Annotated in this window: 61 protein-coding genes (1 of these 61 cut by a window edge); 24 read left to right on the top strand and 37 right to left on the bottom strand. The window is 36.3% G+C overall.

Annotation, left to right across the window (positions count from 1 at the left end; translation table 11 throughout):
* Positions 1-23: 23 nt before the first annotated feature.
* Both O5637_RS10765 and O5637_RS10760 read left to right on the top strand, forming a co-directional pair.
* A complete protein-coding gene (locus O5637_RS10765; RefSeq protein ID WP_269605004.1) occupies positions 24-755 on the top strand; it encodes a TIGR04282 family arsenosugar biosynthesis glycosyltransferase in 732 nt (243 codons plus the stop codon).
* Positions 704-1408, top strand: coding sequence for a TIGR04283 family arsenosugar biosynthesis glycosyltransferase (locus O5637_RS10760; RefSeq protein ID WP_269605002.1), 705 nt, complete (start codon positions 704-706; stop codon positions 1406-1408). The genes O5637_RS10765 and O5637_RS10760 overlap by 52 nt, the downstream gene beginning before the upstream one ends.
* 22 nt (positions 1409-1430) lie before the next feature.
* Here O5637_RS10760 and O5637_RS10755 read toward each other — a convergent pair whose 3' ends face one another.
* From O5637_RS10755 to hisG, 3 genes are read right to left on the bottom strand one after another with little or no spacing between them, the layout of a single operon-like run.
* Positions 1431-1973, bottom strand: a complete 543-nt coding sequence (locus tag O5637_RS10755; protein WP_269605000.1) for a GNAT family N-acetyltransferase — start codon at positions 1971-1973, stop codon at positions 1431-1433.
* Between the two features lie 13 nt (positions 1974-1986).
* Positions 1987-3783, bottom strand: a complete 1797-nt coding sequence (locus O5637_RS10750) for an ABC transporter ATP-binding protein (protein WP_269604998.1) — start codon at positions 3781-3783, stop codon at positions 1987-1989.
* Complete coding sequence (gene hisG, locus O5637_RS10745; RefSeq protein ID WP_332299749.1) at positions 3783-4427, bottom strand: ATP phosphoribosyltransferase; 645 nt, start codon at positions 4425-4427, stop codon at positions 3783-3785. The genes O5637_RS10750 and hisG overlap by 1 nt, the downstream gene beginning before the upstream one ends.
* Before the next feature lie 50 nt (positions 4428-4477).
* Between hisG and gloB the strand changes: the two genes are divergently transcribed.
* From gloB to O5637_RS10730, 3 genes are all read left to right on the top strand, one after another.
* Positions 4478-5233, top strand: coding sequence for a hydroxyacylglutathione hydrolase (gene gloB / locus O5637_RS10740; RefSeq protein WP_269604997.1), 756 nt, complete (start codon positions 4478-4480; stop codon positions 5231-5233).
* 45 nt (positions 5234-5278) lie between these two features.
* On the top strand, positions 5279-5686 hold the full coding sequence (locus O5637_RS10735) for a RidA family protein (RefSeq protein ID WP_269604995.1): 408 nt from the start codon (positions 5279-5281) through the stop codon (positions 5684-5686).
* Between the two features lie 86 nt (positions 5687-5772).
* Positions 5773-6003: a DUF3136 domain-containing protein gene (locus tag O5637_RS10730; protein WP_269604993.1), complete on the top strand. Its 231-nt coding sequence runs from the start codon at positions 5773-5775 to the stop codon at positions 6001-6003.
* Here O5637_RS10730 and O5637_RS10725 read toward each other — a convergent pair.
* The 9 genes from O5637_RS10725 to O5637_RS10685 all read right to left on the bottom strand — a co-directional run bounded on the left by O5637_RS10725 (position 6000) and on the right by O5637_RS10685 (position 13753).
* Positions 6000-6263, bottom strand: a complete 264-nt coding sequence (locus O5637_RS10725) for a 4a-hydroxytetrahydrobiopterin dehydratase (RefSeq protein WP_269604991.1) — start codon at positions 6261-6263, stop codon at positions 6000-6002. The two genes, O5637_RS10730 and O5637_RS10725, sit on opposite strands and share 4 nt — an antisense overlap.
* Before the next feature lie 75 nt (positions 6264-6338).
* Positions 6339-6887, bottom strand: a complete 549-nt coding sequence (locus tag O5637_RS10720) for a BMC domain-containing protein (protein ID WP_269604989.1) — start codon at positions 6885-6887, stop codon at positions 6339-6341.
* A gap of 45 nt (positions 6888-6932) precedes the next feature.
* Complete coding sequence (locus O5637_RS10715) at positions 6933-7184, bottom strand: carboxysome peptide B (RefSeq protein ID WP_269604987.1); 252 nt, start codon at positions 7182-7184, stop codon at positions 6933-6935.
* Complete coding sequence (locus O5637_RS10710; protein ID WP_011294514.1) at positions 7184-7459, bottom strand: carboxysome peptide A; 276 nt, start codon at positions 7457-7459, stop codon at positions 7184-7186. Before O5637_RS10710 ends, O5637_RS10715 begins: the two co-directional genes overlap by 1 nt.
* A complete protein-coding gene (locus O5637_RS10705; protein WP_269604983.1) occupies positions 7460-9019 on the bottom strand; it encodes a carboxysome shell carbonic anhydrase in 1560 nt (519 codons plus the stop codon). It abuts the gene before it with no gap.
* Positions 9020-9026: 7 nt separating this feature from the next.
* Positions 9027-11414 carry a CsoS2 family carboxysome shell protein gene (locus O5637_RS10700; protein WP_269604981.1) on the bottom strand — a complete coding sequence of 796 codons (2388 nt, stop codon included), beginning with the start codon at positions 11412-11414 and terminating at the stop codon, positions 9027-9029.
* 100 nt (positions 11415-11514) lie between these two features.
* The gene (locus O5637_RS10695) at positions 11515-11856 is read right to left on the bottom strand and encodes a ribulose bisphosphate carboxylase small subunit (protein ID WP_011294511.1); all 342 of its coding nucleotides are present in this window, start codon (positions 11854-11856) and stop codon (positions 11515-11517) included.
* A 100-nt stretch (positions 11857-11956) separates the two neighbouring features.
* A complete protein-coding gene (locus O5637_RS10690) occupies positions 11957-13369 on the bottom strand; it encodes a form I ribulose bisphosphate carboxylase large subunit (protein WP_011294510.1) in 1413 nt (470 codons plus the stop codon).
* Positions 13370-13441: 72 nt separating this feature from the next.
* On the bottom strand, positions 13442-13753 hold the full coding sequence (locus O5637_RS10685) for a BMC domain-containing protein (RefSeq protein ID WP_011130577.1): 312 nt from the start codon (positions 13751-13753) through the stop codon (positions 13442-13444).
* Positions 13754-14110: 357 nt separating this feature from the next.
* Here O5637_RS10685 and O5637_RS10680 point away from each other — a divergent pair, with 357 nt between their 5' ends.
* Positions 14111-14701 (top strand): non-canonical purine NTP pyrophosphatase, encoded by a 591-nt coding sequence (locus O5637_RS10680; RefSeq protein WP_269604970.1) that lies wholly within the window; start codon positions 14111-14113, stop codon positions 14699-14701.
* Here O5637_RS10680 and O5637_RS10675 read toward each other — a convergent pair.
* Complete coding sequence (locus O5637_RS10675; protein WP_269604968.1) at positions 14698-15474, bottom strand: BMC domain-containing protein; 777 nt, start codon at positions 15472-15474, stop codon at positions 14698-14700. The genes O5637_RS10680 and O5637_RS10675 overlap by 4 nt on opposite strands.
* A 101-nt stretch (positions 15475-15575) precedes the next feature.
* On the opposite strand from O5637_RS10675, the gene O5637_RS10670 reads away from it, so the two are divergent.
* Positions 15576-15941, top strand: a complete 366-nt coding sequence (locus O5637_RS10670; RefSeq protein ID WP_269604967.1) for a hypothetical protein — start codon at positions 15576-15578, stop codon at positions 15939-15941.
* Between the two features lie 10 nt (positions 15942-15951).
* Here the strand turns inward: O5637_RS10670 and O5637_RS10665 are convergent, their stop codons facing one another.
* The gene (locus tag O5637_RS10665; protein WP_269604965.1) at positions 15952-17529 is read right to left on the bottom strand and encodes a ferredoxin:protochlorophyllide reductase (ATP-dependent) subunit B; all 1578 of its coding nucleotides are present in this window, start codon (positions 17527-17529) and stop codon (positions 15952-15954) included.
* Positions 17530-17533: 4 nt separating this feature from the next.
* On the bottom strand, positions 17534-18790 hold the full coding sequence (locus O5637_RS10660) for a ferredoxin:protochlorophyllide reductase (ATP-dependent) subunit N (protein ID WP_269604963.1): 1257 nt from the start codon (positions 18788-18790) through the stop codon (positions 17534-17536).
* Between the two features lie 355 nt (positions 18791-19145).
* On the opposite strand from O5637_RS10660, the gene bchL reads away from it, so the two are divergent.
* Positions 19146-20036, top strand: a complete 891-nt coding sequence (gene bchL / locus O5637_RS10655; protein WP_269604961.1) for a ferredoxin:protochlorophyllide reductase (ATP-dependent) iron-sulfur ATP-binding protein — start codon at positions 19146-19148, stop codon at positions 20034-20036.
* 16 nt (positions 20037-20052) lie between these two features.
* On the opposite strand, the gene O5637_RS10650 is transcribed toward bchL, so the two are convergent.
* A complete protein-coding gene (locus O5637_RS10650; protein WP_269604960.1) occupies positions 20053-21066 on the bottom strand; it encodes a protochlorophyllide reductase in 1014 nt (337 codons plus the stop codon).
* Between the two features lie 69 nt (positions 21067-21135).
* The gene (locus O5637_RS10645; protein ID WP_269604958.1) at positions 21136-21540 is read right to left on the bottom strand and encodes a hypothetical protein; all 405 of its coding nucleotides are present in this window, start codon (positions 21538-21540) and stop codon (positions 21136-21138) included.
* A 154-nt stretch (positions 21541-21694) separates the two neighbouring features.
* Here O5637_RS10645 and O5637_RS10640 point away from each other — a divergent pair, with 154 nt between their 5' ends.
* The gene (locus O5637_RS10640) at positions 21695-22444 is read left to right on the top strand and encodes a lipoate--protein ligase family protein (protein ID WP_269604956.1); all 750 of its coding nucleotides are present in this window, start codon (positions 21695-21697) and stop codon (positions 22442-22444) included.
* On the opposite strand, the gene O5637_RS10635 is transcribed toward O5637_RS10640, so the two are convergent.
* Complete coding sequence (locus O5637_RS10635) at positions 22438-23676, bottom strand: site-2 protease family protein (RefSeq protein ID WP_269604955.1); 1239 nt, start codon at positions 23674-23676, stop codon at positions 22438-22440. The two genes, O5637_RS10640 and O5637_RS10635, sit on opposite strands and share 7 nt — an antisense overlap.
* 63 nt (positions 23677-23739) lie before the next feature.
* On the opposite strand from O5637_RS10635, the gene O5637_RS10630 reads away from it, so the two are divergent.
* Complete coding sequence (locus O5637_RS10630; RefSeq protein WP_269604953.1) at positions 23740-24414, top strand: phosphoribosylanthranilate isomerase; 675 nt, start codon at positions 23740-23742, stop codon at positions 24412-24414.
* A 30-nt stretch (positions 24415-24444) separates the two neighbouring features.
* Here the strand turns inward: O5637_RS10630 and O5637_RS10625 are convergent, their stop codons facing one another.
* From O5637_RS10625 to O5637_RS10605, 5 genes are all read right to left on the bottom strand, one after another.
* Positions 24445-25152, bottom strand: a complete 708-nt coding sequence (locus tag O5637_RS10625; protein WP_269604951.1) for an SDR family oxidoreductase — start codon at positions 25150-25152, stop codon at positions 24445-24447.
* A 26-nt stretch (positions 25153-25178) separates the two neighbouring features.
* Positions 25179-26168: an acetyl-CoA carboxylase carboxyltransferase subunit alpha gene (locus O5637_RS10620; RefSeq protein WP_269604949.1), complete on the bottom strand. Its 990-nt coding sequence runs from the start codon at positions 26166-26168 to the stop codon at positions 25179-25181.
* A 20-nt stretch (positions 26169-26188) separates the two neighbouring features.
* Positions 26189-27229, bottom strand: a complete 1041-nt coding sequence (locus O5637_RS10615) for a long-chain acyl-[acyl-carrier-protein] reductase (RefSeq protein WP_269604947.1) — start codon at positions 27227-27229, stop codon at positions 26189-26191.
* Positions 27230-27374: 145 nt separating this feature from the next.
* The gene (locus O5637_RS10610) at positions 27375-28100 is read right to left on the bottom strand and encodes an aldehyde oxygenase (deformylating) (protein WP_269604945.1); all 726 of its coding nucleotides are present in this window, start codon (positions 28098-28100) and stop codon (positions 27375-27377) included.
* Positions 28101-28195: 95 nt separating this feature from the next.
* Complete coding sequence (locus O5637_RS10605) at positions 28196-28972, bottom strand: creatininase family protein (protein WP_269604943.1); 777 nt, start codon at positions 28970-28972, stop codon at positions 28196-28198.
* Positions 28973-29154: 182 nt separating this feature from the next.
* Here O5637_RS10605 and O5637_RS10600 point away from each other — a divergent pair, with 182 nt between their 5' ends.
* Positions 29155-30369 carry a S1 RNA-binding domain-containing protein gene (locus tag O5637_RS10600; RefSeq protein ID WP_420063715.1) on the top strand — a complete coding sequence of 405 codons (1215 nt, stop codon included), beginning with the start codon at positions 29155-29157 and terminating at the stop codon, positions 30367-30369.
* A gap of 24 nt (positions 30370-30393) precedes the next feature.
* The gene (locus tag O5637_RS10595) at positions 30394-31281 is read left to right on the top strand and encodes a Tab2/Atab2 family RNA-binding protein (protein WP_269604941.1); all 888 of its coding nucleotides are present in this window, start codon (positions 30394-30396) and stop codon (positions 31279-31281) included.
* Positions 31282-31741: 460 nt separating this feature from the next.
* On the opposite strand, the gene O5637_RS10590 is transcribed toward O5637_RS10595, so the two are convergent.
* From O5637_RS10590 to hemH, 3 genes are all read right to left on the bottom strand, one after another.
* Positions 31742-32032 (bottom strand): nuclease, encoded by a 291-nt coding sequence (locus tag O5637_RS10590; RefSeq protein ID WP_269604939.1) that lies wholly within the window; start codon positions 32030-32032, stop codon positions 31742-31744.
* 71 nt (positions 32033-32103) lie between these two features.
* Entirely contained in the window at positions 32104-33867 is a 1764-nt protein-coding gene (gene ilvB / locus O5637_RS10585) for a biosynthetic-type acetolactate synthase large subunit (RefSeq protein ID WP_269604937.1), read from the bottom strand.
* Between the two features lie 145 nt (positions 33868-34012).
* Entirely contained in the window at positions 34013-35188 is a 1176-nt protein-coding gene (gene hemH / locus O5637_RS10580; protein WP_269604936.1) for a ferrochelatase, read from the bottom strand.
* A gap of 71 nt (positions 35189-35259) precedes the next feature.
* Here hemH and O5637_RS10575 point away from each other — a divergent pair, with 71 nt between their 5' ends.
* The 5 genes from O5637_RS10575 to O5637_RS10555 all read left to right on the top strand — a co-directional run bounded on the left by O5637_RS10575 (position 35260) and on the right by O5637_RS10555 (position 39746).
* Positions 35260-36417, top strand: coding sequence for a site-specific integrase (locus tag O5637_RS10575; protein ID WP_269604935.1), 1158 nt, complete (start codon positions 35260-35262; stop codon positions 36415-36417).
* Positions 36418-36515: 98 nt separating this feature from the next.
* Positions 36516-37208, top strand: coding sequence for a cob(I)yrinic acid a,c-diamide adenosyltransferase (cobO, locus tag O5637_RS10570; RefSeq protein ID WP_269604933.1), 693 nt, complete (start codon positions 36516-36518; stop codon positions 37206-37208).
* Between the two features lie 97 nt (positions 37209-37305).
* Complete coding sequence (gene pyrH, locus O5637_RS10565) at positions 37306-38019, top strand: UMP kinase (protein ID WP_269604932.1); 714 nt, start codon at positions 37306-37308, stop codon at positions 38017-38019.
* A 51-nt stretch (positions 38020-38070) separates the two neighbouring features.
* Positions 38071-38619: a ribosome recycling factor gene (frr, locus tag O5637_RS10560; protein WP_269604930.1), complete on the top strand. Its 549-nt coding sequence runs from the start codon at positions 38071-38073 to the stop codon at positions 38617-38619.
* The gene (locus O5637_RS10555) at positions 38616-39746 is read left to right on the top strand and encodes an NAD(P)/FAD-dependent oxidoreductase (RefSeq protein ID WP_269604929.1); all 1131 of its coding nucleotides are present in this window, start codon (positions 38616-38618) and stop codon (positions 39744-39746) included. The genes frr and O5637_RS10555 overlap by 4 nt, the downstream gene beginning before the upstream one ends.
* Positions 39747-39749: 3 nt before the next feature.
* Here the strand turns inward: O5637_RS10555 and O5637_RS10550 are convergent, their stop codons facing one another.
* From O5637_RS10550 to O5637_RS10535, 4 genes are all read right to left on the bottom strand, one after another.
* Entirely contained in the window at positions 39750-40748 is a 999-nt protein-coding gene (locus tag O5637_RS10550) for a transaldolase (RefSeq protein WP_269604927.1), read from the bottom strand.
* Positions 40749-40840: 92 nt separating this feature from the next.
* Complete coding sequence (locus O5637_RS10545; protein ID WP_269604926.1) at positions 40841-42637, bottom strand: peptidoglycan D,D-transpeptidase FtsI family protein; 1797 nt, start codon at positions 42635-42637, stop codon at positions 40841-40843.
* 8 nt (positions 42638-42645) lie between these two features.
* Entirely contained in the window at positions 42646-43044 is a 399-nt protein-coding gene (locus O5637_RS10540) for a hypothetical protein (RefSeq protein WP_269604924.1), read from the bottom strand.
* A gap of 150 nt (positions 43045-43194) precedes the next feature.
* Positions 43195-44541 (bottom strand): CPBP family intramembrane glutamic endopeptidase, encoded by a 1347-nt coding sequence (locus tag O5637_RS10535; RefSeq protein ID WP_269604922.1) that lies wholly within the window; start codon positions 44539-44541, stop codon positions 43195-43197.
* A 109-nt stretch (positions 44542-44650) separates the two neighbouring features.
* On the opposite strand from O5637_RS10535, the gene O5637_RS10530 reads away from it, so the two are divergent.
* Both O5637_RS10530 and O5637_RS10525 read left to right on the top strand, forming a co-directional pair.
* Positions 44651-45979 carry a histidine phosphatase family protein gene (locus O5637_RS10530; RefSeq protein WP_269604919.1) on the top strand — a complete coding sequence of 443 codons (1329 nt, stop codon included), beginning with the start codon at positions 44651-44653 and terminating at the stop codon, positions 45977-45979.
* Between the two features lie 4 nt (positions 45980-45983).
* Complete coding sequence (locus tag O5637_RS10525; RefSeq protein ID WP_269604916.1) at positions 45984-47264, top strand: dihydroorotase; 1281 nt, start codon at positions 45984-45986, stop codon at positions 47262-47264.
* On the opposite strand, the gene lepB is transcribed toward O5637_RS10525, so the two are convergent.
* The 5 genes from lepB to O5637_RS10500 all read right to left on the bottom strand — a co-directional run bounded on the left by lepB (position 47239) and on the right by O5637_RS10500 (position 49737).
* Positions 47239-47931 carry a signal peptidase I gene (lepB, locus tag O5637_RS10520; protein WP_269604913.1) on the bottom strand — a complete coding sequence of 231 codons (693 nt, stop codon included), beginning with the start codon at positions 47929-47931 and terminating at the stop codon, positions 47239-47241. The two genes, O5637_RS10525 and lepB, sit on opposite strands and share 26 nt — an antisense overlap.
* 80 nt (positions 47932-48011) lie before the next feature.
* On the bottom strand, positions 48012-48374 hold the full coding sequence (locus O5637_RS10515) for a Spx/MgsR family RNA polymerase-binding regulatory protein (RefSeq protein WP_269604911.1): 363 nt from the start codon (positions 48372-48374) through the stop codon (positions 48012-48014).
* Positions 48375-48416: 42 nt separating this feature from the next.
* Complete coding sequence (locus O5637_RS10510; RefSeq protein WP_269604910.1) at positions 48417-48938, bottom strand: inorganic diphosphatase; 522 nt, start codon at positions 48936-48938, stop codon at positions 48417-48419.
* The gene (locus O5637_RS10505; protein WP_269604908.1) at positions 48925-49173 is read right to left on the bottom strand and encodes a hypothetical protein; all 249 of its coding nucleotides are present in this window, start codon (positions 49171-49173) and stop codon (positions 48925-48927) included. Before O5637_RS10505 ends, O5637_RS10510 begins: the two co-directional genes overlap by 14 nt.
* A 99-nt stretch (positions 49174-49272) precedes the next feature.
* Positions 49273-49737 carry a resolvase gene (locus O5637_RS10500; RefSeq protein ID WP_269604906.1) on the bottom strand — a complete coding sequence of 155 codons (465 nt, stop codon included), beginning with the start codon at positions 49735-49737 and terminating at the stop codon, positions 49273-49275.
* A 172-nt stretch (positions 49738-49909) separates the two neighbouring features.
* On the opposite strand from O5637_RS10500, the gene O5637_RS10495 reads away from it, so the two are divergent.
* From O5637_RS10495 to O5637_RS10480, 4 genes are all read left to right on the top strand, one after another.
* On the top strand, positions 49910-51700 hold the full coding sequence (locus tag O5637_RS10495; RefSeq protein WP_269604904.1) for a proline--tRNA ligase: 1791 nt from the start codon (positions 49910-49912) through the stop codon (positions 51698-51700).
* 46 nt (positions 51701-51746) lie between these two features.
* The gene (gene psb27, locus O5637_RS10490; RefSeq protein ID WP_269604902.1) at positions 51747-52181 is read left to right on the top strand and encodes a photosystem II protein Psb27; all 435 of its coding nucleotides are present in this window, start codon (positions 51747-51749) and stop codon (positions 52179-52181) included.
* Between the two features lie 95 nt (positions 52182-52276).
* The gene (locus O5637_RS10485; protein ID WP_269604900.1) at positions 52277-53590 is read left to right on the top strand and encodes an adenylosuccinate synthase; all 1314 of its coding nucleotides are present in this window, start codon (positions 52277-52279) and stop codon (positions 53588-53590) included.
* A 41-nt stretch (positions 53591-53631) separates the two neighbouring features.
* Complete coding sequence (locus O5637_RS10480) at positions 53632-54639, top strand: adenosine kinase (protein ID WP_269604898.1); 1008 nt, start codon at positions 53632-53634, stop codon at positions 54637-54639.
* Positions 54640-54650: 11 nt separating this feature from the next.
* Here O5637_RS10480 and cutA read toward each other — a convergent pair whose 3' ends face one another.
* Positions 54651-54974: a divalent-cation tolerance protein CutA gene (gene cutA / locus O5637_RS10475; protein ID WP_269604896.1), complete on the bottom strand. Its 324-nt coding sequence runs from the start codon at positions 54972-54974 to the stop codon at positions 54651-54653.
* A 15-nt stretch (positions 54975-54989) separates the two neighbouring features.
* The gene (locus tag O5637_RS10470; RefSeq protein ID WP_269604894.1) at positions 54990-55799 is read right to left on the bottom strand and encodes a precorrin-6A/cobalt-precorrin-6A reductase; all 810 of its coding nucleotides are present in this window, start codon (positions 55797-55799) and stop codon (positions 54990-54992) included.
* 32 nt (positions 55800-55831) lie between these two features.
* Here O5637_RS10470 and O5637_RS10465 point away from each other — a divergent pair, with 32 nt between their 5' ends.
* Positions 55832-55907 carry the start of a single-stranded DNA-binding protein gene (locus tag O5637_RS10465; RefSeq protein WP_269604892.1) on the top strand. 362 nt of this gene lie beyond the right edge of the window, so the window shows 76 of its 438 coding nt (coding positions 1-76); the start codon lies at positions 55832-55834; the stop codon falls past the right edge of the window.

The following is a 55907-nucleotide window of genomic DNA, read 5'->3' as shown; positions in this document are numbered from 1 at the left end:
TAATAATTTGAGATTGAAAGACGATGGATATTGTTAAAAGTAAAGCAGCAACTATAAAGAAATTTAATAAAAGCACTAAACCAACTATAGTTTTAATGACGAGGTGGCACGCTACGTATAGATGTAAAAGTCGTTTATCAAAAGATATAGGGGCCTTTAAGGCAGCAAAGATCCAAGAAAAACTAACTAATCACACAATCAATGTAGCCAAAGGAATTCAAAAAAAAGGCCTCGCAGAAATAAAAGTTGCCATCGATGGAATTGGTCTGAAAGCCGCAAGAAAATGGGCCTTATTAAATAAAGTCAAAACAATAGCAATTCAAGGGCATGGGAATCTAGGAACAAAAATGAAAAGACAGTTTTTAAAAACTCATTCTGAAAACAATATTTCTCACAAAAATAGAAATCCTATCTTATTAATTGGAACGGATTTACCATCAATTTCGCATTTTGAATTAATTCAAGCCATCCATATACTTAATGAGAAAGAAATGGTTTTAGGCCCTTCAAGCGACGGCGGATATTGGCTTATAGGATTATCTCATAAACTTTTAAATCCTTTATGTTCCTGGCCATTTTCTGGTATAAGTTGGGGAACAGATAAAGTCCTCCAACAAACAATTCAATTAGCATCCTCAAATAAAATCAATTATCAACTTCTTCAAACTAAAAATGATTTGGATAATATTATGGATTTGTCGCCATGGCTAGATTACAAAAGTTTCCTACTCTCAGCGTCATCATACCAACTTTAAATGAAGCAATTCACCTACCTCTTCTCATCGCTGATTTAAATGCCTGGTCATATGATTTTGAATTAATCATAGTGGATGGAGGAAGCACAGATTTAACTGTTTCAATTGCAAATATACAAAGACTAAATGTTATTAAAAGCCCCAAAAAGAATAGAGGGTATCAATTAAAAATCGGGGCTTCAAATGCAACTGGAGAGTGGCTTTTATTTCTTCATGCTGATAGCAGATTAGATTCGACTTGGGCAAAAAGCATATATAAAATAATACAAAATAAAACATCAGAAAAGTTTGCATGGTATTTCGACTTTAAAATAAAAAAACATAATATAGAGTTCAGATTATTAGAATTAGCTGTAGCGTTAAGAAGTCAATTCTTAAAACGACCTTATGGAGATCAAGGTTTACTAATACATAAAGATCTATATTTAAATTCAGGTGAGTACTCTGCTTTAAAAATAATGGAAGATATAGATTTTATAACAAGAATTACTAAAAGGTCCAAAGTACTGCGTATCAGAGAAAATATATATACAGATGACATAAAGTGGTCTAATTCGAATATAATTGATCGTGCAATTAAAAACGCTAAATTAAGAAAAAAGTGGCGCCAGGGGCATGATATTGATGACCTATCCAAAGAATACAATTCATAATTTTTTAAACTGAGCTAAATACTTAATTTGAATACCAAAATGCACATTTGTTACCTTTTGGTTCTAAAGTCCAACCTTGCCTTTTATAAAAAGTAATCACATCGGAATCAGCAAACAAAGTAACCCTACTAATACCTTCTCTTTTTAAACATCTCATCAAATATGACATAAGTTGTTTTCCTAGCCCATAACCTTGATAAACAGGGTTAATTGCTACATCCCATATTGTTGCATCAATAAATCCATCTCCTGTGCATCTTGCGAAACCAATCAATCTTGGGAATTTAGGATCATGTTGCCATAGACCAACCTTAAGCAAGCTATTGTCTAGTGCTCGTTTCACCCTCCTTAGTGGTCTTCTGCCCCAACCAACCGCTTGAAGAAGTTGCTCAAGTTCAATTAAATCAAAAGATTTTGAATTACTAAAAACGAAAAGAGATGTATTATCTTGATTAAAGTATTGAAGAGCTTGTTGTCCGTATATATCTTTTAATGTTTCATCCGAAAGAATATTTTCATTTCTCCATCCTGGCATGCCTATTTTTTTTGATCCTAAATTAATCATAAATTAATACTATTTAGATGGTTGTTAGACCTTTTTCTTGCAAATCAGAAAGTTGAGAATAAAGTCCGCCTAAAGCTCTCAATTCTTCATGAGTACCTTGTTCAATTAGGGTTCCTTTTCTGATTACGAGTATTCGATCAGAAGCTTCTATTGTCGCTAATCTATGAGCAATTACAAGCGCTGTCCTTTTCTCTAACAATCTATCAAGATCTCTTTGCAATGTCGCTTCAGTTGATGGGTCCATAAAAGCAGTTGCTTCATCCATGATTAATACTTTTGGATCTCTTATTGCAACTCGTGCAATAGATAAAAGCTGCCTTTCACCTGAAGAAAGATTCCCTCCTCTTTCTCGTATATAAGTATCTAATCCATTTGGCAACTTTCTCAATAAATTATTTAGGCCTAAATCACTACATATATTTTTTAAGCGTTGATTATCTATTGAAGAGTCTAAACGAAGATTATCTGCAACATTTCCGCTAAATAGGAAAGTATCTTGAAGAACAACTCCCAATTGTTTCCTTAAGGAATCGATAGGTATGTTTTTAATATTTTGACCATCAATATAAATATTTCCCCTTTGAGGTTCATAAAGTCTACATAATAATCTAATTAAAGTTGTTTTCCCTGAACCAGTTGGGCCTACAAGAGCAACATGCTCACCAGGTTTAATTATGAAACTTAAATCATTTATTATTGGTTCATCTTCTCTGTAAAAAAAGCTTACGTTTTCAAATAAGACTTCCCCACAAACAATTTTGCTTGAATTTATTAATTTTTTATTTTCTGCTTTAGGGTTGATTTGATCATAAATCTCAATTTTTTTCTCAAGCAATTCACTTATCCTCTCAACTGCTGTTAAGCCTCCCTGTATTTGCGTAAATCTCTCTGCCAACTGCCTTAATGGTTCAAATAGCCTTTGTGAATAAAGAATAAATGTAGTGAGAGTTCCTAATCCCATTGTTCCTGCCGTAACCATGTAACCTCCAAGAGAAATAACTAAAGCGACTGCTGCCAATGAGACCCATTCAATAAATGCAGAAATACTACTATCGTAAAAGATGGTTCCGTTTACAGCATTTTTATAATTAGTTCCTGTTTTAGAAAAGTTTTGACCGTTTAATGATTGTCTTCTAAACATTTGAACAACTTCGAGGCCTTGAAGATTTTCCTGAAAGTTTGCATTCAATTGGGAAAGTTCTTCTCTAACTTTATAATTTTGTTTTCTATAACGTTTTTGTAACCATAGTATAAATAACGTTACAGGTATTTGAACTATCAAAAGTAGAATACCTAACCTCCATTCAATTAAAATCATAGTTACTGATATAACTATAAGACTTACAAAGTCAGCTAAAACACCTACAGCTCCACTACCAAAAACTTCTGACAATGCATCAACATCACTAGTTAACCTTGTAAGCAATTTACCAACAGGCATTTTGTCATGAAAGCGCAACGACAATGACATGGAATGAGAAAACAAATCATTCCTAATGCGCGCAGTCAGCCTCTGACCTACAGCCTGAATATTGTATGACTGAAATCCCTGTAATCCAAGCCTTAACAAGACAGTTATAAATAATATTACTATTATCAACCGAATTGACATTTGATTAGACAAGTTATCAAAAAAAGGTATTGTTTCTTCTCCTCTTAAAACAGAAATAGCTTGTCCTACTAGAAGAGGTTGAATTGCACCCGCTAATGCAACAGGTATTAAAATAAAAAGTATCAGAATCAAACGTTTTTTCTCTTTTTTCAAATACTTGCCAAGCTTTTTAACTCTTCGAAAATCATTTTTTGCCATCAAAATCTAGTCTGAGATTGGATTTGAAGTGAGTCAATAATTTCTTGAAGGGGTCCTTTATCAAGTCTTAGGGATAGTGGATGCCCAACCAGCCGAGCACTTGATTTAAAAAGTTCTTCAATTTCTATAAGACCATTATCTCTAAGAGTACGACCAGTCGCGACCAAATCAACGATTGCTTCAGCCATACCTGTTATAGGACCAAGTTCAACTGATCCACTCAGATGTACCAACTGAACGGGCAAATCAATTTGATCAAAAAATTTCTTAGAGCAATTAGTAAATTTACTTGCCACCCGGCAGTTTGGAGGCAAATCAGAAGCACTCAAATAACCACTGCTCGATTTAACTGCAACAGACATATGACACTCTCCAAAACCAAGGTCTACTAAATTAGATACTTGCAATTTCTGCTCTTGTAGTACATCAAAACCGACTATTCCTAGTTGCGCCTGGCCATAAGATACATAGACAGGAACATCACTGTTTCGAACCAAAAGAGCTTTCGCTCGGCCACAAACTGAAGGAACCATTAATTGCCTATTGCTATCTTCTAAAACAGCTGAGAAGTCAAGTCCAACGTCAGAGAACATTGAGACTGATTCTTTCAATAAGGCACCTTTAGCTAAAGCAACAGTAAACATGTCAAAAACTATTGGGGTGGACTTTAACTATTCCATTTACTAGATAAACAATGCTAGAGAAAAAAAGCGAGTTCACTATTTACCCAATCACTGTCTTACAGGACAATATCGTATGGGTATGGGTCCACAATTGCAATGCAGTGGTAGTAGATCCTTCCATCTCTGGCCCAGTAGAAAAATGGCTGTCAGAAAAAGACCTAACATTAAAAGCTATTCTTCAAACTCATCATCATGATGACCATATTGGTGGGACACAAAAGTTAATTAAACGATGGCCGGATGCAAATGTAATTGCTTCGAAAAAAGAACTTAAAAGAATCCCTTTTCAAACTTTTTCAGTGGATGATAATGATATTTTTCGTTTAATGGATAGTGAGATTAAAGTTATTGAAGTAAATGGACACACTAACAACCATATAGCTTTTTATATATCAAAAGCAACCAGTAAGTATAATATATTATTTCCTGGAGATACCTTATTTGGTGGAGGTTGTGGGCGTCTACTAGAAGGAACTCCTACTCAAATGTTTCAAAGTTTATATAAACTAAATTCCCTTCCAAAAAATACAAAAATATACTCAGCTCATGAATATACAGAAAACAACTTAAAGTGGGCCTTAACATTAGAACCTGAAAATATTTCTATTATTGAAAGATTAAAGCTCATTCAAAATAAACTTCAGAAAGGAATGCCTAGTCTCCCATCAACACTATCAGAAGAAAGAAAAACAAATCTATTTTTAAGAGCAGAAAATGTAGATCAATTTACAATTCTAAGGAGACACAAAGATTGTTGGAAATGTTAAATTCCAATTTGTGTATCAAATCTCTTGAATCAAGACGAATCATTCATGAAAAGTTCAGCGATAGAGCCAATCGAAACAAAATTTGCGCCTAAACCCGTTGGCCCCTACAACCAAGCTATTTTGGTAGAAAACTTTTTGTATTGCTCAGGACAAATTGCTTTAGATCCTTCAACTGGCGAAATGATCGGGAATGGAGATATAGAAGAAGAAGCCAAACAAGTTCTAAAAAATTTGATCGCAGTAGTCAAAGCAGCTGGAGGAAAAAGTTCAAACGTCATAAGAACAACCATTTACTTAACTGATTTAAATGATTTCGCAAAAGTAAATGAAATTTATGCAGAAACTTTTAGCGAAACAGTAAGCCCCGCAAGAGCTTGCGTTGAAGTATCAAATCTTCCGAAAGGAGGAAAAATCGAGATAGATTGCATAGCCTGGTTAGAAAACAAGAAGTAAAAACAACATTGTGACTAAATAGAACCTTGCCACTTTGCTAAGTGGACCCATTATTGTCTAAATTAATAATTGATTCGCATCAAATAATGTCCACTGCCAAGTTGACTATTGGCGAACTAGAAGCAGGATACCCTCTTTACTGCAAAGCACTTAGGAGGCTTTTGCAACAAGGTCGTACCTCTGATCAAATTCAAAGAACTGTTTGCTGGAGCCACTTAGAGACTCTTAATAGGTGTTTACCAGGAAGATATAAAACCCCCTCCTATCTAATGGCATTAATAAAACGAGATTTAGAGCAACCAAAAGAGGAAGATTAATTTTCTTGTTGTTTATTTAAAAAATCTATTTTACTTGCAAAATCATGATCATCTTTTGATATTTCCTCTTTCTCATTATTTTCTAGAGGCCTGATAGTTATATTTGCATAAGTTTTCCCGAAACTTATATCGGGAAAGCGATTGACCTTCTCACAAAAATCACCTAGAGCATCAAGAAAATCTCTATTTTTTTCATAAGATTTAAATTCAAATCTTTTTTCTAGAGACTCAGGTCTTTTTTTTTGCCTCCACCCTTCCATGAAAAAAACTTATCTTTTATAAAAGCTACTACATCGTGAATTGATTGAAGAAATAATTTATTAATTAAAAATTACTCAGCTTCTCCTTTTCGCTCCACTTCCTTTCAATGCTGGCTCGACCTCAACATGAGGTCGAGCAATTATATGTGCAGCAACTAACCCATCCCCTACTCGCTCACAAGCATCAGCACCTGCTCTCACGGAAGCATTTACAGCGCCAGTTTCACCACGAACCATTACTGTTACATATCCTCCACCAACAAGCTCCTTAACGATCAAATTAACTTCAGCAGCCTTAGTCATTGCATCTGCTGCTTCTATTGCTGGTACTAGTCCACGAGTTTCAATCATTCCTAAAGCAATTCCAAAATTTGAATTTGGTTCGAAACCTTTGTTTTTTCCAATTTGGGATTTGGATGATCCACCAATCCCAGAAGCATTGGAATTTTTTTTAGAAGTAGTAGTTTTTATAGTAGTAGAGGAATTTTCATTTGACGGAGACTTAATTTCAGAAGAAGTTTTTGGTTGCCCTGTTGAATTCAAAGGAGTAACATCAACAACCTGATCTTTAGGTTTAGTATTTTTATTACTACTTTTTGATCGACGATTTGAAGAGTTAGTCATAGTTTAGGAATTTATAAAATTAAGCTTTATTGAACAGTGATCAAATTATTCATCGGGTGACCAATTATCAATAATCCCACCAATAGTTAAATCAGTTTGAACATTGGGGTCTGGGCATCCCCACCTCGCCGCGGTTCCTGTTGCGGTAAAAACCCAATTACCTTCTCTAGCACCGACAGGATCAACAGCCACAAGTCTTTTCCCTTTGTTATTGCACAATATTCTTAAGTGCATGTGTCCTAGCCCTTCCACTCTCTGTGTACATACCAAGCGGCCCATAACTTGCATAATCTCCATTACTTTGCTCCTCCAGAAATCTGTTGTTGTGTCTCTGGATCCCAATGATCAATAATACCAACAATAGTTAAATCACTTGGATAAGACTTACTACCTGCAGCTTCGCGAGCGGCAGAACTTCCTACACATATAACCCAATCATCTGGTTTACATCCAACAGCATCAACAGCAACTTTTTTTGAGCTACCGTCTAATACAACCTGTAAATGCTTATGTTCAAAGCCTGGAATACGATTGGTTGAGACAAGTGGTTTGAGAACTTTACAAATGAGCATTTAGTGAGCCTCCTGAGTGACTGGATCGAGGGAAGAACCTACAACTTCTGCAGGAGCCTTTTTATCTCGATCTCGAATAGTAAGAAATGTGTGAAGTGAACCATTATCGATTAAATCTCGATAACGAGACTTAATAGCCTCATTAATTCTATGACAATCAGATAATGCTCTATTTCTAGCATGAGGGACACTACCTGAGTAATCAAAGCGAATAACAATAGGGATTGGTAAACTTCTCGAGATATTTAGACCTGTAAAAATTTTCACTCCGACGTCGAGATCAGGAGCTCCTTGTTCAACAGTCTCCAAATGAGCAAAATAAGTAAGATTCCTTAAGTGAACTTCTTTAAAACCAATACCTACACCAATAAACCTCTCAGCATGACCTGCATCTTTATAACTTCCATCGTGAAAGTTTTTTACATAATCAATTTGAGAAATATTATTTGAAATGAGTCGGGTAATAAACATAACCATATTTGGATCTGTTTCTCCAGGGCAAACACCTTTGATATTTTCTTGAATTTTTTGAAGAGCCTCTTCAGCTTTTAGAAATTGAGTCTCTTTGTATATTTCATTTGCACAAACCCATGATTTCAAATCAACTTCATTGGTTTTCGAAGGCGTATGAACTCTTATTGCATCTGTATCAGTATCAATTCCAATTAAAAGCAAATCAACAGAGGCACCACAACAAAAACTATTTTCGACTGCTTCCCTAAAATCCAATAATCGCTGTAGGCCTTCTGATGCTGCTAATTCATCATTACTACCATGAGCAGCACATCCTTGGTGTGTAGGATCAACAGAACTAAAATGATAGATTACTGATTTTAAATATCTTGTTGGCTCAGTTGCAGAATTCGGAGTTGACTCTCTATATCTACTATGTTCGGTTTTAATCCAACGATTAACTGTTTTTTCAATATTAAATAGTGCACCTGCATGAGAACGCCTCCTAACAGAGCTAAAAGGTATACGTAATGCATAAGAAATAGCATGAGCTAATCGACCATCTGCACAAGGAGTTATATCTAAAAGATGAAAGCCACATTGATAGAGAAATGACTGAAAAGATTTAGCATATTGACTATTTTCAGATCCCTCTATTGGATCTGAATTAAAAAATTCATTACTCGTTAATTGGTGTGATTGAAAAACACACCATGCAAACAAGGCACTTATATCAACACTTCCAACCCACGCCTTTTCAAGTATGTGCAGTGGTAATTCATAACCTAATTCTGAGCGACATAAATTTTGAGCTCTTTCTACAAAATTCAAATCATTTTGAAGACTAGAGACTCTTTTTAGAAGAGGGACAATATTATCAAATCGACCTTTAACCTTTTTTTCGTATTGATTTAACTTCTGATTTTCTTGAGAATTAGTTAATGGATGATCCTTGGAAAAAGAGCTAATGGTTTTTATTTCATCAGAGAAAGAATTAGTAGTCTTAATTACTTCAGAATTCAAGCCCTGGTTTTCTAGGTCGACAAATCTCTTCATAGGAGCTGTTGGCCCACGAAGAGATTTCTTGGCCAAATTACGATAGGCCATCTACTTTTTAACCCCTTGCTCCACCAGAGAAAGTAACCAGTTGACCATCCCTTGTGTTACCACTAGAGCCAGTGATTAGGAAATCTGGTTCAGGAACTTCTTCGTTTCTCTTTAATTCAGATGCTTTCATTGCACTCATTGGTCCTGGACGTGAAGGATTTCTACGCTTAGCAGAGGCACCTTCTGTTCCAGTGACATGTTCTCCTCTAGCCCAATCATCACCAGTTATATTCAATCCTGCAGATTGTCCTTCTCCTGTTATTTGTGAGGTTGGGCGTTGCTTAGCTTCTTCATTGACTATTTGATCAACTTTATTATTCTGAGAATTTGATGGTTTTCTGTCAAAGCGAAATTGTTCAGTACCAGTCACTTTATTTGCAGCCATGTCGAATGGGCCAGTAATTCTTGAGCTATCTTCGTAGCTCGTACCTGTTACACCTGCATTTATTTCATTTTGAATATGAGCTTGCCTTGCTGGAGATTTCACGCTGAAACTTGTCCATGCAGCTGCTTTTTCAGTATTTTCCTGGTGAGCATAACCTTCGGGAATATTTGATAAACCACAATTATCTACCAATTGATCACCGCCAACATATGGAGTTCCAGTTAAAGGCTCACAGGCACCTTTATGAGCACCTGTCATTTTCCCACCTATACCTGGCTGCTGACCAGTCAATCTTGCTCCAGGAGTAGCAACTTTTCTAGGAGTTCTAGCTTCTATCTCTGAAGAAGCTGCTTTATCACACCACTGATTTGCTTGCTCCAGTCCAGCATAGGGAGTACCTGTTACTGCTTTACAAGTACCAGGTTCATCTCCTGTTACAAGCTGCGATCTTCCTGTCATAGTTCCACTAACAGATTGAGTTTTATTAGTAATACTTAGACCAACTTTTCCTGGATCAGGAGCAGGCTTGCTTCCACAAAAAGCATCATATTGCCCAGAGCCCACATACTCATCTCCCGTCACATTCTTACAACTACCAGCCTCATTGCCAGTAACATTCTCTTTTCTCGAGACATCAGTGCCAGTTACTCCGGTCCCACGAATTGTAGTTAATGAGCTAACCTTTTCTGCTGGTCTACCAGAAGGTAGTGGATCAGAACCTAAATACTGATCGCCAGTTAAACCTTTATTTGATCCTGCTTCATTTCCGGTAACTAAAGCTGACCTTCCTGTCATAGTTCCACTGACATTTTGACCATCAATAGTTTGGCTATAGCCAATTTTTGATGGTGAAGGGTTAACTCCTCCGCAATACTGATTGGATTGATTAGCAGAAATATATTCTGTACCAGTAAGGTTTTTACAAGTACCAGGCTCATCACCAGTAACTTTTTCTGATCTACCAACCTCGTTACCCGTTACTAAATTTCCATGAGTTGTATTCGTAACACCTACTTTTGCTGGCTGGCTTATAGGAGTATTTGAACCATTACAGAAAGAATCAATAACTTCTGAACCAAGATACTGAGTACCTGTTATTGATCGGCAAGTACTTGCTTCATTACCAGTAGTTTTTATAGATCTATTTGCTTGAGTTCCAGTAACAAGTTGACCAGTTGCGGTCTCACTCATTCCTACTTTCCAATGAGCATCAGGAGCACTAGCATTTTGCTTTGCACCATTTTTATTGGGACCACAAGGTCGAGTTACTGAAGTACGTTTTGATCCAGTTGCACCAGTTTTACTTTTAAGTTCTCTTACTCTTTGAGCTATTTCCTTAGTTGTTAGATCTGGATTACCTTGCCTCGCAACAGATGCAGCTGTTGTTGGTTGTTTTCCAGCAGATTTACCGTGCTTTGATAAGGCTTCTCTTCGAGCCAGGACAAAAGCTCTACTTGAATTCGTAATTGCTTTTCTTTTAACAGTTGAACGGTGATCACTTGCTCTTTTATTTAATTTCAAGCTGACTTCTGGCTTTGAAATTGTATTACTAGTCTCCTGTAAAGATTTTTGCTCACATTCTGGACAACAATGTTCAGCCTTTTTTGGTTCATAAGAAGGAGAGTTTTGAACCTTTTTCCTCTCAACATCAACTCGAGTTATATCTTTACTATTATCTGCAGATTTTCCTCTACGTGACAATGCTTCTCTTCTTGCAATAACAAGTTGACGACTTGGTTGTGCTACAGAACTTCTATATGATCTTGAACTACTTGAGCTACCAGAAGTACTTAATTGAAAACTACTAGTACTTGGTTGAGAGGAAGAATTATTTGAATTAGCCATAGATTTATTGGGTTTCACAAAACCAGAGTTTGTCCTCGTAGCTCTCGCATCACCAGAAGAACGCACTCTATTAGCCGTAGAGCCTTTAACAGAAGCATTTTTACCTCCTTGACTTAGAGCCTGGCGGCGTTCAAGAACTAATTGTCGACTTGTTTGTTTTGCCATATCAACCCAATGGAGAGGTTACAAAAAATAAATTAAAATTCTCTAAAGAATGACTAGCCCCAAAAAATTTTTGAGGCTAATTTTATCAAAGCCTAATTATTTAGCGGCCTTGGAAAACTACAAAGCAAGTACCTTGACTTTGTGTATATGCGTCATATCCAACGATACGAACATGATGGTCAGGATATGCTCTATGGCAAGCTTCTAACTCGCTAACAACCAAATTTAAATCTTTCTCACCAAAGAAAGGTAATTTCCAATAAGACCAATAGGTCTGCATTGAACCACTTGGTTGAACATGCTCAATAACTGGGCTCCAACCCTGAGCAATGATATAAGCGATTTGATCGTAGATTTCGTCCTGGGTCATCGGCGGTAAGAAGCCGAATGTTTCCAGGGTGGCGACTGTTTGATAGTCACCTACTGTGCTCTGGAAAGGCATGGTGAACTTAAGTTAGTGAATGAGTGAAAGTCGATTTAAATATCGACTGATGAATTTAAGAAAGTTAGAGGCAACTTAAAATGTCACCTCTTTATCTTTTCTACTGAACGTCGAGTTTATCGACTGTATCGAATTCGAACTTAATCTCCTTCCATGTCTCAAGAGCAATTGCCAATTCAGGGCTATGCTTTGCAGCTTCTAGAAGGATATCGCGACTTTCTTTTTCGATTTCTCTACCTGCATTACGCGCTTTCACACATGCTTCTAGAGCTACTCGGTTCGCAGCCGCACCAGCAGCTGATCCCCAAGGGTGTCCATGAGTACCACCTCCAAACTGGAGACATGAATCATCTCCAAAGATTGCAAGCAATGCTGGCATATGCCAAACATGAATACCACCAGATGCCACAGCAAATACACCAGGCATAGAACCCCAATCTTGATCAAAGAAGTTACCGCGAGTACGGTCTTCAGGAACAAAGGATTCACGTAAGTTATCGATATAACCGAGAGTTGTTTGACGGTCTCCTTCTAGTTTTCCAACAACTGTTCCTGTATGAAGTTGATCTCCGCCAGATAGACGCAAACACTTAGCAAGAACTCTGAAGTGGATACCATGCTGAGGATGACGGTCGATAACCGCATGCATAGCACGGTGAATATGAAGAAGCATGCCATTTTCACGGCACCAATTAGCAAGACCAGTATTAGCAGTAAAACCACCAGTGATGTAGTCATGCATGATGATTGGCATGTCAAGTTCTTTAGCGAACTCAGCACGCTTATACATCTCTTCAGGAGTAGTTGCTGTGCAATTCAGGTAGTGACCTTTAACTTCACCAGTCTCCTGTTGAGCTAGCTTTACAGCTTCAGCAACAAATTCAAAACGCTCTCTCCAACGCTGGAATGGCTGAGAATTGATATTCTCATCATCTTTAGTTAGGTCAAGACCGCCACGAAGGCATTCGTAAACAACACGACCGTAGTTTTTACCTGAAAGACCAAGTTTTGGCTTAATAGTACAACCAAGTAATGGACGACCGTATTTATTAAGACGATCACGTTCAACTACGATTCCACTAGGTGGTCCGCCGCAGGTCTTGATAAATGCCATTGGGAAGCGAATATCTTCAAGACGAAGATGTCGCAAGGCTTTAAAACCAAAGACGTTTCCAACAAGTGATGTCAAAACGTTAGTTATAGATCCTTCTTCAAAAAGGTCTAACGGATATGCAATAAATGCATAGAAGGCATCCTTGTCACCAGGGACATCTTCAATGCGGTAACAGCGGCCTTTGTAGAATTCAAGATCTACAAGTAATTCTGACCAAACTGTTGACCATGTACCTGTAGAGGATTCAGCCGCAACAGCTGCTGCAACTTCTTCCTTTGGTACACCTTCCTGACCTGTGCATTTAAAACATGCTAGTAGATCAGTATCTAGGGGGACGTAATCAGGAGTGAAGTAAGTATCTCTATACTCCTTAACTCCAGCATCATACTTTTTAGCCATTGATAGCTCCTGTTAATTAGTTAGAAGGTTGAAAATTTGAAAAGTCCTCTCCTCTTAGGACTTAGTCAAAATTCAGTCCTTCTGACCTAAGAAGTTACCGTTACCCAAAGCTGGCTCAACTTCACGATGAGGACGAGCAATGATGTGAGCTGCAACGAGTCCGTCACCTACACGCTCACAAGCGTCTGCGCCTGCACGAACTGCTGCGTTTACAGCACCAGTTTCTCCGCGAACTAAAACTGTAACGTAACCACCACCAACAAACTCACGACCAATCAAGCGCACTTCTGCTGCCTTGGTCATCGCGTCAGCAGCTTCAATAGCTGGTACTAATCCGCGTGTCTCGATCATGCCGAGAGCAATACCCATTGTTTCGCTAGCCATGTCCTATTTCTGTAAAGGGATGGAATGTTCAGGAGGGACAATGGCCCGTCAAAGAGCAATTAGTCAAGGGGATTTTCTAATAGCGCTGATTACAGTTTCTAGTCTTATTCATAAGCTGAGCTTATCACCCTTGCTACGACAGTTGAGTAACACTGTTCGATCAACAGTCAGGACATACTGATATTGCATTGCGTAAACAAGTTCATGTAGTTATTTTTACCCACGAGACAGCTTCCTGGCTATGTCAGGGTTGGAATGTTCGCCCAAAAACTGTCTCAAAATCATCTATAAAATTCAACGACTATTGTTTTTGACTTCTTCTTGTAAGACTATATAAGACTAGTTAAATTATTCCATTTGAAAAAACCACTAATAACCATTGCTAGTGGTAATCCCAAGAAGGTTGCCGAGATAGAGGCAATGCTTGGGCAGCTACCAATTGAAGTTAAAAAACAACCTAGTTCTTTAGATGTTGAAGAAACAGGAAAAACTTACCTGGACAATGCAATATTGAAAGCGAAAGCAGCAGCAGCATTAACAAACAGTTGGACTATTGCAGATGATTCTGGACTTGAGATTGATTCTCTTGGTAATGCTCCCGGTATCTTTTCTGCGCGACTTGCCGAAACAAATGAAAAAAAGATAGAGAAGATTCTAACTGCTCTTGGAGACAGTCCTTATAGAAGCGCAAAAGTATGCAGCGTAATGGTGCTTTGCACTAACCGTGGAGAGATAATCAAAAATACAATAGGAATTTGCTGGGGTGAAATTTTAAAAAAACCTGCTTATCCAAATGGGGAATTTGAATCATTATTTTGGGTTCGTGAAACTAATTGCACTTATGGAGAATTAAATAATGCACAACTATCAAAACATGGAAGCAGAGGGAAAGCAGCTAGAGAATTAGCTCCTTACCTTTTGAAAGCTATAGGAATTAAAAATAATTAATTTCTATTTATTTGATCAATAGATCTCATCGCAGCCGCTGCAGCCTCCTCAACGTCACCCTCTTTACCCGCCAAAGTGAGTCTTCCAAAAGCGCCAACTCCTTTCACATCTACAATTGTGATATTTGATGCCTTCTCCGCCTCGTTTGCAGCCATCAAAACATATCCAGCTGGTTCAGTCTCAAGAATAAACATACTCATACCGGATTGAATCATTGAGCCACGTCTATTTTGGCGATTAATTAAAACAGCATGATCCGGAGTAATAGCTCGAATAACTTCAGTCCAAGTAACTTGAGGATTAGTTCTCCTATCAATTGTGCTTCCTATTGCATCTAAAACTACATCTCCCGAATGTAGAACTGTGCTCTGATCTCTGTGATAAAGAGCAAGTGATCCAAATGCCCTTTCAACGATCATTTGTCCTAATCGAACATTGCTGGCTTTTAGTGCGATATCTGTAACCCTGTGCACAGCCATTCCCGGAGAAACCTCCATCCAAAGACAAGCATCACCAGGTATGGGTAAAAAGCCTGAACTTGCAGTTCCCATATAAGCCGCAAGTTGAGGTTGCAAAGAATCTAGGAATACATATGTTCTTAATTCAATTTGTTTTACATGACTTGCTTGACGAGCAACTAACGATTTTTCCGAGTCAGTTGTTATGACTCTTTTGGGATCGTCAGCAAGATATTCATTTACTTCTGCACCAGTAACTCTCTGGCTGCCACCTAGACGCCTTTCATTATTTTCAAATGTGGCGAATCTTGTCATGGGCGGGATACTACCTCAAAGATTGTCTTTTTAGCCAGCAATTTAGACTTGCATGCTGAATTTAAGCCGATAAATTCAATATAAATAGATCTGATTGAAGAATGTCTTTACCTCAGCCAAAGGATCCGAAAAACAATAACTCAAACGCTGAAATCAATCCGGAGCAAGCGCTTGGCTTAGTCTCATTAAGTCTTATGCAAAAATTATCTGACAAAGGTATTGCCGACTTGAATTGGTTAAAAGAAGACGAAAAATGTGATACATATGAGCTGCGCCAAAGACTTGAACTAACTTCTCTAGCTATAGAAACAGGAGCCCCACTAAGCACTACAGAAGTATCAAAACTTTTAGGCGTTAGACCAGGCTCCTCAAAAGTTGAGAGAGGTGGTCTTATTGCTAAGAAGTTATCAAGAAATGTTTGGAGATTAATCAAATCAAGCCAAGAAAGTTCTCATTGGCGTAATTAGGATGACCAAATTAGGCTTTATAATGAGCCTTAGCATCATAAAGAGTTTCTTCGTTGATTTCTCTACATCCCGCTTGGCGCGCATAATTCTCTGTATTTCTCCTTACTTTACCTCTAACGAAAAATGGGATTTTCGAAAGTTCTCTTTCACCTTCATGTGTCCATATAGGATTATTACTTGTATTTGTTGAATCATTCGAAATTGTAGTTTTAACTCCTTGATTAATATTTTCAGTTCCTTTTCCACCTAAATGGCCTAAGTGACTTTGATGACCGTCAACAAATTCAAAGTCATGCTTAAACATTCCAATTAAATGTTCCTCGAGTCCCATCATCAGGGGATGCACCCAGTCGTCAAAAATGACATTTGCCCCCTCCCAACCCATCTGAGGGCTATATCGAGCAGGTACATCCTGCACATGCATTGGTGTGCTGATTACTGCACATGGTATGCCAAGTCTTTTTGCACTATGTCGCTCCATTTGTGTACCAAGGACTAGCTCTGGAGATGTTTCTTTTATCGCATCTTCAACTTCTAAGTAGTCATTTGTTATCAATGCCTCTAAGCCAAGTGCCTTAGCGGCTGGACGAACTTTCCTAGCCATTTCACGACTATAAGTTCCTAGGCCAACAACTTTAAAGCCAAGTTCCTCAGTAGCAATTCTTGCTGCAGCAAGAGCGTGTGTTCCGTCCCCAAAAATAAAGACTCTTTTTCCTGTTAAGTAATTTGAATCCACTGAATTCGAGTACCATGTTAATTTTGAATTATTAGATTCGTTTACTGATTGAGGGATTTCCATCTCTAAAACTTCATGTAATTCTTTAAGGAAATCCTGGGTTGCCCCGACGCCAAGAGGAACTGTTGTTGTAAAAGGAATATTTAAATTTCTTTCAAGCCAAATACAAGTTGACTCCGCTATTTCTGGATAGAGGCAAACATTCACATCAGCATTGGGGATTCGCATTATATCTGCCGGTGATGCTCCTAATGGCGCTACAACATTGACATCTATCCCGTACTGACCAAGTAATTTTTGTATTTCTAAAACATCATCTCGACATCTAAAGCCAAGCAAAGTTGGGCCAAGTAAATTTACTCTCGGTCTTCTTTTTTCCTCCTGCCACGTATGCTTGGATTCATTCGATTGGTCTTTGAGTAAAGTTCTTACGATTTGATAAAAGGTCTCAGATCCACCCCAGTTTTCCTTTTTGCTATACGCAGGTAATTCGAGGCTGACAATTGGGATATCAAAGCCCATACCTTTTGCTAATGATCCAGGCTGATCTTGAATTAATTCAGCTGTACAACTTTCGCCAACTAAAAGAGTCTCTGGCTTAAACCTGTCTACGGCTTCCTTTATATGTCCTTTTACAAGCTCTGCTGTATCACCGCCTAAATCTCTAGCTTGAAAAGTTGTATAAGTTACAGGTGGTCTACTTCCGCGGCGTTCAATCATAGTGAAAAGAAGGTCAGCGTAAGTATCCCCTTGAGGGGCATGTAAAACATAATGTAGTTTTTTCATCGACGTAGCTATCCTCATCGCTCCAATATGCGGAGGTCCTTCGTATGTCCAGAGAGTTAATTCCATAAGATTAATTTGATGTAAGAGTTTTTGGCTTTAAAATGTCATGCCTACGAAGTGGCCTTGAGAACAATTCTGCTAGATCAGAAGCTTGATCAATCCCGTGAATTGGGCTGAAAACCATTTCAATTGACCATTTGGTTGATATCCCCTCTGCCTCAAGTGGATTAGCTAGTCCCATTCCACAAACTACAAGATCTGGTGAACTATCTCTTACTCTGTCTAACTGTTTCTCTACGTGTTGACCTTCGACGATACGACATTCAGGAGGTAGCAAGTCTATTTCTGCTTTCATTAAATCTCTATTTAAATAAGGCGTTCCTATTTCAACAATCTCCATTCCACACTCATTACTTAGAAATCTAGCGAGAGGAATTTCTAATTGAGATTCTGGTAAAAGAAAGAGTTTTTTACCAGAAAGTTTCTCAACATGAGGAGCTAAAGCTTGCTTTGCTCTTGATATCAATGGATTTAATATTGAATCAACAATTGATTTATCGATGCCAAATGAATTTGCAGCCGCCTGAATCCACAATGTGCTTCCAGTAACACCTAGAGGAAAGGGAGCTTCAATTATTTCAGCACCTTTATTTTTTAGCTCTCTTGCGGTATCAGTTAAATAGGGTTGAGTAAGAAGGACTTTTGTTTCAGGACCAATTGAAGGTAATTCTGTTGACTGCCTGGGTGGAAAACTTTCTACGTTATCTATTCCAAGTCGCTTAAAAATACTTATTAACCGATCCTCCACGGCATTAGCAAGAGTACCGACTAAAAGTAATTTCTTTTGATCACTCTTAGGCATTAATGGAATCAAAGCCTTTAAGGCTCCGTCTTCGCCTTGCGTGAAAGTTGTTTCTATTCCACTTCCAGAATAATTCAATACTGTTACTTGACCTTTAAGTTCGATATTCAGATTTTCGGCAACCCTTGAAAGATCTATTTTTATTACTTCGCTTGGGCAAGAACCAACAAGAAAAAGAGTTTTTATTTCGGGACGTCTAGCTAAAAGATTTTTAACTACTCGGTTCAACTCGTCATGAGCATCAGCTAATCCAGCTAAATCTCTTTCTTCTAAAATAGCTGTACCAAAACGCGGTTCAGCAAAAATCATTACGCCTGCTGCACTTTGAATTAAATGAGCACAGGTTCTAGAACCCACAACAAGGAAGAAAGCATCAGGCATTCTTCTATGAAGCCAAACAATAGAAGTTAGCCCGCAAAAGACTTCTTTTGGACCAGATTCTTTAAGGAGCGTTGCACCGCTCATAGAGATTTAATACATGTATATACTCAAACTGCATCTAAAAAGGGTAAACCGTCAACAAACACTTAATCTCTTTCGCATTTAGTTACTTTTTAGTTACCTAATGTCTGGCTACGGTAACTTTAGCTATTGCAATAAATAACGACATTGTGGCCTACAAAGCACTTAAAGAGCAATTCTTTATCCATAAAGAAAACTAAAAGCATGAGTAAAAATACGTATCTACAACGTGCAATGTATGTATATTCTCGTTTGAAGATATATTTTTAATGTTAAATGTATCGAATTCGCCAAACATTTCCTAAAGAGATATTTGGCTGCAAGAATATAAACAACGACTTTTGAAAGAGAAAGATTAATGACTTCGACAATAACTCGTAAGGAGGATGGTGAAGGTAGTGTTCAAGTAAAACAAGACCCAAAAGCACAAATCCAGGAAGGAGCTCTTGTTATTGCTGTATATGGCAAAGGAGGTATTGGTAAATCAACTACATCTTCGAATTTATCAGCTGCATTTTCCAAACTTGGGAAGAAAGTTCTTCAAATTGGTTGTGATCCAAAGCATGACAGCACTTTTACCCTTACGCACAAGATGGTGCCTACCGTCATAGATATCCTTGAAGAAGTAGATTTTCATAGTGAAGAACTAAGACCTGAAGACTTTATGTTTAAAGGCTTCAATGGCGTCATGTGCGTTGAAAGTGGTGGACCTCCAGCGGGTACAGGATGTGGTGGCTATGTCACAGGTCAAACAGTCAAACTATTAAAAGAGCATCATCTTTTAGAAGATACTGATGTAGTTATATTTGATGTTCTTGGTGATGTTGTATGCGGTGGTTTCGCCGCTCCGCTACAACATGCAAATTACTGTCTAATTGTTACGGCAAATGATTTTGATTCTATTTTTGCAATGAATCGCATCGTCGCAGCAATAAATGCTAAAGCAAAAAATTATAAAGTTCGTCTAGGAGGTGTCATAGCAAACCGTTCTGCTGAATTAGATCAGATAGAGAAATTCAATGAAAGAACAGGTCTTAAGACCATGGCTCATTTCCGTAACGTAGATGCCATCCGTAAATCAAGGCTTAAAAAGTGCACAATTTTCGAGATGGATGCAGAAGAAGAAGGCGTAGTCGAAGTACAAAATGAATATCTTTCGTTAGCACAAAAAATGATAGATAATGTTGAACCATTAGAGGCTGAACCTTTAAAAGACCGTGAAATATTTGATCTACTTGGATTTGACTAAAGAACTGGTTAAAGGTTTATTTCAGACCAACTAATTCCATAGATAACTCCCAAACTTTTCTAGAAGTCACTGGATCTGTCACTCGATCGGACAATTCTTGGGAAAATTGTTGTCTGTCTTTGCGCTGTCTATTACCCCAGCTCCAATGAACGCCAGAAATAGCAAATTGAGGATCTGAAACGACTTGGGCTACCCTGTCCCCAGCAAGCGCTTCACTTACAAAACCTCCAGTTATTAATTTCTGAAACCAGGGGAACAACCACTGAAAGAGTTTAGGAGTATTTCTAAATAATCTGGTATTAGCTACACACCCAGGATAAAGAGAGCTAAAAAGAATTGGAGAAGAATTAAATCTCCTATGTAATTCTTGGGTTGTAATCATATTGCATAACTTACTATCTTTATATGCTTTCCCTGGTTTGAATTTTTTACCACTTGCCATTGATATAGGGTCACAAAATCCTTCTTCAAAGCCAGATAGATTTCCTAGATCAGCAGGTGCTGGTATTGGGATTTTTCCTCCAAGTTCTTTATTGTTAGCAGTTACAGTTCCTAAGATAACTACTCGAGATGATTCCACTCCCCAAGATCTTCCCTTCCAGACTGGTCTTGAAGACTTACTAAGATTTTCTAAAAGTAACTGAATTAATAAAAAATGTCCAAAATGATTTGTTGCCATTGATATTTCATATCCCTGGGGAGATCTCAAAGGTTTTTTTAAACGAGGAAGATATACAGCCGCATTACAAACCAAAGCATCCAATGGCTTTTCCAAATCCTCTAGAAGACTTTTAGCCCCATTGCGAACGCTATCTAGGTCGCCAAGATCAATCTGTATATGTTTAAGTTGTCTTGGACTATTAGTAGGTAATCCAACTGCTGACGCAGAAGCTTCAGCTCTAACAGAACATCTATTTGCCGTAATAACCCTCCAACCCCTATCTACTAAAGACTTTGTTGCATATAGTCCAACTCCTGATGTTGTTCCAGTAATTAAGACAGTTCCTGGTGCAGCTTGTACTAGAGCCATATTCTTTAGTAAAAACTATTTTTAATCAATTTTCAAACATAAATCTAAACCGAACAGAAGCAAAGTTAATCATCGCCAGATAACTCTGACACTATTTGGAGTAATCCACTGATCTTGCTCCTTAAAGAAACTTTGTTCTCCACCATTAGTAAACATTTCATCAAAACGTAGTCTTAACTTGTGAAGTTTTTTTGATTCTTTTTCTAATAGATATGACAACTCTAGATTTCTATTCACGCGTTGATGAGAAGCAAGTCCTAAGTTCACGAGGCTAGTTGAAAATACAATAAATAATCCACACTTCAAAATTAATCCCACATAGCTATATAGAAGCTCTCGCCTAACTTCTTCTTTCTGAAATTCAGAAACTTTAGTAAAAGCATCAATTTTTTTATTTACTGAAGGAATGCTTTTGTTAATTCTTTTTGAACGCTTCCTTCTGAATGGCTCTTCGATTCGTTGAGGTTGTCCCAAATCAAATTAAAATGTCTCGATTTTTTCATGGTAACTTAATTAATAATGGAATCAATTCTTTGACTTTTTCCAATGCATTTATAAATTCAAAAAGAAAATAAATAAAGGAGTATAAATAAACTGACGTTTTTATGATGAAAAACTAAAAATTAAAATGAACAATATAGAAGAAGTCCTTTATTTAAATCCTCTTGAATTAAGTGGGCCAGAGCAAATGGCAATTGATCTCTTCCTATTAGAGAAATCATTCACTTACCATAATTTTAATATGGCAATACGTTTTTACACATGGGATGGAGACTGGTTATCCATTGGAAAAAATCAAAAAGAACTGCCAAGGAAATGGATTGAACTTTTAAAAAATGAACAGTTAAAAATTGTAAGAAGACCTAGTGGAGGGAAAGCTGTTCTTCATAGCAGAGGACTCACTTACGCTCTTATATGGAAATATCCACCGAGAAATAAAAAAGAATCATATTTAAAGACAACGCAATGGCTAAAAGATGGTTTTAAAAAAGCTGGCGTAGATCTATTTTTTGGGAATCAACCTGTGAATATATCTAATAGTAATTGTTTTTCAACTTCAACACTAGCTGACTTGGTTGATGAAGATAAAAACAAGCATATTGGAAGTGCTCAGTACTGGAAAAAGGGGCACTTGCTTCAGCATGGAGAAATCTTAATGGAACCGTCAAAACAATTATGGAAAAAAGTTTTCAACGCAGATCCACCAAAGATAAAAAATGAAATCAAAGAGAAAGAGAAAGTGATAAATTTTCTTAAACAATCTATAGGCAAAACATGGCCCAACATAAAGTTATCTAATTATACATTAGATGAAAAAGATCAAGAGATAATAAAAAGTTTGGCTATAGATAAATTCAAAAAAATAAATCATTATTGATCCTTTTCTAAATCACTAGAAGCCATTGATTGGGCAATATTAAATAGATTTAATCCTATTGGATAAATATTATCTTTTCTTGCAATTTTAATTAATTGATCTGGAAGATTCAATCCTATTTTTTTTAGTACTGCTTTGCCTATATCTACTCTATCTAAAGTTCCAAGAGGAAGGCCAGAAACTGATAGGACCAGTAGTCTTCCATAATTTGTTTTTTCTATTTTTATTATTGCCTTCCATAATGATTCTTTGTCACTAATTGATGGCAATTCATTTATTGGGGAAGAAAACTCATAAAGAAATTTTTTATCCCAGTATTGAACAGAAATATTCTGTAAGATTTTTTCATTAACATAGCCGGTCCATCGCCCTTCTCTGCACAATAGAATCCATTCTTCATTCAAGATATTAGCTTTATTCAATGAACTATATTTAGATAAAACTTTCACAGGCAAATGATCCTCTAGAACCCTGTATGAACGACTACAAACTTGATTTACATGTAATTCAGATAATATCTTTTGTATTTGAATAATTTGGCTCTGTGATTTAGATGAAGAAAAAACAAATAAACCAATTATAGAAAAGCAAATTGCAATATATAAGTTGCCCCTAAATAAGTTTAATATACCAATAAAAATAGCTAGAAAAGAAATTAATCTTGCAGAAGCTATAGCTCCTTTAATCCCTGCTCTTTTACTCCCTGTAAAGTACCAAATTAAAGATTTTAATATTATGCCCCCATCAAGAGGAATTATCGGAAGCAAATTAAATACACCTATCAAAAGATTGAGACTACCAACCTGTTTAAATAAATTAGACAGAATGATATTTGATACTGATAAATTATTACTTAATAAAAGCATTAAGAAAGCCAATAAAAGACTAACAGCGGGACCTGAAATTGCGATTTTAAAACTTCCTTTTGATGTCGGACATTCATTTTCAAGATTTGCCATACCTCCAAGAAAAAAAAGTGTTATGTTTCTAACTTTTAGACCTTCTCCAATTGCCACAAAAGAATGAGCCAATTCATGCAATAAAACAGATATAAACAAAAGAGAAGAGGTCAAAGCACCAATCACCCATCCATTCCATACAGATGCTTGACCATCCAAAAGAGACTCGAACTGATCTCTGGCTGACAAAGTAAAATATAAGAAGACCAAAAACCAACTTGGATGGATTCTCAAAGGAATACCTCTGATTTTCATAACTTCCCAACTACCCAAGCTTAAATTCCTCCAATCTCTCAATAAAATCTATTTAAATCAATCCTAATAAAAGTTCTGGTAATGATCAGAAAATCCACTTCTAAAACGTCAACAGCAATAAAAATTTGTGGACTAACAAAGGCTTCACAAGCAAAATCTATAGCTCAATTAAAAATAAATGCTATTGGAGTTATTGGCGTTAAAAATTCACCTCGTTTTGTAGAAGAAGAAGAATGTATAAAAATTTTTAATGAAGTAGAAAAAGCTTCTTCAATTATTGAAAAAGTACTAGTAATAGCAAATGAAAAACTAGAGGAAGTCAAATGTATAAATAACAGATCAACCCCTCCATCAGTAATCCAATTACATGGGAATGAATCAGTTGATTATTGTCGTGAATTAAAGAATAAATTTCCAACAATAAAATTATGGAAAGCTTTCAGGTTAAAATCTATTCATGATTTAGAAAAAATAAGTCAATACGAGAAGAATATTGATGCTATTCTCATAGATGCCTGGGATAATAAATCACTTGGAGGGACTGGAAATAGAGTCCCAATAGACTTACTAATTAATAAAACTTTTAAAGCTCCTTGGATCTTAGCTGGTGGAATATCTGCTGAAATAATACCTGAAATTTTTTCTAAGCTTAGACCTGATGGAGTTGATGCCTCTAGTCGACTAGAGATATCTCCAGGTATTAAAGATATCAATAAAGTTGAATCTCTTGTACGCGAAATAAGAGAGCAAAATTAATCAAGGATATAATTTATAATTTCTCTAAGCTTAAAGTGCCCCTGCAGAAGGCATCAGAGTTACATCCTCGATAATTTGATTAATCGGTTGACTAGCAAGATGTAACAGTTCAAATGCAACTTGATCAACTGATAGCATCGAATCTCTATCAAATTGCATACCAACAGAGTCAGAATCCCAAAGAGATGAATTTACAGATCCAAGAGTAAGTGTGCATGCTCGTATTAAATTCTTACGTTCTTCTTCTGCCAAACATTTTGTAAAACTTGCTAAAGCTGCTTTGGAAACACAATAGGCACCCCATTGTGGAAAAACATTTCGAGAAGCATGACTACTAACGTTTATAACTAATCCCCCTTTTTTTCTCATGAAAGGAACTACATCGGAGCAAACCTGGAAGATACTGGTGAGATTCATTTGAATAATCCATTCCCATTTTTCAAGTGGCATGGATAAAAGATCTCCAGTCCAAGCAACTCCAGCATTATTTATTAGAACTGAGGGAATCAAGCCATTATTCATTAATTCAGCTATTCCCTTAGATATATTTTTAGGATTACTAAGATCAATGGATTTGTAGAAGACCTTAATTTTATTGTTTTCAATTTCTTCGACAATTTTTTCTAGGTCATCTTCAGATCTAGCTAGAAGTAGCAAATCCCATCCAGAATTAGCAAAAGCCTTAGCAGTTGCTTTCCCAATTCCTCTTGAGGCGCCTGTGATTAATACTGTTGACAAAAAAGTTAGAAGCAAACATTAAAACTTTAAACTGAAATTTCGCTTTCGATAGACTGAGATTCCAAATACTTTCCCATTTTTCTAAATTTGGAATATCTATTATCTCTCAATTCATTAGGTGATAAAGCCAATAATTCGGATAAATGCTTCTCAAGAGCATTTTTTAAAGTTTCTCCAGCCTGAAGCGGGGCCCAATTATTCCCCCCAGAAGGCTCTTTTAAAACCTCGTCAACAATTCCTAATTTCATAAGGTCAGGTCCAGTAATTTTTAATGATGATGCTGCTTCTGGAGCCTTGCCAGCATCCCTCCATAAAATCGAAGCGCACGCTTCAGGGCTTGCGACTGTGTAAACACTATGTTCAAACATTAGCAACCTGTCTGCGACACCTATCCCCAAAGCACCTCCAGAACCACCTTCGCCAATTACAGTTGCAATTATGGGAACTTTAAGCCTAAACATTTCACGCAAATTCACCGCAATTGCCTCTCCCTGGCCTTGTTCTTCTGCTATGAGGCCCGCATAAGCTCCAGGAGTATCTATAAAAGAGATTATTGGTAAACTAAAGCGATCAGCATGATCCATTAACCTCAAAGCCTTTCTATACCCTCCTGGCTTTGCCATGCCAAAGTTTCTAGCAACATTCTCTTTTGTATCTCTACCTTTTTGTTGTCCAATTAAAAGGACAGATTTTTGACCTATTCTCGCTAACCCTCCTATGAGAGCTTGATCATCAGTTCCGTTCCTGTCGCCGTGTAACTCAACCCAATCGTCACAAAACATCTGTATGTAATCAAGTGTGCTAGGTCTTTGAGGGTGTCTAGCTACTTGAATCTTTTGAGCTGGTGTGAGTGCATTAAATATTTCTTCTCGCCTTCTTGCTGCAAGTGTCTCTAATTGAAGAAGTTGCTGACTTACATCAACCTCTGAATCTCTTGCTAATTCTCTGATTTGATCAATCTGATTCTCTAACTCAACAAGAGGTTTTTCAAATTCGAGAAGAAAACGTCTAGCCATAATTAAAAGTAACCAAATATTCAGACAGTTAATGTCTGAATATTTGATTTCAAACCAACAGCAGAAAATCCATGCTTTTCAGAAGCTTGGCCAATGAAATCCATCTTCTCCAAAGTAATATTATTCCTCCCCCAACTGAAATTGGTATGACAATTCTCGAACTCAAGAAGCATTGCCTCAGCGAAACACGCAAACATTTCTCTTTTAGGATTTTCCATCTCAGCGAGCTCCATCATGCTCCAACCAATATCTTTGAAAAATTGAACTATTCCACCCTTTAATACATGAATACCAGGTCCTGAAAACTTCTCTCCTAAATTTTTAGGATATCCACCATCAATCATTAAACAGGGTCTTTTAATTTTAGATGGGTCAATTTCTAAGGTTTTTGGCATGCTTGCAACCCAAATCACAATATCTGCTTCAGGTAAAGCCTGATCCAAGGTAAGAATTTCACCCCCGCCAAGTTGAGACTGGAGTTCAACTAAAGGCTTTTGCTGTCTAGCAACTAAAAGAAGTTCAGAAACACCCGTTCTATTGGTAAGCCACCTACAAACAGCACTACCAATATCACCAGTAGCCCCAACAACAGCTACTTTTGATTTACTCAAATCAATTCCTATTCGAGGTGCATTTTGCTCTAACTGTCTACAAATCACCCAAGCCGTATGAGTATTGCCAGTAGTAAATCTTTGCCAATCAAGAGTAGTATTTCTAACTTGTTGATTTTGAAGCAAATTAAAATTCTCAAAAATTATTGATGTAAATCCACCTAGAGCGGTGATGTTGATCCCTTTTTTTTGAGCCAACTCCATTGCATTCAAAACTTTTCTTCTTGCAGTTTTGAAGCGACCTAGCATCTCAGGGACAAAACATGAGTCTATATATGCTCCCTCAATAGTCTTTCCAATCGCACTTACGACTTTTACATGTTCTACCAACTGAGGAGGTGCAGTACACCATACGTCCAAATCACCTTCAGCAATATGGTCATACCCCAAGCCCAATGCCTTGCGCTTGGCATCTTCAAAACTTGTTGAATGTCCAATTAGCCCAAACATTTTGCACCAAGAAAGATCAAAATTGAAACTAAATATTTATCCAAGTTTGAAGGTTAGACCACCAAGGTCACAAAAAAAAGAATTCCTCAAGAACTTAAAGTTCTTGAGGAATGGATCCAAACAGAAAAATGTAAATTGAAAATCCTTAAATCACTGCAGCAAGAGCCATTCTTGCGATTTCTCTATTATCTAAACCTATTTCTAAAAGGGAATCTTGATACGCAATCATAAATTCTTCCATCAACTCTTCCTTATCCATATGAAGAACTTCCGCGTCATTTGATACTTCATCAAGCATTGATTTTATTAAAGGCAAATTTTCTTTATTAGCCTTCATTAGATCTTTTTTGACTGATTCAAGATTTGCCTTAAGCCATTCTTGACCATAATTCAAATGTAAATATTCATCTTGAACAACACCTTCTGTAATTCTTTTTGCAAAAGGATCAGCTACACGTATGTAAACGTGATAAGCAGATATTGCGAAAGATTCAATCAAAATACATTGAATTAGAAGGCAAGTAGTTGTATTGCCAGCATTAAAAGCCTCTATAAAATTATTGTGGAGTTTTGAGAAGAAGGTTTTTGCAAAAGGCATATCAGGTTTTACGGCAAGATTTCTTCCGCACGCACAAAACCCATTCATATGTTTTTTTTCCATCTTTCCAAGCCTAACCAGCTCATCAGCGTGTTCAGGAATCAACTTGGCGAGATCAAGAAAATTTGAATAAGCTTCTTGCTCACCTTCGATTACAACTGCATTAATTCTGCTATATGCATCTTTGTAAGATTCAGAGGTGAAATCAGGAAGAGAGTCAGAAACCAACCCTTCTTTTTCTACGGTTAAATTGTTGGATGCAAAAGCTTGCATAGATCTATTAGAAATTTGTCAATCTGAGTGATCTTACAGAATTAAAAGCAAAATGGTAGTTCAGTTACCACAACTTAACTGCTAGAAACAGGTCTTCAAGACATGACTGGAGGCCAATCACTGTCCAAAAGGCTTGCGAATAGGGACTTCCAATGATCTATTAGGGCATTTTCCAAAGCGGCACCCAATGCAGAATTTGAAGAACTTGCATCGCCAATAATTCCAGAAGAGCTCAAATCTTCAGTAAGCCATGCACATGGAGAGGCGCCCTCTAGGCTCCAACCCTTTGGAATATTAACTTTTTCTTGATCTACATCCTTTTTCTGTAAGTAAGAATCATTTCGTACCAAATCTCCAGCCATATGCAACATAAGACTTGTTTCCGCTAGTGCCGCATGAAGACCTTCTTCTACCTCCTTTTCCGGTAGAAGTTGATCTAATCCTGGGACACCACTCCAAAGGAAACAAGGCAATACAGCTAGTGAAGGGCATTGAATTCTCAATTGTCTTGAAACCGCTTGTAGCAGACCAATTTGCCCGCCATGAGCGTTAAAAAAAACTAATCTATTGAACCCCATAGAAGCTATTTGCTGGCCAACATCAGTAACCATTGAAAGCAAAACATCAGCTGATAAGGACAAAGTTCCTGGAAAAGCTTGATGCTCAGGAGAAAAACCAATGGATTGAGATGGCATCATCCATATCGGCAAATTTTCAGGCAACGCTTGAAGAGTCTTGATTAAAATATTTTCAGCAAAAAAAGTATCAGTAATTAAAGGTAAATGAGGTCCATGTTGTTCACATGCACCAAAGGGCCAAACCAATGTAGACCCCTTCTCTGAAGCGGCTTTAGAAGCCTCAGGCCAGGTCAAATGCTCAAATCGACGAGTTTGAAAAATGATAGAAATCTCCTAATAATTAAAAAACAACTTACCCTTGACTGTAAGAATGTTTCACTTACTACGAAGGGTATTATGGCCGGGTCAGATCCTCAGCCTAAAAAAGCGACTCCCCAAGGCCGGCAATAAATGCACCGCGCAAACCATTGCAGGTTATGCATATCAGTAGAAAGACTGAGGAAGAATTAATTAATGAAGGATCATCTGATAAAGAATTATCTGAACAAACTAAAGATAAAAGATTTGATGAAAAAGTTCTAGCTAAAAAAGAAATTTCTAAATTAAATAAGGCACCTGAACAGCAAAAGTTAATACAGGAAGACTCTAGCGATAGTTTCCAGGCAACCACAATGGAAGATCTTCTTAGATCTGAAAAAAATTCTGACTATAAAAAAAATATTGAAGATTTTGATGATCAAAATGTTTTTAATCAAAAAAGTAGAACCGTTGATGAATTTGATTTTGATGAAGACGAATTCTTAGCAGCCTTAGAAGAAAATCAACCAATCGGGACAACAGGAGAAATTGCAAAAGGTTCAGTTATAGCAGTTGAAAGTGATGGTATTTATGTAGATATAGGTGGAAAAGCTCCTGGATTTATGCCGAAAAATGAATGCGGTCTAGGTGTAATTACAAATTTAAAAGAGCGCTTCCCAAAAGGATTAACAGTCGAAGTTCTTGTCACCAGAGAACAAAATGCAGATGGGATGGTAACAATCAGTTGTAGGGCATTAGAACTAAGAAAAAGTTGGAACAAAGTTCAAAATCTTGCAAAAGAAGGAAAAGTTATTCGAGTTAAGGTAAATGGCTTTAACCGTGGTGGTGTTACTTGCGACTTCGAAGGTTTAAGAGGTTTTATTCCTAGATCTCAACTTGAAGATGGAGAGAATCATCAATCTCTTGTTTCAAAGACAATTAATACTGCTTTTTTAGAGGTAAATCCAGAAAGAAGAAAACTTGTACTATCCGAAAAGAAAGCTGCAATTGCTTCAAGATTTTCCGAATTAGAGATTGGACAATTAATCGAGGGTGAAATCTTAACCATAAAACCTTATGGTTTTTTTGTTGATTTGAAGGGCGTCAGTGGTTTGTTGCATCATTCAATGGTAACCAATGGAAGCATGAGAAGCCTTAGAGAAGTTTTTCAAACAGGCGAATCCATCAAGGCTTTAGTAACTGATTTAGATCCTTCCCGGGGACGAATCGGATTAAATACAGCTCTTCTAGAGGGGCCTCCAGGAGAACTTATTACCGATAAAGCAAAAGTTATGGAAGAGGCAAATGAGAGAGCAATTAAAGCAAGAAATAGTTTGAATAAAGAAAAAGTTGATCCTCATAAGGAAGAGAAAGACATCAACTTATCCTCATAACTTTACATTTAAGAAAAAGAGATTGTGATCGCTTCAAAAGAATCTGAATTAAAAAAGGCAGAATGGGAAATAGACTTTTATTCCCGCCCAATAATTGATGAAAATGGAAAAAAAAGATGGGAATTACTAATTACATCTACAAATAATTTCAAAGATACGAAAACATTTAAATGGGAAAAAATATGTCCAGCATCAAGTGTTAACTCTATTTGGTTAAAAGACGCATTAGAAGAAGCTATTGATGAAGCATCTTCACAAGGTTGGAATAAACCTTCCGTTATTCGTTGCTGGCGTTCCTCTATGAAAACAATGATAAAACGTGCAGCAGAGCAAATAGGAATTGAACTTATTTCAAGCAGAAGAACATATTCATTATTGGAATGGCTTATTGATAGAGAAAGGAGTTTTTATCCTCAGCAAAAAGGATATACCGGCGTAAATCTTGCTCCTCCTTCAAACCCAATTACAAACCAAGCGATCCCATTACCAGAGGAAGTAAGAGGTGACTCCTGGAGTTTTGCTTCCCTATCTCTAAATACACTTAAAGAGGCTGATGAATGGGCAATAGAGTTCTCCAAGTTAATTCCCATAAAAGATTCAATTAATCAAAATATTTCTATTCCAGGTATTAGACTTTTTAGTTCAAAAAGATCCTTAGCACTTGCCGCTTGGCTTGGGGGACTTGAGCCAGCAAGGCTTTTAATAGAAGGCACCCAAATAATTTTAGAAGCAGGGCAAGCTGATAGATGGTTGGTAACTGATGTCGAAGAAGAAGCAAAACAAGCTATTGAGAATAATTTTCTAAATACAAAGCTAAATGCAGATGGTCTTCAATTTATTTCAGTTCAAAAAAGCCCTGAAGAAAATTCTCTAGATGGGTTTTGGATGCTAAAGGATATTGGAGAAATTTAAACCATTTTCTCTAAGGACACAGTTCAAGTAAATTTATCTGCTTAAAAATAGATTCATAAAAAAACAATGGTTTATTAACTTATAAGGATGTTAAATTTTCATCAATCTGATCTATTAAGAGAAAATAATTTTATATATTTATTTTACCAATAAATCTAATAATAATGCACCTAAAGAATTAGAAAACCAAATAAATCTACTTCCTATATTCATTAGGAGCAGCAAGTACATAGCCATAAAGTAATTCAAACTAATAATATATTAAATTTAAAGCCTAAAATCAATGATTCTCTAATAAAGAAATAGTGATATCAAATCTTATGGATAAATAAATAATATTGTATCCCTAAAGTAATTACTGACATGAGAAACACCTTAGCTCTTCAAGCTGGACTAAAATCTATTTAAAAGTAATTAATCTAAAAAAACTAATAAATGTAAATAGCATTTTATAATTAATTTAGCATTTATTTGTTGCAAATCCTTCATTTATATATTTCTCATTTATGTCAATATCACTATCAAAAGGAATAACTTTAGCGACAAGGATACCATCGACCGATCCTTTTGGTTTTAAATTTACTTTTGTATGTCTTGGCAGTTGTTTTTTGAGCCACTTTTGAGATTTCTCTTCTAAATCAGGGCTGATTTCTGTACATGCTAATTTCACAGTATAGGTACGGTTATGATCTCCAATAAGCAAAACAGACGAGCTAGTCACTTGCAAGATTTCAGCTGCATCAACTTCCAAATAAAAACAAAAAAACGAAATTAATAATATTAAAATCTTTGTAAAAAATTTATTCATAAAAAGGTTTTAGATTATTTCTTAATCTCAGGTATACCAACCATTTGAGCATTACTTTTCCCGGGTGGCACCATGGGGTAACAATTTTCACCTTTTCTAACATTTACGTTAACAAGAACTGGTCCTTCATTCGCCAATGCTTTGTGAAGTTCAGGGATTAAGTTGTCTCTTTCAGAAATCACAATACCCTCAATCCCAAAAGCCTTAGATAGCGAAATAAAATCAGGTTCCCCAACAGACATGTTAGAGGCAGAATATCTTTCATCATAAAAACTTTCTTGCCATTGCCTAACCATCCCTTGCCAATGATTATTAATTATAATTACTTTTATATTCAATTTGTATTGAGCAATAGTTCCAAGCTCCTGAATGTTCATGAGGATACTTGCATCACCGGCGATGCAAATTACTTGCTCCTTAGGTAAAGCAACTTTGACTCCCATTGCAGCGGGCATTCCAAAACCCATTGTTCCAAGTCCAGCACTGCTAATCCATTGCCTTGGTCCATTCAACAAATATTGAGCTGCCCACATCTGATGTTGTCCAACATCAGTTGTAATGTAAGCATCTTGTGCCAAATCTCTTAACGCTATTAACACTTCCTGTGGATAAATTTCTCCTTCTTTAGGGGGAGTTATCAAAGGAAAATTATTTTTCCAGTTTTTAATTTTGTTAAGCCAGTTGGAAGTTCTTGGATTTGTTTTTCTTTGATTACTGAGATCTAATAATTTAACAAGGCTAATTCCAACATCACCTAATACAGAAACTTCAACTACTCTATTTTTATTTATTTCAGCCGGATCAATCTCAAAATGAATTACTTTTGCTTTAGGAGCAAAAGTATCTAATTTACCAGTAACTCTGTCGTCAAATCTTGCTCCAATAGCAATCAACAAATCACATTCAGTAACAGCAAAATTGGCATAAGCTGTTCCGTGCATACCTAGCATCCCAACAGATAAAGGCTCACGTTCATCAAACGCACCCTTTCCCATTAAAGTTGTTGTTACGGGTATTTGATATCTATGAGCAATCGCGGCAAGAGTTTCATGTGCCCCCGAAGAAATAACACCCCCTCCAACATAAAGGAGTGGTTGCTCAGCATTTTCAATTAAATCTAAGGCTGCTCTTATAGCTTTATGTTCCGGCGCGAATGGTAATTCAAATCCTGGTGGCTTTATTGAACCTGGTTCAACAGGAAGATATTTAAACATCTCTTGTCCAACATCTTTTGGTATATCAATCAGAACAGGTCCTGGTCTCCCCGATGAGGCAATAAGAAAAGCTTGCGCTACAACTTTTGCAATTTCAGATGGATCTCTTACGACCCATGAATGTTTAACAATTGGAAGTGTTATCCCAAAAATATCTGTTTCTTGAAAAGCATCAGTACCAATAGCAGGTCTAGGGACTTGTCCTGTTATGACGACAAGAGGAACAGAATCCATCTGAGCGGTGGCTATCCCTGTGACTAGATTCGTAGCTCCAGGACCTGATGTACCAAAACAAACACCTACTTTCCCAGTCGCTCTAGCAAAACCATCTGCGGCATGAGTTCCACCTTGCTCATGTCGAACAAGAATATGTTTTAACCACCCCTCTTGTTCTGCTTTAAAAACGGCATCATATATTGGGAGAATAGCTCCACCTGGATATCCAAAAATAGTATCTACTCCATGCCTACGAAGAGAATCCATCAGGGCGTCAGCTCCTGAGATCTCATTTTGAGTTTGTGTTCCTGAATCTCCTATTTGGTTAGGCTTAGAAATCAGGGTCACGGCAGAAGAAAATCTAAACTAACAATAAATCTTAGTATGAATAATTTCAATTAAACTAAATTAAGCAAAGATTTAATTAAATTCTCTAAGTTTTAATAGGAAGCTGATTATCAAATTAATCAACACAAATAGTTATTTTAATTCTTTAAAGCAAACCTATTTGGTGTAAAGGTCCATCCCCAATTATTAATTCCATCAAGAAACAAAGAAAAACAATCATTGCAACTCTTCCATTCCAAACTTCAGAGCTGTTATTCCAACCCCATTGCCATTTCTCTTGAGGATAAAGTTTTACTCTTTCTGGCAATTTCGATGCTTCCTCTAAACTAATCCCCTCGCCGTTTAAGCAAGAAGAAACAAGATCAGCCAATCCTTCAATAAACAACGGATAGGTATCAAGAGCTTGAACTCTTTTAAAATTAACAATTCCATTTTTCTGAGCAATTTCTTTATACTCAATATCAATTTCTTGGAGAGTTTCAATATGCTCACTCACAAAACTTATTGGGACCACGACAAGTTCCTTAACACCGGATTTTCCAAGTTTTTCTAATACTTCTTCGGTATATGGTTTTAGCCACTCTTCTGGCCCCACTCTACTTTGATAAGCGAGCGAGAATGAATTGCTGAATTCAAGCGCATTTTCAAGCTGGTCAATAATCAAAAGTGAACAGTTCTGTATTTGATCTTGATAAGGATCTCCAGCTTCTTCTACATAGCTTTTTGGAACACCATGTGCCGTAAAAAAAACGTGGGCCTCTTGGGGTAAATCACAAGCTAATATTTGTTTCTTTATTAATTCAGCCATTGAAGAAACATAGGATGGATGATCAAACCAACTACGAATACAACGAATTGATAATCCTGCAAACTCAGAGTCAGCATCTTTTAACCTTTTCAATTCTCTAAAGCTGGATCCACTTGTACTTATAGAAAAATGGGGATAAAGAGGTAAAACAACAACTTCGCTAACACCGTCAGCCTTCATATCCGCTACTGCTGACTCAGTGAAAGGATGCCAATACCTCATAGCAACATATGTTGTAGCGTCTATTCCTATATTTCTAAGATAACTTTGAAGTTCTCTTGCCTGCTGCTCGGTAATACGACGTAAAGGTGATCCGCCTCCAATCGATCTATATGCCTCTTGTGATTTACTACTTCTTAATAAGCTTATAAGCCAAGCCAGAGGTTTTTGAAAAGCACGAACTGGCAAACGAATTATCTCTGGATCAGAAAATAAATTATACAAAAACGGGCCTACGTCCTTAATCCTCTCAGGACCTCCGAGATTTAATAAGAGGACACCAACCCGAGCCATTTTAGAAAAAACTCCTTATAAAAGGTTATACAAACCCTTATCAAAGTAAAGCTAGCTAAATTTACAGGATCATGGACGAGAATCAAAAGTTACTAGATATCAATCAAGATCTTGAATCAAAAGGAATCAATTTAAGAATTGAGAAAAGGGGTAAAGTTTTAAATATTCGTGGTTCTTTGCCAGACAAGAAATCTCATGATTTTTCTAAAGTTCAAAGAATCAGTCTTAAACTTCCATACAACAATAACGGTCTCGAAGAGGCTAGAAAAGCTATAGAATTAATTGATTTTCAACTTAAAAAAAACCAATTTTGCTGGTCTAATTGGATTAAAGAAAAAGCCATCTCATCAACAAAGACTAATAAAATAGAAGTAAGCAATGAAATAGAAAGCTTTAAAAAACAATTTTTTTCTGAGACATCTAGGAGCAAATCACCAGCAGGGATGAGAAGCACTTGGCAGTCTGCTTACAAACCATATTTAAACAGATTAATTGAAGTAAGTCATAAATCGACTCTTACATTAAACGGGGAGCTTCTAGTGAAAATCCTTTTAAGTTACAAAGAAAATTCAAGGAGCAGGCAACAATGTGGTATTGCTTTAAGTGCTTTAGCCAGACATCTTAAATTAGAGCTACCTGAGAACTGGAAACTACTTCAAAGTGGTTATGGAATAAACGAATCTAATTTTAGAAAATTACCTAGCGATGAAGAAATCATTAATAACTTTAAATTAATACCAAACCCAAAATGGAGATTTGTTTTTGGTCTAATGGCAGCCTATGGGCTTAGAAATCATGAAGTCTTTTTTAGTGATTTATCGTGTTTAAAAAAAGGTGGGGATAAAATACTTCGTGTTTTCCCAAATACAAAAACAGGAGAGCATCAAGTTTGGCCATTTCATCCTGAATGGGTTGGTTTATTTGAGCTGGAAAACATAACTGATACTTCAGTTTTACTCCCAGAAATTAAAACAAATTTAAAAGAGACAACTCTTCAACATATCGGAAGAAGAGTATCTGAGCAATTTAGAAGATATAAAATATCTTTTACTCCCTATGATTTAAGACATGCATGGGCAGTTAGAACAATCCTAATAGGCCTACCAAATACTGTAGCTGCAAAAATGATGGGACACTCAGTGTCAATACATACAAAAACCTATCATCATTGGATAACAAGAAGAGATCAGCAAATTGCTGTTGATAATGCTCTATCTAGATTCAAATAATAGCAAAAAGAATAATTAATATTTATAGCTATTTGATTTCTACAAATTATTCTTTAGCATAACTTATATAATTCAAGTATGTTCGTTAAAATAAAGAAATGAAAAATAAAATTCCAAATAAAGATTCAATACTTAATAACTTAGATGAGAGTGCAGAAAAGATAGGAATGGGTGGTAATTTAATACCAAATATTACCGAAGAAAAATATCGAGAAAGGATGAAGAAGAGGAAAGAAGTTCAGACAAAAAGATTGAAAGAAAGAAATCAAGAAAAAGGTCTAATAATGATTAATACTGGGCAAGGGAAAGGCAAAACAACAGCAGCTCTTGGTATGGGATTAAGGACTATTGGTCATAACTACAAAGTTGCAATTATTCAATTTATCAAAGGTGGATGGGAACCAGGTGAGTCATTAGCTCTGAAAATATTTGGGGACAAATTAAAGTTTCATGCGTGTGGGGAAGGTTTCACGTGGGAAACACAAGATAGAAATAAAGATATAAATTTGGTTAAGTCAAGTTGGAGAAAGGCGATCTCTTATATCAAAGACCCAAATTATAAACTTATAATTCTAGATGAGATCATTGTTGCAATAAAACTTGGATATATAAATGAAGATGAAATTATAAATGGCATAAATTTGCGCCCAGAACTTACACATGTAGTCTTGACTGGAAGAGGAGCTTCAAAAAAATTAATCGATTCGGCTGATCTTGTGACAGAAATGAAATTAATCCATCATCCCTTTAGAGAGCAGGGAGTAAAAGCACAAAAAGGAATCGAATATTAATCTTTAATCATGAAAATATTTCCATCGCAAGGGATCCAATACAGATTTAAAGACGTTCTCCCAGGACTTGCTACTGTCAATTTGTTATGAATTTTTAATGGCATACTCTAGAGCGCTTATAAAACTCAGTGGTGAAGCTCTTATGGGAGAAAAACCTTATGGAATTGATCCTGAAATAGTTCAATCTATTGCCAAGGATGTTTCAAAAGTGGTTGAAAAAGGCACGCAAATAGCAATTGTGGTTGGCGGTGGAAATATTTTCAGAGGTCTAAAAGGATCCGCTGCAGGAATGGATAGAGCCACTGCTGACTATGTAGGAATGCTTGCAACCGTAATGAATGCAATAACACTTCAAGATGGATTAGAAAGAGCTGGGGTTCCCACAAGAGTTCAATCTGCTATTGACATGCAACAGATTGCAGAACCATACATAAGAAGAAGAGCAATAAGACATCTTGAGAAAGGGAGGGTTGTGGTTTTTGGAGGTGGGTGTGGTAATCCATTTTTTACAACTGATACCACTGCTGCGCTTAGAGCAGCTGAAATCAACGCAGAAGTTGTTTTCAAAGCTACTAAAGTTGATGGGGTTTACGATCGAGATCCAAAGAAATTCTCTGATGCCGTCAAATATGACAATCTCACATTTCAAGATGTATTAGCCAACGAAATAGGAGTCATGGATAGCACTGCTATTGCTCTTTGCAAAGATAATAAAATCCCTATAGTTGTTTTTAATATTTTCCAACCTGGGAATATTGCTAAGGCTATTTCTGGCGAACCAATTGGATCAAGAATATCTAATTCAAGTTAACATTAATTTTCTGCAACTTTTTAATGATCCCTTCGCAATAGCTTTATCTAAATGTCAAACCAAGAGCTAAAAACCACAATGAGAAAGTCTGTTGAAGCAGCTCAGAGGAATTTCAATACCATCAGGACGGGAAGAGCAAATACGTCCTTATTAGACAGAATATCAGTCGAATACTATGGAACTGACACTCCACTAAAGTCACTTGCAACTATAACTACTCCTGATTCTCAAACGATAGCAATTCAACCATTCGACTTGGGCTCATTAGCCTCCATAGAAAAAGCAATTGCTACAAGTGATCTAGGTTTTACTCCAAATAATGATGGCAAAATAATTCGTATCAATGTTCCACCTTTAACTGAAGAGCGTAGAAAAGAATTTTGCAAACTCGCATCCAAATATGCAGAGGAAGGAAAAGTTGCCCTAAGGAATATACGCCGTGATGCAATAGAGAGAGTCAAAAAATCTGAAAAGGATGGTGATCTTTCCGAAGATCAAAGCAGAGATGAACAGGAAACAATTCAGAAAGAGACTGATAATTTTATTAAAGATATTGAAAAAAAACTTTCTGAAAAAGAAGCTGAGATCTTAAAAGTTTGACCCTCATAGATGTTGCCATTATTGGAGGGGGAGTATCAGGCACTACTACAGCATTTCATCTAGCTAGCAAAAATAAAAAGGTATGTATTCTTGAAAAAAATATTTCCTCTCCATTGAGAATCTGCGGAGGTGGAATGTCTGCTGCTGTGCAAAATTGGTTTCCTTTTGAACTTTTACCAATAGTTGATGAGGTAATAACAAATGTAGAGTTTAGTTGGTGTAATACCGACAAAGTCGTTGCTAAGCTCTCTGGATCTTCTCCTTTTTGGATAGTTAAACGTGAAAAACTTGATTCATTTTTATTAGATCAAGCACTCAATTCTGGTTGTAATTTATTGACTACTTTTAAGGTAGTCGATTTAAAAAAAAATTCTAATATTTGGCATATCACCGCTCTTGATGGGAGACAAATAGAGGCAAAAGCAGTTGTTATTGCTGATGGTTCTCAATCACCATGGCCTAAAGCTTTTAATTTAGGTCCAAATCACCAAAAATTTGCCTCTACTTTCTCAGGAAGAATTAAAAGGCGGGGGAAATTAGGGAATGAAACTGCTAGATTTGAGTTTGGCCTAGTAAAAAATGGGTTTGCATGGGCATTTCCATTAAACAATGAAGTAAATATTGGGATGGGAACTTTTCTAGATGATAAAAATTCAGTTCCAGTTAATGAAATACTTAAAACATTTCTTCCTGATTTAGGTTTTGAACCTTCTGAAGTAATTGGTCATAAAAAAAAACTAAGGATATGGAATGGCCACAGTAATTTAAACGGAGAAGGAATTCTTCTGGTTGGTGATGCCGCCTCATTATGTGATCCTTTTTTAGCAGAAGGATTAAGACCTGCTTTGATGAGTGGATTTGAAGCCGCAAAAAGCCTTATTTATTGGTTAGATGCAGAAGTCGATTGTTTAGATGCATACACAAAAACAATGAAAAAAAAATGGGGGAATTCTATGGCTTGGGGTAAAAGAATTTCTCAAGTTTTTTATCGTTTTCCCAAAGCTGGATATCAACTAGGAGTAAAAAGACCAACTGCTCCAAAAAGAATTGCACAAATTCTTTCAGGTGAGATGAGTTATGAAGATATTGCAAAAAGAGTAATCAAGAGATTACTCTTTCAAAATTAAATTTCAAAGAGTCAGGGCAATTCCTCCTTCAATCAACTCAAGTCTTTCGTTCAGTTGATTTTCTAATTTATCAATTGCTTTACTAAAACCGCTAATTCCTTCATCAAGTTTTTCCGTAGCCATTTTATCTCCAGCCATCATTAGTTCAAAAGATGTCTGATCCAAATGAATTGCCTCATCAATGACTAAAGGTTTTTGTGCATTTAACTTAATTGGCAAGTCCGAATATGCTTCATTAAGTTGCTGAAGTAATTTAGGGGAAATCGTTAACAAATCACATCCTGCAAGCTCTGTTATTTCCTCGATATTCCTGAAACTTGCTCCCATAACTTCTGTCTTATAGTCGTTTGACTTGAAATAATTAAATATTTTAGTAACAGAAACGACCCCTGGGTCTTCAGACGCTGGATAAGAATCTCTTCCTGTCGCAGATTTATACCAATCTAAAATCCTTCCAACAAATGGTGAAATAAGCGTTACACCTGCCTCAGCACAAGCAACTGCTTGATAAAAATTAAACAATAAAGTTAGATTGCAATGAATATTCTCTTTTTCCAATACCTCAGCAGCTTTTATCCCCTCCCAAGTAGAAGCAATTTTGATTAAAACCCGATCGTTAGAAATACCATCATGATTATATTTAGCAATTATTTTTCTTGCTTTTGCAATAGTGGCATCAGTATCAAAACTTAGCCGAGCATCAACCTCTGTTGAAACACGGCCAGGAATTAATTTCAAAATCTCTTTCCCAAAGACAACACAAAGTTCATCTAAAGCTTCCTTAACCACATCAGTATTGGAAGCACTGGCTCCTAACATTTCTCTTGAAGTAGTAAGTGCTTGATCAATTAAATTTTGATAAGCAGGTATTTGTGCGGCCGCGAGAATCAAAGAAGGGTTTGTTGTAGCGTCTCTGGGATGAAATTTTTTGATCGCTTCAAGATCACCCGTATCAGCAACAACTACAGTCATTGAGGATAACTGATTAAGAAGGGATTCCATAATTAAAAACGTCTTTCATATGTCATAGACTAGCTATATTTGTAATAGATTTCACCCTTTAATTAGTACTTTTGGAAAAATTTAGCCATCTCTTAGCTTTTGATAGCTAAATGCTCTTTTTTAGAAATACTTGGCGGGATTTTTTCAATCACAAGCAAAGTCTCAATAATTTTCTTTGCCACAGGGAGAGCCACAGTTGATCCATAGGCATTTGGCTTTTGGGGGTCATCAACAACTGCTAAAACGACAAAGCGAGGATCATCGATAGGAAGACTTGCAACAAAACTGCAAATTTTAGAATTATAGTTAAAACCATCTTGCGATTTTTGTGCCGTACCTGTTTTCCCTCCAATTCGATAGCCAGGAACATTTACCTCAATACCACTTTCATCGTAAAAGGACACCACTGTTTCCATCCATCCAAGAACAGTATTTGTAACTTCAGGAGATAAAATCTGCTTAGATTCTGAAGGAGTATTGAAATACGACTCATAATCACCTTTAAGGCCTTTAGTGATATGAGGCTTAACAAGTCTGCCACCATTTGCAATCAAAGCATGCAATTGAGCTAATTTAAGCGGAGTAATAGAAAAGCCTTGACCAAAGGAGGCTACCGCAGGTTCTATCGGTTGATTAACAAAAGTCTGCTTTGATTTTATTTGCCCAGAGACTGCTCCTGGAAGATCAGTCTCTGGGATTTCATCAATACCTAAGCGCCTTAACCATTGCCAGTAATTACTCGCATTCAATTTATTCATGATCTTAACCATACCTACATTGCTTGAGACTTGTAATACCTCAGGGAAAGTCAATATCCCATTGGGCTTTCGATCCCAATTAGAGAGAGGCCATCCTCCTACTGTAATTAGACCATCATCATTGACTTCTCCCTTAGGGCTTATAACTCCCTCCTCCAATGCCAATGCCAAATTAATTGGCTTAAAGGTAGAACCAGGTTCAAAAAGTTCTTGCACTGACCATTCTTTAAAAAGAGATGGAGAATAATCCCAATATTTATTTGGATCATAAGTTGGTGTAGAAGCCAATGCCAGAAGTTCTCCTGTATCTATATCCATTACGATTACCACACCTTTTTTTGCTTTCCACTTCTTTACTTGCTTACTTATTTCTTTAACGGCTACCTCTTGTAGCCTTACATCTAATGTTAATTGTAGACTTAGTTGATCCTCATCAAAAACACCACGTTGAACACCTATAGGTAAAGGGGTTCCATCAGCTCCTCTTCTGATTACACTTGCTTTCTCTAGACGCTTTAGATCTCTATCTAAACTTAATTCCAATCCAGCCTGAGGTCTTCTATCTAAATCCAAAAAACCAACTACATTTGCAAAAAGTGATCCATGAGGATAAAGCCTTTGAGGATACACCTCCAAATCAATACCACTTATCCCAAGTTTCTTAATTGTATTAGCCTTCTCAGGCGTTACACCATCTGCAAGTTTTACCCCTGAAGAATAATTTCCTAATTTGTTTAGGATCTCATCAACACTTTTGGATAGTGGCGAAGAGAGAAGTTTTGCTACTTCCACTGGCTTACGCACTGTCCTAGATGAATCACCAGGAAACTTAAAATACCTTGGATGTGCCCAAATCTTAAAGCGTCTCTCATCTATTGCGACAAGCTTTCCATTTCTATCTAAAATAGATCGACGTGTTCCCAAAGGGTTCTTTTGTTCTGTTTGAACTTCACGTGCAAGAGCTCTTAATTGCTCAGACCGAAATAGTTGAAGCCAACCTACTCTTAAAGAAAGCCCCCCAAGTCCAAGACATAACAAAAGAAAAATAATTCTAAATCTAGACTGAGATAGGGGTGAAAGAGTTTTCACTTTAAAACTCTTTCTCTTCTTTCTAGAATTAATACTTCTCATGTAAATTATTAATAACCTGACTTAATAGGGAAAGAAGATATTCTCTCTAGTAATTTACTTTTAAATGTCATATCGAATAGTTTTTTTGTTTCTTCAGGTTTTGGTCTGTCCACATATAAAAGATCTTCAGCTTTAGTCGAAACTAAATGTCTAGCCAACTTTTGATTTTTCAATAGGTAGCTTTCAAGAATTGAAGTTGATTCCAATATCCTTCGGTTCAAATCCCTAGTAGTTTCAAGTTTAGTAAAAGATTTAGTCCACAAATATTGAGAGTGAAGAGCAACGGATGACATTATCGCCACTGTCATGAGTATGCCTAGTAATGCACCATCTAAAACAATATGAAGAGCAGATTGAATTGAAAATTTTCGTTGAACCGGCTTTGACGAGAAAAGACTATTTAACAAACCCTTGGGCAACTTCTTTTTTTGAAATTGTCCTACTTTTTGTTTATATGGAGTGCGACTAACCAAATCAAAATTCAAAAGTAATTCAAGTCAAACACCTTGATTAAGCAACTGCAAGAGATGAAATACTGATGTTTTTTTTATTTCATATCAAGCTACTAACAATAAGCTAATAAAAGTCACTCCATTCCAAAGAGAATGCATAAGTGCACAAGGAAATAGCCTTCCTGAACTCAATCTCATTAAACCAAGACCAATTCCTAAAACGAATAGAGGAGGTAATTCCCCTATACTTAAATGAGCCAAAGCAAAGATCAAGGCACTGAATAAAACTCCGCTGATTTTGCCAACTTTGGATACCAATACAGGCAAAAGAATACCTCTAAAAACTAACTCCTCAAAGACTGGAGCCAAAACGACAGTCGTAATCAAAAGGAAAAGCAATGGGATAAATTCATCACTACCTAAAACCAGTTCTAACAATGGATTACTTCCACCCTGGTCACCAATAATTTCATTCATTAGCCATCCAACAAGCAGCACTAAAGGCATAACCATTAACCATCCACTTATTGATTTAAAAAGTCCTTCTTTGATTGGTTTGATTTTCCATTGCAACCATCCTCCATCAACTCCAGAAGAAACTACGCCCATTAATTGATATCTAATTATAAATAAAGGACCTATAGTCATTGAACAGTAGCCAATAAATACTCTTAAAGACTCTTTTAATGGAGAGGCTAAATTATTAAACAATAAATCAGTTGTTGGTACAATTAGAGCGGGAAAAACAACTTCACCAATAACAACAAAACCGCCTGAAATAAGTAGAACCATATCTATTAATGACAAGGGAGGAGCTATAACTTCTGGCCATGGAGTATTTTTCTTTCTTAGAAAAATCAAAGCATACCTAATTAATAATACAACCCCTATAAAAGAAGTAAAAAATGGCAAAAGTTGTGATATCAAAAGCCTTATGGCACAACGGGAGTTATATTTTTGATTAATACACTTTTGATCAGAGAATCCCAAAGCAGAGCATGAAACCTGATAAAGTAAAGGGTCTAATTCAATCTCATCAAAATCAGGAAATGTATTTAGTTCTTTACCTTCTTGCCTATCTAAAATATAACTTCTAACTGTTTCAAAGTTTTTATCATTAAAACCATTCTTCAGAATCAATTCTTGCTCATTCTCAGACTCTTCCAGAACTGCTAATAACAGTCTCTGTCTATCCTCAATTTGTTCCAAAGGAATTACACTGAGAGCTTGATAAAGTTTTTTTTGAGGTGCTGAACCTAAAAATACATCTTGTATTGTTTCAGGTAAAGATGAAGTGGCTGATACTGCCATCTCAGTTTGCATCAAAGAAATCTTTGGAGCTACAGAGGGTCGTTCAAAGCTTTCTTGCAAACCTTGACGCCATATTAAAAAAGTTAAAAGCAATGAAAATAGAGCGATAGCCCATTTCCATCCAGTTTTGGCTTGTCTCATAAAATCAACTTGTGAAGACTGACATGGAGAAAGACTTCTATCTTTACTAAAAGAACATTAGATTGCCCTCATGGCTAATACCATAATTAACTAAAAGACACTTTATTTAATGACATTGCGTCTAATTTTTGTCCGTCATGGATTGAGCAGTTTTAACAAGGAAGGTCGTATTCAAGGAAGAAACGACCTTTCAACATTAACCAAAGAAGGGCAATTACAAGCTGAAGCGGCTGGAAAAACAATTTCTTATATTCCAATAAATGCTATTTACAGCTCTCCTCTACAAAGAGCCTCAGAAACCACAAAAATCATTATCAAACAACACCATAAAGATCTTCAAGCAACTTATACTGATGAACTTTTAGAGGTTGACCTTGAGCCTTGGAGTGGTTTAACAAAAAATGAAATAAAAAATCAGTTCCCAGAAGAGTTCGCTACTTGGCAAAAAGAGCCAAAGGAACTAACCATTACTAGAGACGACGGTTCAAAATTTCAACCAATTAAAGAACTTTTATATCAAGCTGAAAATTTCTTAAAATCTTTATTTGACGCTCATTCAGGTTCTAATAAAACTATTTTGATAGTTGCCCATAATGCAATTCTTAGATGCTTGATTCTGAAATTAATAAATGAACCATCAAAAGGGTTTAAGAGGTTGAAGTTAGATAATACCTCAATATCAATTTGTAATATTACTTTTAATGATTGGAAAGATAGACAAGTCCAACTTCAATGTCTCAATAATATCGCTCATTTACACCCTACAATTCCAAAAAAAGGAAGTAAAAAAAGAATTATTTTAGTCAGGCATGGTGAAACAGACTGGAATAAACAGGGAAGGTTCCAAGGACAAATTGACATCCCCTTAAATCAAAATGGCAAATCACAAGCTAAGGCGGCAAGTGAATTTTTAAAAAATAATCTTATACAAAAAGCCTTTAGTAGCTCTCTGTCAAGACCAAAAGAAACAGCTCAGATAATTCTAAACGAACATCCAGGCATCGAAGTTTCTCTCAAAGATAACCTTAAAGAGATCGGTCACGGTAAATGGGAAGGGAAGTTGGAGTCTGAGATCAAGACCGACTGGCCAGATCTATTAAAAAAATGGAAGGTCTCTCCTGAAGAAGTTCAAATGCCAGAAGGAGAAAATATAAAAGAAGTCTCCACGAGATCCATTCATGGTTGGAATGAGATTTGCAAAGATCTAAAAAACGATGAAACCGCATTGGTTGTAGCTCATGATGCAGTTAACAAAACCATTCTTTGCCATCTATTAGGTTTGATGCCATCACAAATTTGGATGATCAAACAAGGTAATGGAGGTATTACAGTCATTGATCTCTCAGAGAAAGAAGGTCAACCTGATCAAATCACCTGTCTAAATATCACCTCACATTTGGGAGGAATTATCGACTCAACAGCTGCCGGAGCACTTTAATTTAATGACTAATAGTTATTTGTTTGAAAATATTCAAATTCTTGAAAAGGCTGGATCATCTCTAAAGAGAGAAACTGTCTTAATCAAAGATGGTGTGATCAAAGCATTTGGCAGTAAGGCTCTTCAAAATGCAGAACAAGAACATTTAGCAATCAAGCCTCAAAAAGCTAAGAACATGCTTTTAGCCCCTTGTCTTGTTGATCCACATTCATTTTTGGAATCTCCCTTTAATGGTAAAGAAGAGAGTATCTATACACTTATAGAAAAAGCAACATTTTCTGGATATGGCCAATTAGGTATCCTACCTAGAGGAGATTTATGGAGAGATCAAATCGAGTCGATTCTTTCTTTAAAGACTATCAAAAGTGAGGTTTTAATACACCTATGGGGAGGTTTTAGTATAGGCGGGAAGGGGGTTTCTCTTTCGAAACATAATGAGTTACTACAAAATGGAGCCATCGGCTTAAGTGATGACGATTTTCTACCTCCTATAGAGCTTCTTAAACAAGGTTTTTCACTTGGAGAAATGAAAAACTCCCCTGTACTATTTGCACCCAGAGATAAATTACTACAAGCAAGTGGGATGTCTAGACAAAGTGTAGATACTCTGAGAGCAGGCTGGCCTCCTGATCCTGTTGAGAGTGAAATTATTCCTCTGATCCAATTACTTGAGCTTCATAAGCAATACCCTGACATTGAATTAAGGTTAATGAATATTTCTACAGCTGAGGGGGTTTCAATACTTAAAAATTCATCCTCTAAGCCAATGGCAACTGTCTTATGGTGGCATTTAGTCAATGACAACTCAAGTCTTTCTCCTTTTGACATTGGATGGAGCGTAACACCTTCATTAGGATCCCCCAGAGACAGGGCCTCACTAATAGAAAGTTTAGAGGATAATGTTTTAACTGCAATATCTGTTCACTCCACTCCTACAGATGACTCCGAGACCAAGCTACCTGCAAATAAAAGAAAAAAAGGGATCAGTTGTTATAACCTTGTTCTTCCTTTGCTCTGGGATCAATTAGTAAGAAAATCAGGATGGAGAGTAGAAAAATTATGGGAGAAAATTAGTTTTGGTCCATCTAAATTTCTCAACCAAGCCGAAGAAAAATTAAGTTTAAATAGTAACCGTTGGTTATTATTTGATCCCGACAAAGAGTGGTACCAATCTAATGAAGAAAATCATCTGACTGCCGCAACGAACCAACCGATCAAAGACAAAAAAATTCTTGGGAAAGTTATAGATTGTGGTCTTATTAATCAGGCTTACCAAAACGACTAATAGGCCAAAAACGCCAGGCTGCTTTGCCAATTATTTCTTTCTGGGGCAAGAAACCTCCTGCTGGCCAAAAACGACTATCCCAGCTATTAGCACGGTTATCACCTAAAACGAATACATGTCCTTTTGGAACAGTTGTAGTCATTGTACGACATAAATTAAATTTAGTTTTACTTGGGCAGAAGTATTCAACATATGGTTCTTTAATTGGCCTACCATTCAAAAGAATCTCTCCCTTATCATTAATCAAAAGGCGATCTCCTCCTACAGCTACTACCCTTTTTATATAAGCATCACAAGCACGATCTGATAAAGTAGGGATCCAAGAAATCAAGGGAAAAGTTATTAATGAGCATTTTAATTTAGACGGAAGGTTTTTATTTCTATCAGCTATCAATTTCTTATCAAAAGAATATGGTGAGTTGAAAACTACAATTTCCCCACGGAAAGGAGACCTTTTGCGCAAAGAAAGTTTTTCAACAATTAATCGATCATTTATTTTCAATCCTGGAAGCATTGAACCAGAGGGAATATATCTAGCTTCTGCTATAAAATGACGAATACCCACATACAACAGAATAGTTAGAGAAATAGGTCCCCACGTATCAAAGAAAGAAGACCGGAAAAAATTTTTATTTTCTTTACTCGAATCTGGATGATCTTGCTGCACTTTTTTATCAATTATAAATATAATTTACTTTATTTGTAAACACTACTTATTCTAAGTCGATAATGTACATCGTGTTAATTTCAAAGTAATTTTTCTGCCCAATTTTCTTCTTTAAATCCAACTAAAAGGCATTTACTAGATTTATATAAAAAAGGTCTCTTTATTAATCTGGGTTCCATAATAAGTTGCTCAAGCAATTCGTTATCAGTCATTTTCTTGACAACATCCGAACCAATAGAACGATATATAATTCCACTAGTATTTAAAAGAAATTTTCTATCCCCATATAGCTCAAAAGCTGAGATAAGCATTTCCTTTGAGGGTGGGGATTGTAAAAGATCAATTAATTCAAAGGTAATATCATTGGTTTTAAGCCACTTAATCGCTCTGCGGCAAGTTGAGCATGAAGAGTAACTAAATAATTTCAAGTTTTCAAAGCACATAAACAATTACTTTATCTAAAGAAGTCAGATTAAAATAGTTATTTAATTGTTATCAGAATAATGAGCCTCTATGCAGCTTTTTAATAATTCATCAACAGCATCATAGTCTCTCCATCCGTCTATTACGATCACCCTCCCTTCCAAACTTTTATAGGTTCTAAAAAACTCAGCTACATCTTCCAATTGATTTTGAGCTATCTGCTTAATAGTATTAATTTCTCTTTGTCTTGGATCTGCAGTAGGGACGCATAAAAGTTTGCCGTCATAGGCCCCCGAATCATGCATATCAAGAACTCCTATAGGTCTTGCCTGGATCAAGCAACCGGCAAAAGTGGGTTCTTCCATAACTACCATTGCATCAAGCGGTGCTCCATCCTCAGCAAGAGTATTTGGAATAAATCCATAATCAAATGGATATCTCACTGATGAATGCAAAACCCTATCAAGAGCCATAATTCCTGCAGAGCTAAAATATTCGTATTTATTTCTACTGCCAGCAGGAATCTCAACAACTAGATTTACTAATCCAGGCGATGGTGAAGGAGGAAGATCACTCAGGTCCATTTTTGATTATTGAAGTTGGTAAGCTTTTTGTTGTTTCCGACCTTTCACTAATAACAGCTAATAAAGGTATCCCAAGCATTACGAATACTATTGCTAAACCAATTAAAGAAGTCGAGGTACTATTAAAACTGTAAGGATCTTCATCCTCAGGAGATACTTGATCTTTCTCTTTCTTGAACAAAGTACGATCAAGCTCAGAAGATTGATTCTTAATTAAGTGTGGTTCTAAATCCATGCATACCTTGGAATAGATAAACCTTTAGTAGACTGAGTTTAAATCAATTAAATCTTTAATTCATTTAAACTATAAATATTATCCCACATTTAAGAATAACTAAGCTGCCTTTCTATCAGTATCTTGTAAATGATTGGGAATAGAGTGCTTTACATCAGATTTACCATCAAGTTTATTGCTTATACTTTTCAACTCTTCAAGTATTGAGTTAAGAATATTTTGGGTTTCAGATGATGGAGAATTTAATACTTCTACTGTTACTTCCTTAATTCTTAGTATATCTTTTGCAAATCTTGCAACCTCATTTGGATGAAAAAGCAATTGATCTTTTTGATCGCTTCTAAATTCGGTGTTTAGTTTTCTAGGATTAAATGATGGATTAAGATTCCTGGAGTCAGTGTTTGTATATCTATATACAGAGGCCCTAGATCTATTTAATGTTTTCTGAACTTCGTCAATAGTCAATAATGAATCAATTGAGTTAGAAGCTGTATTAATAATTCCTTTATCTAGAGACTCCTCTGATCTTCCATTTGTTCCTGAATTTACTGAGCCGTTAAACATTGCGAAAGAAAGCTTCTAGAAAAATATGGGAGGAAGTTAGCAGATTAATCAAATTAACACCATGTACATTAGTACACTTTTAAAAAACAACATGATTCCCGCACAATCAATATGGATATTCTTACGGCCAACACTCAAAGGACTAATCTCATAAAGACTACATTTTAGGCTCATGCGCGTCTCTCGCCTAATGCTGAACACTCTCAGAGACGTACCTGCAGATGCAGATATAATTTCACATCAGTTACTTATAAGAGGAGGTTTTATCAAACGTCTTGCTGGAGGTATTTATGCTTACATGCCATTGCTTTGGAAGGTTCTAAAAAAAATAACCCTAATTGTTGAAGAAGAGTTATCAGCTAAAGGTTCCCTTCAAACTCTTCTTCCTCAACTTCAGCCTTCAGAAATATGGGAAAAAAGTGGGAGGTGGAAATCATATACAGAGGGAGAAGGAATTATGTTTAGTCTTAAAGATAGACAAGGTAAAGAATTAGGCCTGGGGCCAACTCATGAAGAGGTAATTACTCAAATAATATCTCAAACTATTCACTCCTACAAACAATTACCAATCAATATTTTCCAAATCCAGACAAAATTTAGAGATGAAATAAGACCAAGATTTGGATTAATGAGAAGCAGAGAATTCATTATGAAGGATGCTTATTCCTTTCATTCAAATGAAAATGATCTTCAATCAACTTATTCAGAGATGAGAAATGCCTATAAAAATATATTTACAAAATGTGGGCTAGATTTTGTTTGTGTCGAAGCTGATAGTGGAGCTATTGGAGGTGCAGCATCTCAAGAATTTATGGTTACAGCAGAATCTGGTGAAGACTTTATTTTAATAAGTTCTGATGGAAAATATGGAGCTAATCAAGAAAAAGCTGTTTCCATTCTCGAAGAAGCAAAATTATTAGAGCTTAATAAACCTTCTATAATTGAAACCCCTAATCAAAAAAGCATAGAGGAATTATGTAGCTACAACAATTTCCATCCAAGTCAAATTGTAAAAGTTATAGCTTATCTAGCAACGTGTGATGACAACAAAAAATACCCAGTGCTAGTAAGTATTAGAGGGGACCAAGAAATAAATGATATTAAACTTTCAAATGAAATATCTCATAAATTAAAACAAACTGTACTGAATATTAAAGTGATTTCCAATGAAGATATACAAAAGGAAGGTATTACTAATATACCATTTGGCTTCATAGGTCCTGATGTTAGCGATAACTTATTATCAACGGCAAAAGTATGGGAAAAAAAATTCATAAGAATTGCAGACAATTCTGTAAAAGATCTTAAAAGTTTTATATGTGGAAACAACGTCGAAAACGAGCATAAAATATTTTATAATTGGAGTCTAATTAATACTAAGCAGCTGACATGTGATATTAGAAAAGCCAAACCTGGAGATAGATGTGTACATGACAAGACACAAAAGCTTAAAGAATGTAGAGGTATAGAAATAGGGCATATATTTCAACTAGGAACTAAGTATTCAAAATCATTAAATGCTACCTTTACCAACGATAAAGGTTTAGAAGAGCACTTTTGGATGGGGTGCTATGGAATTGGTATTTCAAGATTAGCTCAAGCAGCAGTAGAACAAAATCACGATGACGCAGGTATTATTTGGCCAGCATCAATTGCCCCATTTGAAGTAATAATTATTATTGCCAACATAAAAAATACTGAACAAAAATATTTAGCTGAAGATATCTATGAGAAATTAATAGAGAATCGAGTTGATGCTCTCCTTGACGATAGGGATGAGAGAGCTGGAATAAAGTTTAAAGACGCAGACCTTATTGGCATCCCATGGAGAATTGTAGCTGGTAGAGAATCTAGTTCTGGACTGGTTGAATTACATAATAGAAAAACAAAAACCACAGAGTCATTAGATCTAAACTCCGTTTTAAAAAAACTTTCTGAAGAATTTAATACTGAAAAACTGTAAATATAGCCCAAAGGACTCTAGAGTCTTATTTAATTGCAAAAAACAAATGATTTCTGCCTTTCATCACCTCTCCATAAGGTTGGTGAGGGCAGCTTTGGCTATATGCCTTGGCTTCTGCCTCATATTCTTCCAATTCGCTTCAGAAGTGAATGCAGCTAAAACATTTATGACTGGAGATTTTGCGAAAGACACCATTGCTGTCTCCTCAACTTTAAAAGAGACCATAACTTTACCTAAAGAAGATAAAGGACTATCTGAAGCAGAAAAAGAAGCTGTTTTTCTAATAAGCGATTATATCTCAAGATATAGAAATCGATCTCAAGTCAATACTTCTACGACCTTTACAACAATGCAGACTGCATTAAATGCTTTATCCGGTCATTACAAGACTTTTGCAAACAGACCAGTTCCTGAAACTCTCAAAGAAAGATTAAACAAAGAATTATCTAAAGCAGAGAAATCAGCAGTTAGAGATAATTAAAGATAATCTTTAATTCATTTCTTTGACTCAGGGTACGGCTATCTGCAAATCTTGTTTCTTCTAAAGTAAATCGGTTTCGAGCCGAGTTTTCTTCCTTGGCAAATGTTGTAGTCATAGGCGCTCAGTGGGGTGATGAAGGTAAAGGCAAAATCACCGATTTGCTCAGTCGCTCCGCAGATGTAGTTGTTCGCTATCAAGGTGGTGTTAATGCGGGTCATACAATTGTTGTAGATGACAAAGTTCTCAAATTACATTTGATACCCTCTGGGATTTTATATCCAGATACTATTTGTCTTATTGGGTCAGGAACAGTTGTTGATCCGAAAGTGATGATTAAAGAAATAAAAATGCTTGAAGAAAACGATATTGATATTTCAGGACTAAAACTTGCTTCTACTGCTCATGTAACGATGCCGTATCACCGGCTTCTAGATTTGGCCATGGAGCAAAAGCGAGGTGACCACAAAATCGGTACTACTGGCAGGGGGATTGGCCCCACTTATGCTGACAAATCTCAAAGGAATGGGATTCGAATAATTGATCTACTGAGCAGGGAAAAGCTTCAAGAAAGATTACAGGTTCCTTTAGCAGAGAAAAACGGGCTTCTCCAAAAGATATACGGAATTGAGCCATTAAATATTGATGAAATAATAGAAGAATATCTTGATTACGGAAAACAGCTAAAACAACATATTGTTGATTGCAATAGAACCATTCATCAAGCAGCCAGAAAAAAGAAGAATATCTTGTTTGAGGGAGCTCAAGGGACCCTTTTGGATCTTGATCACGGTACCTACCCTTATGTAACCTCCTCCAATCCAGTATCAGGTGGGGCCTGCATTGGTGCAGGAGTAGGCCCTACCCTTATAGACAGGGTTATCGGGGTTGCCAAAGCCTATACGACTAGAGTGGGAGAAGGACCATTCCCAACTGAATTGCAAGGGAGCATTAACGATCAACTTTGTGATAGAGGGGGTGAATTTGGAACAACTACTGGACGAAGAAGGCGGTGTGGTTGGTTTGATGGAGTGATTGGGAAATATGCAGTTGAGGTAAATGGATTGGATTGTCTTGCGATTACTAAATTAGACGTTTTAGATGAACTTGAAGAAATTGATATATGTGTCGCTTATGAATTAAATGGTAAAAGAATTGATTATTTCCCAAGTAGCGTTGAAGATTTTGAGAAATGTACTCCAATTTTTAAAAAGTTACCTGGCTGGAGATGCTCTACAGAGAATTGCCGTCGTCTAGAAGATCTTCCACCTGCAGCAATGAGTTACTTGAGATTCTTAGCGGAGCTTATGGAAGTTCCCATAGCAATAGTTTCCTTAGGAGCCAATAGAGATCAAACAATTGTTATTGAGGATCCTATTCATGGACCAAAAAGAGCTCTTTTAAACTCTTAAACAACGAACAATTATTCTTTTATAGTTTATAAATCAACTTAATGACTAACAATACAAACGACCCTTCACTTGACGTTGTAGGCATTGGGAATGCAATTGTAGACGTATTAACAACAACAGATGATTCTCTCCTAGAAAGACTATCTTTAAAGAAGGGTTCAATGACCTTGATTGATGAAAACAGAGCTAAAGAACTATATGAAATAACTACCAACAGAATTCAGAGGTCAGGAGGTTCTGCAGCCAATTCATTAGCATGTGTTGCCCAGTTAGGGGGAAAATCAGCTTTTATTGGAAGGGTAAGAGATGACATGCTAGGGGAAATCTTCACAAAAGAAATATCAACAACTGGTACCATTTTCAAGACTGCACCTTCATCCGTTGGCCCCTCGACTGCCAGATGTCTAATTTTTGTCACTCCAGACGCAGAGAGGACTATGTGCACTTATCTGGGCGCTTCAGTTCTCTTAGAACCTAGGGATATCGACCTCTCAGTAGTTAGGGAAGCAAAAATACTTTATTTAGAGGGATACCTATGGGACAACCCAGCTGCTAAAAATGCATTTATCAAAGCGGCAGAAATAGCTAAAAATGCAGGTCGAAAAGTTGCTTTATCCCTTTCTGATTCATTTTGTGTAAGTAGACACCGCGAGAGTTTTATAAAACTAGTTGATGATCATATAGATATATTATTTGCCAATGAAGATGAAATAACAACTTTGTATGAGACCTCTTCTCTGAATACAGCACTTGAAGAATTGAAAAAAAAATGCGATCTTGCTGCAATCACAATTGGCGAAAAAGGTTCAATTCTAATTTCAAATGGCAAAGAAATGAAAATAAATCCTTTCACTTTTGGAAAGGCTATTGATACCACGGGTGCAGGAGATCTTTATGCTGGAGGTTTTTTAAAAGGGCTTGCAGATGGCCTAAAACCAGAATTATCTGCAAAAATTGGATCTATTTGTGCAGGGCATATCGTCACACAATTAGGATCTCGTTCCAATACTGATCTTTTGACTTTGATCAATTCACATTTAGAACACTAAAGATTGAAAGCTCAAATAGAATTTACCCAATGATGGTAATTTTTATTAGCTGAAACGCGAAAATAAATTATTTCTGGTATTTCGTAGCTATGCCATTCAGCAATCTTATGACAAACGTTATTTACATTTTCTTTTTTACACTTAATCATTAATTGTACTTCTTGTGATTGATTTATATTTCCTTCCCACCAAAAACATGATTCGATATTCTTAAAAGTTACACAAGGTATTAATTTATCCCTCAAGAGTAGGTTAGCTAATTTAGATGCATTTTTTTTATCGACTTCATTAGTTATAATTATATAAATTTCTTGATTAAAATCAGATAAAGTCATGATCTTAAATACTTTTTATTCCATACTAATAGATTTTAATTTTTTAATTAATTTTTCATAGCTATCTACTGAATTAATATTTTTAAATTCAGTAGGCCTTTCCAACAACCAAAGATTAATTCTCATACCCAAACAAATTTGATGCCATAAGATTTCATTACTTCCTCCTGACTGTCTACAAATCACATCAGAAATATTCCATTTCCTAACAAGTGCTTTTTCAATTTTTCCATTACTAGAAGCTGAAGGGTTTAATATCGCAAAATTTGTTTTTTGAATAGATGAAGACAGTGTTTTTCTTATACTTTCTGGATTAGCTAAAACTCTTGCATAAACTTTCGCCCCTGAATTTCTTGTAAAAATCAAGGCGTCCTGAAGATGCCTTACTCCTACAGCGAGCAAAATAGATTTATTCTTTAGATCATAATTTCTTAAGTCACTAAATTTTTCTATTAAAAATGCATTTGAAATATTATCAATGGCTCTTTCATACCTTATAAAAGTTTGACCTAGTTCCTTACAAACTTTTGAGATTGATCGTGTGATATTCATAGCAAAGGGATGCGTCAGATCAACAACACAATGAAATCCATTTTGATGAATTCTTGCGTTTAATATGACTCCGCGTATCTCTTCCTCAGTAATTAAGGCACCAATTAATATTTTCTCTAAATTTAATTTTTCATATGGAATCGAGGCTCGATCCGAAACAACACTAACAGTAATTTTCCAACCTTCTTTCAATAATGACTCAGCAAAGACATGACCTTCGCCTGTTCCTGTTAACAACCAAAGATGTGGCTGGCATTTTTCCCTTATATCCATCAAGATAAACCTCAATAACTAAAGAAAAAAAAATGAACCATTGCATGCTTGAGGTTTTGGTAAAGAAGGCTCCAACAGTTCGTTTCACCCAAGACAACAAAACTCCGC

The sequence above is a fragment of the Prochlorococcus marinus str. MIT 0917 genome, from assembly GCF_027359575.1.
GTDB lineage: Bacteria > Cyanobacteriota > Cyanobacteriia > PCC-6307 > Cyanobiaceae > Prochlorococcus_B > Prochlorococcus_B marinus_D.
This window is presented reverse-complemented; position numbering and strand designations above follow the sequence as displayed.

Excerpts from the sequence above, each read along its gene's own strand:
- O5637_RS10750 (WP_269604998.1), bottom strand. The coding sequence starts at position 3,783 with ATGGCAAAAAATGATTTTCGAAGAGTTAAAAAGCTTGGCAAGTATTTG.
- O5637_RS10505 (WP_269604908.1), bottom strand. The coding sequence starts at position 49,173 with ATGGATTTAGAACCACACTTAATTAAGAATCAATCTTCTGAGCTTGAT.
- O5637_RS10510 (WP_269604910.1), bottom strand. The coding sequence starts at position 48,938 with ATGGACCTGAGTGATCTTCCTCCTTCACCATCGCCTGGATTAGTAAAT.
- O5637_RS10685 (WP_011130577.1), bottom strand. The coding sequence starts at position 13,753 with ATGGCTAGCGAAACAATGGGTATTGCTCTCGGCATGATCGAGACACGC.
- cobO (WP_269604933.1), top strand. The coding sequence starts at position 36,516 with ATGAAAAATAAAATTCCAAATAAAGATTCAATACTTAATAACTTAGAT.
- O5637_RS10665 (WP_269604965.1), bottom strand. The coding sequence starts at position 17,529 with ATGGAATTAACTCTCTGGACATACGAAGGACCTCCGCATATTGGAGCG.
- O5637_RS10620 (WP_269604949.1), bottom strand. The coding sequence starts at position 26,168 with ATGGCTAGACGTTTTCTTCTCGAATTTGAAAAACCTCTTGTTGAGTTA.
- O5637_RS10670 (WP_269604967.1), top strand. The coding sequence starts at position 15,576 with ATGTCTTTACCTCAGCCAAAGGATCCGAAAAACAATAACTCAAACGCT.
- hemH (WP_269604936.1), bottom strand. The coding sequence starts at position 35,188 with ATGGCTCGGGTTGGTGTCCTCTTATTAAATCTCGGAGGTCCTGAGAGG.
- O5637_RS10755 (WP_269605000.1), bottom strand. The coding sequence starts at position 1,973 with ATGATTAATTTAGGATCAAAAAAAATAGGCATGCCAGGATGGAGAAAT.
- pyrH (WP_269604932.1), top strand. The coding sequence starts at position 37,306 with ATGGCATACTCTAGAGCGCTTATAAAACTCAGTGGTGAAGCTCTTATG.
- hisG (WP_332299749.1), bottom strand. The coding sequence starts at position 4,427 with ATGTTTACTGTTGCTTTAGCTAAAGGTGCCTTATTGAAAGAATCAGTC.
- O5637_RS10725 (WP_269604991.1), bottom strand. The coding sequence starts at position 6,263 with ATGGAAGGGTGGAGGCAAAAAAAAAGACCTGAGTCTCTAGAAAAAAGA.
- O5637_RS10710 (WP_011294514.1), bottom strand. The coding sequence starts at position 7,459 with ATGCTCATTTGTAAAGTTCTCAAACCACTTGTCTCAACCAATCGTATT.
- O5637_RS10495 (WP_269604904.1), top strand. The coding sequence starts at position 49,910 with ATGCGCGTCTCTCGCCTAATGCTGAACACTCTCAGAGACGTACCTGCA.
- cutA (WP_269604896.1), bottom strand. The coding sequence starts at position 54,974 with ATGACTTTATCTGATTTTAATCAAGAAATTTATATAATTATAACTAAT.
- O5637_RS10480 (WP_269604898.1), top strand. The coding sequence starts at position 53,632 with ATGACTAACAATACAAACGACCCTTCACTTGACGTTGTAGGCATTGGG.
- O5637_RS10735 (WP_269604995.1), top strand. The coding sequence starts at position 5,279 with ATGAAAAGTTCAGCGATAGAGCCAATCGAAACAAAATTTGCGCCTAAA.
- O5637_RS10720 (WP_269604989.1), bottom strand. The coding sequence starts at position 6,887 with ATGACTAACTCTTCAAATCGTCGATCAAAAAGTAGTAATAAAAATACT.
- O5637_RS10765 (WP_269605004.1), top strand. The coding sequence starts at position 24 with ATGGATATTGTTAAAAGTAAAGCAGCAACTATAAAGAAATTTAATAAA.
- O5637_RS10760 (WP_269605002.1), top strand. The coding sequence starts at position 704 with ATGGCTAGATTACAAAAGTTTCCTACTCTCAGCGTCATCATACCAACT.
- O5637_RS10575 (WP_269604935.1), top strand. The coding sequence starts at position 35,260 with ATGGACGAGAATCAAAAGTTACTAGATATCAATCAAGATCTTGAATCA.
- O5637_RS10640 (WP_269604956.1), top strand. The coding sequence starts at position 21,695 with ATGAACAATATAGAAGAAGTCCTTTATTTAAATCCTCTTGAATTAAGT.
- O5637_RS10730 (WP_269604993.1), top strand. The coding sequence starts at position 5,773 with ATGTCCACTGCCAAGTTGACTATTGGCGAACTAGAAGCAGGATACCCT.
- O5637_RS10660 (WP_269604963.1), bottom strand. The coding sequence starts at position 18,790 with ATGAGCGGTGCAACGCTCCTTAAAGAATCTGGTCCAAAAGAAGTCTTT.
- psb27 (WP_269604902.1), top strand. The coding sequence starts at position 51,747 with ATGATTTCTGCCTTTCATCACCTCTCCATAAGGTTGGTGAGGGCAGCT.
- O5637_RS10600 (WP_420063715.1), top strand. The coding sequence starts at position 29,155 with ATGCATATCAGTAGAAAGACTGAGGAAGAATTAATTAATGAAGGATCA.
- O5637_RS10715 (WP_269604987.1), bottom strand. The coding sequence starts at position 7,184 with ATGGAGATTATGCAAGTTATGGGCCGCTTGGTATGTACACAGAGAGTG.
- O5637_RS10675 (WP_269604968.1), bottom strand. The coding sequence starts at position 15,474 with ATGACAAGATTCGCCACATTTGAAAATAATGAAAGGCGTCTAGGTGGC.
- O5637_RS10705 (WP_269604983.1), bottom strand. The coding sequence starts at position 9,019 with ATGGCCTATCGTAATTTGGCCAAGAAATCTCTTCGTGGGCCAACAGCT.
- frr (WP_269604930.1), top strand. The coding sequence starts at position 38,071 with ATGTCAAACCAAGAGCTAAAAACCACAATGAGAAAGTCTGTTGAAGCA.
- O5637_RS10615 (WP_269604947.1), bottom strand. The coding sequence starts at position 27,229 with ATGTTTGGGCTAATTGGACATTCAACAAGTTTTGAAGATGCCAAGCGC.
- O5637_RS10545 (WP_269604926.1), bottom strand. The coding sequence starts at position 42,637 with ATGAGAAGTATTAATTCTAGAAAGAAGAGAAAGAGTTTTAAAGTGAAA.
- O5637_RS10530 (WP_269604919.1), top strand. The coding sequence starts at position 44,651 with ATGACATTGCGTCTAATTTTTGTCCGTCATGGATTGAGCAGTTTTAAC.
- O5637_RS10535 (WP_269604922.1), bottom strand. The coding sequence starts at position 44,541 with ATGAGACAAGCCAAAACTGGATGGAAATGGGCTATCGCTCTATTTTCA.
- O5637_RS10630 (WP_269604953.1), top strand. The coding sequence starts at position 23,740 with ATGATCAGAAAATCCACTTCTAAAACGTCAACAGCAATAAAAATTTGT.
- O5637_RS10695 (WP_011294511.1), bottom strand. The coding sequence starts at position 11,856 with ATGCCTTTCCAGAGCACAGTAGGTGACTATCAAACAGTCGCCACCCTG.
- O5637_RS10500 (WP_269604906.1), bottom strand. The coding sequence starts at position 49,737 with ATGTTTAACGGCTCAGTAAATTCAGGAACAAATGGAAGATCAGAGGAG.
- bchL (WP_269604961.1), top strand. The coding sequence starts at position 19,146 with ATGACTTCGACAATAACTCGTAAGGAGGATGGTGAAGGTAGTGTTCAA.
- gloB (WP_269604997.1), top strand. The coding sequence starts at position 4,478 with ATGCTAGAGAAAAAAAGCGAGTTCACTATTTACCCAATCACTGTCTTA.
- O5637_RS10525 (WP_269604916.1), top strand. The coding sequence starts at position 45,984 with ATGACTAATAGTTATTTGTTTGAAAATATTCAAATTCTTGAAAAGGCT.
- O5637_RS10610 (WP_269604945.1), bottom strand. The coding sequence starts at position 28,100 with ATGCAAGCTTTTGCATCCAACAATTTAACCGTAGAAAAAGAAGGGTTG.
- O5637_RS10650 (WP_269604960.1), bottom strand. The coding sequence starts at position 21,066 with ATGGCTCTAGTACAAGCTGCACCAGGAACTGTCTTAATTACTGGAACA.
- O5637_RS10550 (WP_269604927.1), bottom strand. The coding sequence starts at position 40,748 with ATGGAATCCCTTCTTAATCAGTTATCCTCAATGACTGTAGTTGTTGCT.
- O5637_RS10470 (WP_269604894.1), bottom strand. The coding sequence starts at position 55,799 with ATGGATATAAGGGAAAAATGCCAGCCACATCTTTGGTTGTTAACAGGA.
- O5637_RS10700 (WP_269604981.1), bottom strand. The coding sequence starts at position 11,414 with ATGGCAAAACAAACAAGTCGACAATTAGTTCTTGAACGCCGCCAGGCT.
- O5637_RS10690 (WP_011294510.1), bottom strand. The coding sequence starts at position 13,369 with ATGGCTAAAAAGTATGATGCTGGAGTTAAGGAGTATAGAGATACTTAC.
- O5637_RS10515 (WP_269604911.1), bottom strand. The coding sequence starts at position 48,374 with ATGTGCTTTGAAAACTTGAAATTATTTAGTTACTCTTCATGCTCAACT.